General features: G+C 40.0%; 38 protein-coding genes, 3 tRNA genes and 1 riboswitch (1 of these 42 only partly in view). Of the genes, 20 read left to right on the top strand and 21 right to left on the bottom strand.

Features of this window, described 5'->3' with window-relative positions:
• Nucleotides 1–155: 155 nt before the first annotated feature.
• Nucleotides 156–1,829: a hypothetical protein gene (locus tag DC082_RS01675; RefSeq protein WP_133243672.1), complete on the bottom strand. Its 1,674-nt coding sequence runs from the start codon at nucleotides 1,827–1,829 to the stop codon at nucleotides 156–158.
• A gap of 526 nt (nucleotides 1,830–2,355) precedes the next feature.
• On the opposite strand from DC082_RS01675, the gene DC082_RS01670 reads away from it, so the two are divergent.
• Nucleotides 2,356–2,595, top strand: a complete 240-nt coding sequence (locus DC082_RS01670) for a BolA family protein (RefSeq protein WP_109235478.1) — start codon at nucleotides 2,356–2,358, stop codon at nucleotides 2,593–2,595.
• Nucleotides 2,595–3,869: a UDP-N-acetylglucosamine 1-carboxyvinyltransferase gene (gene murA / locus DC082_RS01665; RefSeq protein WP_109235477.1), complete on the top strand. Its 1,275-nt coding sequence runs from the start codon at nucleotides 2,595–2,597 to the stop codon at nucleotides 3,867–3,869. Before DC082_RS01670 ends, murA begins: the two co-directional genes overlap by 1 nt.
• 149 nt (nucleotides 3,870–4,018) lie before the next feature.
• Here the strand turns inward: murA and dsbD are convergent, their stop codons facing one another.
• Nucleotides 4,019–5,848: a protein-disulfide reductase DsbD gene (gene dsbD / locus DC082_RS01660; protein ID WP_109235476.1), complete on the bottom strand. Its 1,830-nt coding sequence runs from the start codon at nucleotides 5,846–5,848 to the stop codon at nucleotides 4,019–4,021.
• A gap of 359 nt (nucleotides 5,849–6,207) precedes the next feature.
• On the opposite strand from dsbD, the gene DC082_RS01655 reads away from it, so the two are divergent.
• Both DC082_RS01655 and DC082_RS01650 read left to right on the top strand, forming a co-directional pair.
• Nucleotides 6,208–6,283 (top strand) — tRNA-Gly (locus DC082_RS01655).
• Nucleotides 6,284–6,435: 152 nt separating this feature from the next.
• A tRNA-Gly gene (locus DC082_RS01650) sits at nucleotides 6,436–6,511 on the top strand.
• Between the two features lie 78 nt (nucleotides 6,512–6,589).
• Here DC082_RS01650 and DC082_RS01645 read toward each other — a convergent pair.
• On the bottom strand, nucleotides 6,590–7,474 hold the full coding sequence (locus DC082_RS01645) for a class II glutamine amidotransferase (RefSeq protein ID WP_109235475.1): 885 nt from the start codon (nucleotides 7,472–7,474) through the stop codon (nucleotides 6,590–6,592).
• 390 nt (nucleotides 7,475–7,864) lie between these two features.
• Here DC082_RS01645 and DC082_RS01640 point away from each other — a divergent pair.
• The 4 genes from DC082_RS01640 to DC082_RS01625 all read left to right on the top strand — a co-directional run bounded on the left by DC082_RS01640 (nucleotide 7,865) and on the right by DC082_RS01625 (nucleotide 14,615).
• Nucleotides 7,865–7,940: transfer RNA gene (locus DC082_RS01640), tRNA-Gly, on the top strand.
• Nucleotides 7,941–8,072: 132 nt separating this feature from the next.
• Nucleotides 8,073–8,351 (top strand): SlyX family protein, encoded by a 279-nt coding sequence (locus DC082_RS01635; RefSeq protein WP_109235474.1) that lies wholly within the window; start codon nucleotides 8,073–8,075, stop codon nucleotides 8,349–8,351.
• Nucleotides 8,352–8,455: 104 nt separating this feature from the next.
• Entirely contained in the window at nucleotides 8,456–12,532 is a 4,077-nt protein-coding gene (hrpA, locus tag DC082_RS01630) for an ATP-dependent RNA helicase HrpA (RefSeq protein ID WP_109235473.1), read from the top strand.
• Nucleotides 12,533–13,157: 625 nt separating this feature from the next.
• Nucleotides 13,158–14,615: a DEAD/DEAH box helicase gene (locus tag DC082_RS01625; protein WP_109235472.1), complete on the top strand. Its 1,458-nt coding sequence runs from the start codon at nucleotides 13,158–13,160 to the stop codon at nucleotides 14,613–14,615.
• A 510-nt stretch (nucleotides 14,616–15,125) separates the two neighbouring features.
• Here DC082_RS01625 and sstT read toward each other — a convergent pair.
• The 14 genes from sstT to clpP all read right to left on the bottom strand — a co-directional run bounded on the left by sstT (nucleotide 15,126) and on the right by clpP (nucleotide 32,027).
• Entirely contained in the window at nucleotides 15,126–16,364 is a 1,239-nt protein-coding gene (sstT, locus tag DC082_RS01620) for a serine/threonine transporter SstT (protein WP_109235471.1), read from the bottom strand.
• A gap of 75 nt (nucleotides 16,365–16,439) precedes the next feature.
• Nucleotides 16,440–16,955 (bottom strand): Holliday junction resolvase RuvX, encoded by a 516-nt coding sequence (gene ruvX, locus DC082_RS01615; RefSeq protein ID WP_109235470.1) that lies wholly within the window; start codon nucleotides 16,953–16,955, stop codon nucleotides 16,440–16,442.
• A gap of 89 nt (nucleotides 16,956–17,044) precedes the next feature.
• Nucleotides 17,045–17,692 carry a nitroreductase family protein gene (locus tag DC082_RS01610; protein WP_109235469.1) on the bottom strand — a complete coding sequence of 216 codons (648 nt, stop codon included), beginning with the start codon at nucleotides 17,690–17,692 and terminating at the stop codon, nucleotides 17,045–17,047.
• Nucleotides 17,689–20,247, bottom strand: coding sequence for an aminopeptidase N (gene pepN / locus DC082_RS01605; RefSeq protein WP_109235468.1), 2,559 nt, complete (start codon nucleotides 20,245–20,247; stop codon nucleotides 17,689–17,691). The genes DC082_RS01610 and pepN overlap by 4 nt, the downstream gene beginning before the upstream one ends.
• A gap of 268 nt (nucleotides 20,248–20,515) precedes the next feature.
• Nucleotides 20,516–21,049, bottom strand: coding sequence for a hypothetical protein (locus DC082_RS01600; RefSeq protein WP_109235467.1), 534 nt, complete (start codon nucleotides 21,047–21,049; stop codon nucleotides 20,516–20,518).
• 61 nt (nucleotides 21,050–21,110) lie between these two features.
• The gene (murI, locus tag DC082_RS01595) at nucleotides 21,111–21,977 is read right to left on the bottom strand and encodes a glutamate racemase (protein ID WP_109235466.1); all 867 of its coding nucleotides are present in this window, start codon (nucleotides 21,975–21,977) and stop codon (nucleotides 21,111–21,113) included.
• 36 nt (nucleotides 21,978–22,013) lie between these two features.
• Entirely contained in the window at nucleotides 22,014–22,514 is a 501-nt protein-coding gene (gene mraZ / locus DC082_RS01590; RefSeq protein WP_109235465.1) for a division/cell wall cluster transcriptional repressor MraZ, read from the bottom strand.
• Between the two features lie 188 nt (nucleotides 22,515–22,702).
• The gene (locus DC082_RS01585; RefSeq protein ID WP_189363294.1) at nucleotides 22,703–24,769 is read right to left on the bottom strand and encodes an FUSC family protein; all 2,067 of its coding nucleotides are present in this window, start codon (nucleotides 24,767–24,769) and stop codon (nucleotides 22,703–22,705) included.
• Nucleotides 24,770–24,890: 121 nt separating this feature from the next.
• Complete coding sequence (locus tag DC082_RS01580) at nucleotides 24,891–26,210, bottom strand: NCS2 family permease (protein ID WP_109235463.1); 1,320 nt, start codon at nucleotides 26,208–26,210, stop codon at nucleotides 24,891–24,893.
• Between the two features lie 62 nt (nucleotides 26,211–26,272).
• Complete coding sequence (locus tag DC082_RS01575) at nucleotides 26,273–27,322, bottom strand: TerC family protein (protein WP_275665691.1); 1,050 nt, start codon at nucleotides 27,320–27,322, stop codon at nucleotides 26,273–26,275.
• A gap of 219 nt (nucleotides 27,323–27,541) precedes the next feature.
• Nucleotides 27,542–29,110, bottom strand: coding sequence for a glutamate--cysteine ligase (gene gshA, locus DC082_RS01570; RefSeq protein WP_109235462.1), 1,569 nt, complete (start codon nucleotides 29,108–29,110; stop codon nucleotides 27,542–27,544).
• Between the two features lie 62 nt (nucleotides 29,111–29,172).
• The gene (rnt, locus tag DC082_RS01565; RefSeq protein ID WP_109235461.1) at nucleotides 29,173–29,844 is read right to left on the bottom strand and encodes a ribonuclease T; all 672 of its coding nucleotides are present in this window, start codon (nucleotides 29,842–29,844) and stop codon (nucleotides 29,173–29,175) included.
• A gap of 98 nt (nucleotides 29,845–29,942) precedes the next feature.
• Nucleotides 29,943–31,256, bottom strand: coding sequence for an ATP-dependent Clp protease ATP-binding subunit ClpX (gene clpX / locus DC082_RS01560; protein WP_109235460.1), 1,314 nt, complete (start codon nucleotides 31,254–31,256; stop codon nucleotides 29,943–29,945).
• A 162-nt stretch (nucleotides 31,257–31,418) separates the two neighbouring features.
• On the bottom strand, nucleotides 31,419–32,027 hold the full coding sequence (gene clpP / locus DC082_RS01555) for an ATP-dependent Clp endopeptidase proteolytic subunit ClpP (protein WP_109235459.1): 609 nt from the start codon (nucleotides 32,025–32,027) through the stop codon (nucleotides 31,419–31,421).
• Between the two features lie 441 nt (nucleotides 32,028–32,468).
• On the opposite strand from clpP, the gene serC reads away from it, so the two are divergent.
• From serC to DC082_RS01520, 7 genes are all read left to right on the top strand, one after another.
• Entirely contained in the window at nucleotides 32,469–33,569 is a 1,101-nt protein-coding gene (serC, locus tag DC082_RS01550) for a 3-phosphoserine/phosphohydroxythreonine transaminase (protein WP_094568052.1), read from the top strand.
• Nucleotides 33,570–33,975: 406 nt separating this feature from the next.
• Entirely contained in the window at nucleotides 33,976–36,144 is a 2,169-nt protein-coding gene (locus DC082_RS01545) for a carboxy terminal-processing peptidase (RefSeq protein ID WP_229821525.1), read from the top strand.
• Nucleotides 36,145–36,481: 337 nt separating this feature from the next.
• Complete coding sequence (gene mnmA / locus DC082_RS01540) at nucleotides 36,482–37,579, top strand: tRNA 2-thiouridine(34) synthase MnmA (protein ID WP_109235457.1); 1,098 nt, start codon at nucleotides 36,482–36,484, stop codon at nucleotides 37,577–37,579.
• A 255-nt stretch (nucleotides 37,580–37,834) separates the two neighbouring features.
• Nucleotides 37,835–39,682 carry an ABC transporter ATP-binding protein gene (locus DC082_RS01535; protein WP_109235456.1) on the top strand — a complete coding sequence of 616 codons (1,848 nt, stop codon included), beginning with the start codon at nucleotides 37,835–37,837 and terminating at the stop codon, nucleotides 39,680–39,682.
• Nucleotides 39,683–39,760: 78 nt separating this feature from the next.
• A riboswitch (M-box (ykoK) riboswitch) is annotated at nucleotides 39,761–39,987 on the top strand.
• Between the two features lie 481 nt (nucleotides 39,988–40,468).
• The gene (locus DC082_RS01530) at nucleotides 40,469–41,404 is read left to right on the top strand and encodes a magnesium transporter CorA family protein (protein ID WP_109235455.1); all 936 of its coding nucleotides are present in this window, start codon (nucleotides 40,469–40,471) and stop codon (nucleotides 41,402–41,404) included.
• Nucleotides 41,405–41,552: 148 nt separating this feature from the next.
• The gene (locus DC082_RS01525; protein ID WP_109235454.1) at nucleotides 41,553–42,503 is read left to right on the top strand and encodes a magnesium transporter CorA family protein; all 951 of its coding nucleotides are present in this window, start codon (nucleotides 41,553–41,555) and stop codon (nucleotides 42,501–42,503) included.
• A gap of 135 nt (nucleotides 42,504–42,638) precedes the next feature.
• Entirely contained in the window at nucleotides 42,639–43,586 is a 948-nt protein-coding gene (locus tag DC082_RS01520) for a magnesium transporter CorA family protein (RefSeq protein ID WP_229821524.1), read from the top strand.
• Between the two features lie 251 nt (nucleotides 43,587–43,837).
• On the opposite strand, the gene DC082_RS01515 is transcribed toward DC082_RS01520, so the two are convergent.
• Entirely contained in the window at nucleotides 43,838–46,975 is a 3,138-nt protein-coding gene (locus DC082_RS01515; protein WP_133243671.1) for an autotransporter outer membrane beta-barrel domain-containing protein, read from the bottom strand.
• A 797-nt stretch (nucleotides 46,976–47,772) separates the two neighbouring features.
• Nucleotides 47,773–48,993, bottom strand: a complete 1,221-nt coding sequence (lhgO, locus tag DC082_RS01510; protein ID WP_109235452.1) for an L-2-hydroxyglutarate oxidase — start codon at nucleotides 48,991–48,993, stop codon at nucleotides 47,773–47,775.
• A 29-nt stretch (nucleotides 48,994–49,022) separates the two neighbouring features.
• On the opposite strand from lhgO, the gene DC082_RS01505 reads away from it, so the two are divergent.
• The gene (locus DC082_RS01505; protein WP_109235451.1) at nucleotides 49,023–49,736 is read left to right on the top strand and encodes a GntR family transcriptional regulator; all 714 of its coding nucleotides are present in this window, start codon (nucleotides 49,023–49,025) and stop codon (nucleotides 49,734–49,736) included.
• Nucleotides 49,737–50,586: 850 nt separating this feature from the next.
• Here DC082_RS01505 and DC082_RS01500 read toward each other — a convergent pair.
• The gene (locus DC082_RS01500; protein WP_109235450.1) at nucleotides 50,587–51,501 is read right to left on the bottom strand and encodes a BrxR family helix-turn-helix transcriptional regulator; all 915 of its coding nucleotides are present in this window, start codon (nucleotides 51,499–51,501) and stop codon (nucleotides 50,587–50,589) included.
• 179 nt (nucleotides 51,502–51,680) lie between these two features.
• Between DC082_RS01500 and DC082_RS01495 the strand changes: the two genes are divergently transcribed.
• The 4 genes from DC082_RS01495 to DC082_RS01480 are packed head-to-tail and all read left to right on the top strand — an operon-like array spanning nucleotide 51,681 to nucleotide 57,425.
• Nucleotides 51,681–52,478, top strand: a complete 798-nt coding sequence (locus DC082_RS01495) for a hypothetical protein (RefSeq protein WP_109235449.1) — start codon at nucleotides 51,681–51,683, stop codon at nucleotides 52,476–52,478.
• The gene (locus tag DC082_RS01490; protein ID WP_109235448.1) at nucleotides 52,471–55,425 is read left to right on the top strand and encodes an ATP-binding protein; all 2,955 of its coding nucleotides are present in this window, start codon (nucleotides 52,471–52,473) and stop codon (nucleotides 55,423–55,425) included. The genes DC082_RS01495 and DC082_RS01490 overlap by 8 nt, the downstream gene beginning before the upstream one ends.
• A gap of 7 nt (nucleotides 55,426–55,432) precedes the next feature.
• The gene (locus tag DC082_RS01485) at nucleotides 55,433–56,848 is read left to right on the top strand and encodes a hypothetical protein (RefSeq protein ID WP_109235447.1); all 1,416 of its coding nucleotides are present in this window, start codon (nucleotides 55,433–55,435) and stop codon (nucleotides 56,846–56,848) included.
• Nucleotides 56,832–57,425 carry a condensin complex protein MksE gene (locus tag DC082_RS01480; protein WP_109235446.1) on the top strand — a complete coding sequence of 198 codons (594 nt, stop codon included), beginning with the start codon at nucleotides 56,832–56,834 and terminating at the stop codon, nucleotides 57,423–57,425. Before DC082_RS01485 ends, DC082_RS01480 begins: the two co-directional genes overlap by 17 nt.
• 69 nt (nucleotides 57,426–57,494) lie before the next feature.
• On the opposite strand, the gene DC082_RS01475 is transcribed toward DC082_RS01480, so the two are convergent.
• Nucleotides 57,495–57,671: the final stretch of a hypothetical protein gene (locus tag DC082_RS01475; RefSeq protein ID WP_109235445.1), read on the bottom strand. 531 nt of this gene lie beyond the right edge of the window; the window shows 177 of its 708 coding nt (coding positions 532–708); the start codon falls outside the window, past its right edge; its stop codon occupies nucleotides 57,495–57,497.

Genomic DNA, 57,671 nt, shown 5'->3' with positions numbered 1-57,671 from the left:
TTAAGAGTAATAATACCTAATGACTTATGACTCATGGCTCGTGACTCCTGACTCCTGACTTATTGTCTATTACTTATTATTTATTACTTATGAGCTATAACTTATGATCTATAACTTATGATCTATAACTTAAAAGTTATGATAAGCAATACTCTCTATGAGAGCGTTGCATTATCAGGAGTGACATCGATAACTCGATGATTACTATCTCGCATCTCAATATTGGTGTAAGGCATGCTCCAACCCTCTTTTTGCGCACAACGAAGACAGGCCTCCTGTAGTAATCTTCCTGATTGGAAGTAGTAGCCGGCACCAGAACCTTTCATCGCAACAATTACAGTATAGACCAGAGAAACACCTTCATTAATGCGTCTAAACTCAACACTAATAGAGTTATATTGATCATGCATACCTGTATGAGAGAGAAACTCTTCAATATAGGCTTTCAGTTTTGTAAAGATCTCATCAACAGGTGTTGTAAAGTGTTTATAAGAGAGTCCAAAGTCAGCAACAGCATAATAACCATAGGAGAGGTTCGTAGGAGCACCGGCAATAAAGTCGGGAGCAGGGTAGATAATCGTACTATTAAATGAGTTGAGGTAGACTGACTCTGGCGTGATTCGTTTAACCTCTCCAAAGGTACCATTCGGTAGAATAAAGCTGTCCCCTACTTTGGCAGGAAACCAGATCTCATCACTCAGAAGAGGACGAGAAGTTAAAGTTGCAAGCTCCGGCAACATTAAGCGAATACGGCCATTATCGATTGCAGGATTGACAAGCGTTGCACTATAAAGCGTAATTCTTTCAATACGCCAGGGAATACCACGATAGATGACACGCTCTCCTTGTCGGGCTGATCCTAAGTTGAGAAAAAGACGAATCTCCGAAAAATATTTAGGAACATAATTACGAAAAGCGAAAATAAGTGCCAATAGAATTAAAATCGCAATTCCAAAGAGAACCATATCGCCCATGGCGTGGAGAACAATAAGATAAGCGATAACAGAGACAACAACTGAAAAGACACGGTAGGCGAGTAGAAGTAATCGGCCCTTTAAATTGACCCGTTGAATCATCCCTTGCTCTTTTTTAGCTCTTCTTGCAATCAGAAGATCCATCCCTTTTGTTAAGAGATAGAGTACTAGAATAAAGGTGGAAAAGGAGACGACAAGAATAAGCCCGCGACCTTTAATAAAATCGAGCAATCCATCTTTAAGTGACTCCATAAAGCTCTTATCGGTTGCCATCGCATCTAAAAGCGCTTGAGTCCGATCACGCTCTCGCAGGAGATCAGTTAAAAAGGTCTCCCAATTGCTCTGAATTACCTCTAATCGCTTTTGTGATTCGGGTGTAAGTTGCTCAAAAGGCGCTTTCTGTAAAAATTCCAATCCCTTCTCGAGTTGCTCAATTTTTTCATTGTAGAGAGAGAGATCACGAGTTAGGGTATCGCGCTCACGGGAATTTTGAGTTAATCTCTGAATCTCGGCAAAGACCGGCTGAACAATCTGGAGTAGCTCCGCCTGCCAATCGTAGTTGAGATCAGTAATATTCTCCTTCTCTTTAATATAGTGAAGATCAATTCCCCCTAAAGCATATTTCTCAAACTCATTTCTGGCCTGATTGAGGCGAGATTGTAGCTGCTCAATCCGCTCTTTAATTGCGGCCGCTGATTCTTCAGAGTCGGCAGATGTAAGCTCTTTTTTAGCTTCATTGATCTTCTCTTGAGTGTCAATAATCGATTTTTCAGTCGCCTCTAAAACGGCATAAGCTTCATTTTCAGCAATTGTTTCTTGTGCAGAGAGATTGGTTGTAAAGCTCAAACTAATCAAGAATAGTAAGCTAAAAATAAGTCGAAAAAAGATAGTTGGGGAGGAAGTTTGAGAAGAAGAGTGTTGAGATAACGCTCTATATTGCATTGGTTGATCCTTCATATAATTGATTCTCTAATAACGCTAGAGAGTTGATCTAAGCGTACAATGATTACTCATGTTAACAAAGAGCTCACCCTTTTTCCTAATCTGAAGCTTTATTTTGATCAAAATTTAACCACTATTAGCGCTCTATTAGAGTTCTATTAAAAGAGGCTTTTGCACAATTTCTTACTCTATTTCAAATGCAATTCCCCCTTTTTTAACGTAACTATTTGAGTTGGACTATAAAGAAAATTCTTTGTAGCAACCGCTTAATTTCCTCTTTGAGAGCAAGAGTAGGGAAGGAGTGTATTAATTTGATCGATATATGCCAATCGTCATTGGGATCATGGCATAATAGGGGAAATATTTTTCAAAGTTGTGAGCAGAAAGTGGGTAAAAATCACATTCCATCACGTTTAATTCGATATAAGGAATATTAAAGATGATGACAAAAGATAAAGTGAGAGAGCTTATTGAAGCAGGTCTTCAGTGTGATTACATTGAGGTTAAAGGGGATGATGGTGTTCACTTTGAAGCGATTATTGTCAGCCCAGAGTTTGAAGGGCTATCGATGTTAAAACAACATAAATTAGTCTACTCCACCTTAGGTGATCGTCTTGAAACAGAAGAGATTCATGCATTAGCATTAAAAACCTACAAGCCATCTGAATGGAGCAAATAATGAGTGGAAAAGAGCGACTTCTAGTAGAAGGTAATGGTCCACTAAAGGGCTCTGTGAGCGCAAGTGGGGCTAAAAATGCCGTTCTTCCTATTCTTGCTGCGACGATTTTAGCAACAGAGCCCGTTGTATTAAAGAATGTTCCTAAACTTCAAGATGTGATTGTTTTATCAAAAATATTGGAAGATTTAGGAGCTAAGGTAGAATTTGAAGGATCGACATTAATTGTTGATCCGCGTTCGATCAGAAAGACACGAGCAAATCATGACCTTGTTATTCAGATGCGAGCATCGATATTAGTTTTAGGACCCATGTTGGCAAAATTTGGCCATGCAGAGGTCTCTTTGCCGGGCGGATGTCCGATCGGTAGTCGTCCTGTCGATCAACATCTTTTAGGGATGGAAGCATTAGGCGCTGATATTAAAATTGAGCATGGCTATGTATTAGCAACAGCAAAAGATAAGCGTCTTCAAGGGACACATCATACCTTTGATGTAGTCACAGTTACCGGTGTTGAAAATGTCTTAATGGCAGCCGTACTTGCTGATGGCGTAACTGTTTTAGATAATTGCGCAAAAGAGCCGGAAGTGAGTGATCTTGCCAATATGCTCAATAGTATTGGGGCAAAGATTGAAGGGATCGGAACCGATCGTTTAACAATTACCGGTGTTGAGAAGCTAGGTGGCGGTGAATATAGTGTTATGCCTGATCGTATTGAGATTGGTACCTATATGGTCGCTGCGGCGATGACCTTTGGAGATGTAACAATTATCGATTGTATCCCAGAGCATCTTGAAGCTGTCACTGCGGCATTAAGACAAGCGGGAGCTAATGTCGAAGTAGGGGAATCTACTATTAGAGTCTATGCCGGAGAGCCGAAATTAAAAGCCCTTCGACTTAAGACAGCACCCTATCCGCTCTTAGCAACCGATATGCAGGCTCAATTTATGGCGATGGCAGCGATTTCAGAGGGAACATCCACAATTACAGAGACTATCTTTGAAAATCGCTTTATGCATGCCAATGAGTTAGCCCGTATGGGGGCAGATATTAAGATCAACAATCGCTTAGCGCTTGTAGAAGGCGTTTCACGATTATCTGGAGCGAGCGTTACAGCAACAGATCTCCGTGCTTCAGCGGCATTAATTCTTGCAGGATTGGTGGCCGAAGGCACAACCATGATCGGCGCACTACACCATCTAGATCGAGGATATGACTCTATTGAAGAGAAATTGACAAATTTAGGTGCGAAAATCGAGCGAGTTGTCATTGATTGATGATTCTATCAATATCTCTGTGAAGAGCTATCTCTATAAATAGCGCTATTTATAGTTGATCATAAATGACTCATTTGCACTCATTCCGCGCAAAAAGAGAGCCTCGAAGATAAATCTTTGAGGCTCTTTTTATGTCGCTCTATTGCGCTCTATTGATTATTGTAATGATTGATGATTGTTCGAAGATGATTTAAAAACTCCTCTTTCGGTACACTTCCCATCACTCGCAACTGAGGAATCTCCTCACCATTAGGTGCAAAGAAGAGCATCGCTGGTGGTCCATAGATCTCAAAATGTTCTTGCAATCTCTGATCATGACGATCATTTTCTGTAATATCAGCTACTAAAAGATTGATTTTAGCCATCTCACTCTTAACTTCAGGATCACTAAAGACATATTTCTCCATCTCTTTACAAGCAACACACCAATCTGCATTAAACTCCAACATCGTCACGCGTTGATTATTATCTGAAAGAGCTTCATTAAGGCCAGAAATTCCTTTAATAGGGGTAAAGAGAGCGGTCTCTATCTTTTTCCCTGACTCATGGATAGAATGGATACCAAAGAAGAGGGTTGCTAATGCTAATGCTCCAAAGAAGAGGCGTGCTTTAGGACCACTTTCGACAACGGTGACCATTAGCCAGATAAAGGTTGCCAATGCAATAACGGCATAGAGCGTCTGCTCCCAATAGAAAGGCAGGGTTCTACCGATAAAATAGGCTGCAAGTCCCAATAGCATAAATCCAAATAATACTTTGATCTTATCCATCCAAGGACCTGCTTTAGGAAGAAGATGACCTGAAGATGCGCCTAAAATAAGGAGCGGCACGCCCATACCTAAGCTCATTGCAAAGAGTGCAGCCCCACCTAATAGGTAGTTTTGTGATTGGGCAACAAGGGTGATAATGCCAATGAGCGGTGCGGTAACACAAGGACCGACGATCAATGCTGATAACATCCCCATAATTGCTGTGCCTAGATAGCTATTCTTGTTTGATTGCTTATTACTGAGCGCACTTAATTTTGACTGGACGGCTGCCGGCATCTGGAGTTGATAGAGGCCAAACATCGAGAGAGAAAGAAGTACAAAAAGTGAGCCAAAACCAATTAAGACATAAGCATTTTGCAGGTAGGCAGCTAACCCTTTACCAAAGTAAGCGGCAAGTAGCCCTAAGAGGGTATAGACCAATGCCATCGCTAAAACGTAGACTAATGAGATTGTAAATCCTTTCTTAGGGGAGAGATTTCCACTTCGTGTCAATATGCCAGAGAGAATAGGAAGCATTGGCAATACACAAGGGGTAAAGGTTAAGAGTAGACCGAGTAGAAAGAAGAGGGGGATTGCTAAATACTCATTATCATGGAGATATTGCGTTAATCGATCATGCTCTGAAGTGATCTCTGGGATCGAGTCACTATTAGTAATGACTTCCTCTATTTGATCAAGATCTCTATCGATGGAAGGATCGATCTCTAACGTTATTTCATAACTTTGTGGCGCAAAGCAGTATCCGCTCTTTGCACACCCTTGTGCCTCAATATTAAAGTAACCGGTATTGATCCCATCACTTTTCACGGTAAAGGGAATAATGGTGGCACTATCATAGATCTCCTGTTGCCCAAAAAATTCATCTTCATGCTCAACCCCTTGAGGAAGCACAATATCGATGATCTCTCCATTGGCATTTTTAAGCTGTAGATCGATCTTCTCTTTATAGAGATAGTAATCAGGATTGATCTCCCATAAGAGAAGAAGTTGATGCTCTCCTCCTCCCGGATCATTCTGTTGCAGATGAATTTTCGGTATGAAGGCTTCAGTCGGCTTGAGCAGCTTTGTCGGATCGATACCAATCTTAGTGGTAGTAATACCTTGAGACTGATTGAAGAGTGTCTGTGCTGATATGGGCTGAAAGAGTATTCCAGTCACAATGAGCAGTAAGACAAACAACCAATTTTGAATTGTTTTGATTTTTAACATCCTTTTAGACCCTTGCGATAATCGTGTTACTTTCTTATGACTTTCTTTGTTGCTTTCTTTATTGCTTTTTATTGTTTGTAGCTCTCTACTTATTCTAGCTTTATCTAAGTACTATCTAAGTTTTATCTCAGTTTTATTTAGTTCTATTATAAATAGGATAATGAGGGCAAGATACCATAAGAGGGCAAGGGGGTATATCTCATTCTATCTAATGGTAGAGTAACTATTACTCATAATGCGATAGAGATAACTGATCTTAACAGTGATTCATTCACTCCTTGATTAGTCCTATTGTGTAAAAAATAGTCCAGTAATTGACACTATGAAAAAAAAGCTTATACTTATGCAATCATTGATTTGCGGGAATAGCTCAGTTGGTAGAGCACAACCTTGCCAAGGTTGGGGTCGCGAGTTCGAGTCTCGTTTCCCGCTCCAAAATCAATCTAGCGAAATATTATGTGTCTGCATGTATTTCATACTTGAGATAATCAATCAGAGTCTACGACATAAAAAGTAGCTGAATAAAATCTCTACAGATAGCAAGATTGACAATGAAATTCCAAAGAGTATAATACTCACCATTCCTAGCGGGAATAGCTCAGTTGGTAGAGCACAACCTTGCCAAGGTTGGGGTCGCGAGTTCGAGTCTCGTTTCCCGCTCCAAATTTAAAGAGCCTGATAGCGTTGTTATCAGGCTCTTTTGTTATCTCTTATCTCTTTTCCTCTACACCAAGATATCTTCTAAAAGATATCACTCTCTGCAGCGGCCGCACCAACTTTAGCAGCTAATGCTAATGCCTCTTCAACTGTAAAGTAGTGATCTGGATCCGGGGCGTAGCGTGCAATAATCTCTCCTTCTTGAAACATTACAATCTCATCTTTAGCTAATTGCTGCCACACTTCATTGGTAGTAAGTGGGAGCGTTGCAATAACGGCGATCTTGTCATAAGGCGTTGTGACTGCCGCGAAGTTCACATTGACATCATCATCGAGTAGCATCGCTTCACCAAAAGGTGCTTGGCGAAGAAGATAGTGAAGAAGCGTACTTGCATGAGCAATCATCCACTCCCCATTAGTGAGAAGATAATTGAAGATCCCTTTCTTGCGAATGGTTGCTGTTAATTTATTAATCTCCTGGAATAAAATATCTGTAGTCGGCTTTTGAGGGAACTTTCTCCGAAGCGCATTTAATATTGCACAAAATGCAGCTTCTGAATCGGTAGAGCCGACAGGCGTATAGAAATCATCCTCTCTTTTTTGAAAAAGGGGATGAGAGAAGAGGCGTTGGCAGTCGAGATGCCCATTATGAGCAAAAAGCCAATACTCACCCCAAATCTCTCGCATAAAAGGGTGAGTATTTGCGAGAGAGACCTGCCCATAGGTCGCTTTACGAATATGGGCAATCACATTTTTAGATTTAATCTGATAGCTCTTTACAAGATCGGCAACAGGGCTGGAGGCGCATGGTTTATCATCTTGATAGATACGAACTCCCTTTCCTTCAAAAAAGGCGATTCCGAAGCCATCAGTATGAATATCTGTTTCACCCCCTCGTTTACGAAATCCTTCGAAGGAGAAGAGGATATCAGTTGGTGTATTACAGTTCATTCCTAATAGTTGGCACATTGAATCCCCCATTTGCTTACTTATTGATAATTGTTCTGGTAAGGTTATTGGCTCACTAAGTATTGATCATTAACTGTGGATCATTAACTATGGATTATTAATTATTAGATAGTCAGCACTAAATAGTTTAAATAGTTAATTACTAGAGCGTTAAACCATTGTACTCCTATAGGAGTTGTAGGTATTTACTCTCTTATTCTAGCCTCAGCGACCATATAAGTCTATTTAAGAGCTTATTTTAAGAGCTTTATATTACTTCATTATGAAGTATATGACCTCCTATACCGCTCCTTATCTGCTCTTCAAGAGAACCCTTGAGGGTTGCTACTTTTTTCATCAAAGAGAGAGTTGACAGATTTTAATTTTACCTTATAATTGTATTCCTCTTTTGCGGGAATAGCTCAGTTGGTAGAGCACAACCTTGCCAAGGTTGGGGTCGCGAGTTCGAGTCTCGTTTCCCGCTCCAAATTATTAAAAGCCGAACTTTTATAGAAGTTCGGCTTTTTTTATTCCATAATTTCTCCATCGTTCTTGCTATCATATCTCCATTAATTTGAGTGAATGATCTTATAGAATCAGTAAAGAAGGGAATCAAAAGATGTTAGAGATATCGGAAGCTCCAGAGAAAAATGGGCGTAATGATCAAAGTTTAGAAGAGAGAATCGAAGATCTCACCGCTCGTATTGACGAACTTGAGAGTCGTGAAGCTTTTCACGAATATACAGTTGAGCTGTTAAATCAAACGATTATTGCTCAGCAGGAGATGCTCGATCGTTTAACGAGAGTCTCTCAACAATTGATAGAAAAGATAAAAGAGATGCCAAAGAGTGAAGAGCAGAGCTGGACGCCAGAAGAAGAGATCCCACCACACTATTGATCTATCAATGATTATCAATAATTATCAATGATCTTAAAATGATCCATAGATAAGCTGCCAACGATCTGTTAACAAACTATCACCAATATATAAAAAAGAGCATAATGGATATTCCAAAAGAGATTGCACAATTAGAAGCCCTTTTACCCTATATTCGTACTGAGCAAGCACATCAGTTACGTCGTCAATTTTTTGCCTTAAAACGGGAAAGAGCGCCCTCAAAAGAGACAGTTTTAAAACTTAAAGAGCAGATTGTGCAATCAGCCTCAGAGACAGAAGCACGCTTAAATGCTTTTCCTGAACTTAATTATCAGACTGAACTGCCGATCTATCAGGCGCGAGAAGAGATTATAGAAGCGCTGAAATCACATCAAGTTTTAATTGTTTGTGGTGAGACAGGCTCCGGTAAAACAACGCAACTCTCCAAATTTTGCTTAGAAATGGGGTTAGGGGCTAGAGGGACTATAGGTCATACCCAGCCCCGTCGTTTAGCGGCGCTCTCTGTTGCAGAACGAATTGCCGAAGAGCTTGATACACCCCTTGGGGATTTTGTCGGCTATAAGATGCGTTTTAATGAGGAGATCAGTGATAAAACCGTCTTAAAGCTGATGACCGATGGAATCCTCTTAACTGAATTAATGCATGATCGTTATCTTAATCAGTATGAAGTGATTATTATTGATGAGGCGCATGAGCGCAGTCTTAATATCGATTTTCTTTTAGGAATTTTAAAGAAAATTCTGCCAAGAAGACCCGATTTAAAGCTGATTATTACCTCTGCAACCATCGATCCTGAAACATTTTCAAATTATTTTGGTGGGCCAAAAAAGGCGCCTATTATTGAAGTATCAGGCCGAACTTATCCTGTGGAGATTCGTTATCGTGATCTCCATCTTGATGAGGAGAATGATCCTATTGAGATGGAAGAGGGGATTATCGCTGCCGTTAATGAACTGCAGAGCGAAAAAGAGGGGGATATCTTAATCTTTCTACCCGGTGAGCGAGAAATCTTAGAGACGGCTGATCTGCTTCGTAAAGAATTTCGTCATTACGATATCTTGCCCCTCTTTTCACGCTTGAGTCAGGCAGAGCAGAAGAAGATCTTCTCTCCTAAAGGCAGAAGTCGTATTGTTCTTTCAACGAACGTTGCAGAAACTTCAATTACGGTTCCGCGTATCCGCTATGTCATCGATACCGGTGTCGCAAGGGTGAGTCGTTACAATGCTCGATCTCGAATTCAGAGCCTCCTAATTGAGCCGATCTCACAAGCTGCCGCGAATCAACGATCAGGACGCTGCGGGCGGGTTGCGGAAGGAATCGCTATTCGCCTCTATAGTGAAGAGGATTTCAATAGTCGTCCCCTCTTTTTAGACCCTGAAATTTTAAGGACCCACCTTGCTTCGGTGATCTTGCAGATGGGGCATCTCCGCCTTGGTCATCCAGAGGAATTCCCCTTTGTTGAGATGCCGGAGATGCGGCAGATCCGAGAAGGATTTCAGACTTTAAAAGAGCTGAAAGCGGTTAATGATGAGGGAAGATTGACCCCATTAGGGCGGACTTTAGCCAAAATTCCGATCGACTCCAAATTGGGAGCGATGATTATCCAAGGTGAAAAAGAGGGGGTAGGCCATGAAGTTTTAGCGCTTGTGGCAGGACTCTCTATTCAAGATCCTCGGGAGCGTCCTTTAGAGTTTCAACAGCAAGCTGATGAGAAGCATCGCCTCTTTAGACAAGAGCGCTCCGATTTTATTACGTTACTCAATCTTTGGGCATGGTATCAAGATCGCGCTCGAAGAGAGAGCCAAAATCAGATGCGAAAAGTGTGTCGGGCTCACTTTCTTAACTTTATGCGTATGCGGGAATGGTACGATCTCTATCAGCAATTGAAGGGAATCTATCAATCATTATCCTTAAAATGGAACCCATTCCCTAAAAGTGAGGAAAAAAATCAGCCTAAAGGCGTTAAGGAAGGAGAGTATCTTTTCCCCTCTTTTAGTGAGGACCAGATTCATCGAGCAATTTTGGTCGGCTCTCTCGATCAGATTGGGGAGTTAGGGGAGGAGAAGCTCTACAGTGGTGCTAATGGTCGCAAATTTAAGATCTTCCCCGGATCTGCACTCTACCGTAAACCGCCTAAATGGATCATGTCGCTTGAGATCGTAGAGACAAGCCAAGTTTTTGCCCGCATGAATGCTGCTATCAACCCTGAATGGTTAGAGCGTTTAGCAGAGCACCTTCTCAAACGGGAGTATACAGAACCTCACTGGAGTAAACAGCAAGGACAAGCTGCGGCGTATGAGACAGTCCGCCTCTTCAATTTAGCGATTATTAAAAATCGTACAGTCAGTTTTGGGCGCATTAAACCAGAGATCTCTCGCGAACTCTTAATTCGAGAAGGTTTAGTGGAAGGAGAGATTCAAACGCGAGCTCCCTTTTATCGCGTTAACAGAAAGACGATCTCAAAAGTGGCTGAGATGGAAGAGAAGACGCGGCGCCGGGATATCTTAATTGAGGAGTGGAAGTTATTTGAGTGGTACAACGAGCGATTACCACAAGATATCTACTCTGTCGCATCACTTGAAAAGTGGTGTAAAAATCCTAAAAACAATCAATCACTGATCTTCAGCGAATCCGATATTCTAGACAATGATGAGCAACTCAATTTAGAGGATTTTCCCACCACTATCTCTTTTGGTCAGCTTCGCCTTAATGCAGTCTATCGTTTTGATCCTGCTGCCGAAGATGATGGAATGACCTTAATGGTGCCTTTAGCAGCGCTCAATCTACTCGATAAGACTCGTCTCGACTGGCTCGTGCCGGGATTATTGCGGGAGAAGATTACAGAGATCTTAAGATCTCTACCGCGAGCATTGCGTAAAAACTTTGTTCCACTTCCTAATGTTGTCGATGAAATGTTAGAAAAATTGAGCTTCGGTGAGGGGAATCTCTACTTTCAGATCGCAGCGTTTTTAACGCGACGATCCGGCATTAAGATTGAGCCCCATCTCTTTGATGAAAATCTCCTCGATAAACATCTTCGAATCAATATCCGAGTAATTGATACAGGTGGTAAGACGATCGCAGAGGGGAGAGATCTTCAACAATTGACTCAAAAATTGAGAGGAAGAGCCGAAAACGCCTTCCAGCAACTTGCTTCAAGTTTTGGTGCCGGCAAAAAAGAGAAAAAAGCGCGAAACAGTGAGGAGAAGGGAGCAAAAGAGGATGCTCAGCCACGCTCTAGAAGAAGAGAGGATAACTCGATAGCATCCGATCAAGAGGCGAAAGAGCAGATCTACTTCTCAGTAGATCAGTGGAAGATTGCATTAGAAGAGCGCTTCGTCCGAAATGGCATCGAGCTTAAAGGGTATCCTGCACTCTTGATCGACAAAGAGCAGCCTTTAACGCTCCGAAAACAGCTCTATGATCGTCCTCATGCAGCTCAAGAGGTGCATCTCAACACATTAGTGACACTGATATTAAAAACACTTCATGAACAGGTAAAATATCTGCGCAGACAGTGGCCTCAATTTGGTAAATTAGCATTAATGTTCCGACAAGTGGGAAATGAGGAGCTTCTGCGAGAAGATCTTATGCGAGCGATTATTAAAGATCGACTTGAAGAATCTTCATCTCTGCCTAGAGATGCCGCGGAATTTCAGAAGGTGATCGAAAAAATGCGCCGGGAGATGGTCTCTGATGCCACCGATCTTAGTCGCTTAATTGTCACCATCTTTGAGCGAGTTAATGAGGTAAGGGAAGCGCTCAATCAGCTTCATCCGATGAATCGAGCGTTAGCAGAGAAGCGAATAAAAGCAGCTTTAGATCGTCTAATTTATCCTGACTTTATTAGTCAGACGCCCAAGATCTGGCGAGATGAACTTCCCCGATTTTTAGAAGCGATGGTTGTAAGAATTGAGCGTTTTTCTCAAAACATAACACGAGATAATGAGCAAAATGGCGTCATTGAGCAACATTGGCAAAATTATCTTAAAGCGCAAAAATTCTTTGCTGATAGGGAAGAGTTGCCTGCGATGTTAGAAGAGTATCGCTGGATGATTGAAGAGATGGCTGTCTCCTTCTTTGCCCAACCGATGCGAACTAAGATGACGGTATCAGAGAAAAGGCTCAATAAGCTTTGGGATGAAATTGATCTTTTAATCAAAAATAGTAGTTATCATTAAGATGGAATCTCCCCTCAATGGGGAAGAAGCCCTAATAAAGTGACGGCTAAAGAATTAGGTCATTAGAGGGTTAGTGGGTTAAGAGAATATAAATAATAAGTTTTTAGGGCTGGGGCATTAATAGTGCTATAGTATTCACACTTGCTTAACTTATGCTCATATTTATATCTCATATTGAAGTCTTATATTAAGTCCCAGACTTATCTAGTTTGTAATGGGAAATGATATGATTTATAACAAGAATAGAGATGAACTAGAGATGAATTAGAAATGAAATTCCGCTCTTAAATTCCTCTTATATTAGGTTTATCTAGGTTTATCCTCTCTTTTTTAAGAAAGGGTTCTTTAGGAAAGAAAATATAAGCAATGGTAAAGCATTAATAATGATGGGGTTATCCCCATTTTAAGCTATTTGCGTGAAAATAGATTGCAAAAAAATAGAAAGAGGGTATGATATTTCCTCTTCATCGCCCTGTTGGTTCATAGTTAAGAACTATGACATAAGTGTACTTGACGCTTATTTGAGATTCGGTCGATGCATGTTTTTGGCTGAATGTTCAAGCGCATTCCCTATAAATATTATATTAAAAGGAAATCCCTCTCTTAGTTAGGGATCAGTATCTTTATGTCTCAATTTTCTGATTTAAATTTAAATCCTATTCTCTTAGCTGCCGTCCAAAAAATGGGTTATGACAGTGCAACAGAAGTGCAAACACGTGTTATACCTGTTGCAATGGGTGGTCAAGATGTTATGGTCTCAAGCCAAACAGGTAGTGGTAAAACAGCAGCATTCCTCCTTCCTATTTTGCATCAAATTATGGATGCGAAAGAGCTAGAAGAGAAGAGCGCACCTGAAGAGCGTCCTGCACCTCGTAAAGGTCGTCGTGGTCGTCAACCTGCCTATAAGATGCCGGCACCCCATGCAATTGTGATGTGTCCAACGCGTGAGCTTGCGTTACAAGTAGCACAAGAGGCTATTCTCTTAAAAGGTACTCATCGTGATTTCCGTGTTGCAACTGTTGTTGGTGGTATGCCTTATGGCCGTCAAATTCGTGAATTACAAAATGTTACGCTTTTAGTCGCAACACCTGGGCGTTTAATCGATCTTTATAAACAGAGAGAGATTAGCTTTGATAATGTCCACTTCTTTATTGCTGATGAAGCTGACCGTATGCTCGATATGGGCTTCTCTGAAGATTTAGAAACACTCCATAAAAGCTGTATCAATAATCGTCAAACATTGATGTTCTCTGCTACTTTCCCACCGAAAGTGATGAGATTAGCGGAAGGAATGATGAATCATCCTCTCCGTATCGAGATCTCACCTAAAGATACCATCAATAAGAATATTACCCAGATCCTTCATTGGGCAGATGGTCGTGAACATCAGAAGAAGCTCCTTTTTCATTGGTTGGAAAATGCAAAAATTGATCAAACTGTTGTCTTTGTTCCAACTCAGATTGATGCAGAAGAGATTGCAGATGAGTTAAAAGAGATGGGCCTCTCTGTCGATTACCTCCATGGTGGTATGCAGCAACGTGTTCGTAATCGTTGTCTCGACAATCTCCGTCGCGGTAAAATCAAGATTCTTGTAGCAACAGATGTTGCTGCTCGTGGTATCGATGTCGAGACAATTACTCATGTCTTTAACGTCGGTGTACCAAGACAGCCAGAAGATTATGTTCATCGTATCGGTCGTACAGGTCGTGCGGGTCGTGAAGGAACAGCCGTAACATTTGTTCATTTTAAAGATAAGCGTCTTCTTGATGCAGTAGAAGATTTCATTCAATTAGAGATTAAAGCGAATGTGATCGAAGGTTTAGAGCCTAAGAAAGAGCCATTACGTGGCGCACCAAGAGGTGGACGTCGTCGTCCTGGTGGTGGCGCAGGTCGCAGAAGCGATTCACGTGGCGGTAGAAGAGAAGGTTCTTCACGCCGTACAGAAGGTCGTGGTGATCGTGATCGTAATAGAGCTCCGCGCGGTGAAGGTCGTCGTAGTGAGTCACGTAATGAGCGTCGCAGCACAACAGATCGTAATTCACGTCCATCGCGTCGTTCATCTAATCGCAGTACCGCGGTCTAATAATGGACTGTAGATAGGTCATATTTAAAGAGAAGCTTTTATCTCTTTTTCTCCAATGATCAAAAAACCAAAAACATATTGAACTCTCTTCATATTTAATGAGATTCAATAACAAACTGAAAGATGCCCTCAATCCTCCATAAATCTATGGTTCTGGATTGAGGGTATTTTTATTTTTGTTGAATTGATTTTTCTTGAAACAAAAAACAACAGAAGTTGATGAGGTCCCGGTTCTGACTATCACGTTTTTCCATGGATCACGCGCCGGCAGTTAATGATCTTATCGCTTATAAATGGTATCAGTTCTGTACTACTTCCTCGGCATTATTGATGTCAAATAGCGGGCATGCACCGGAGAAAAGAGCAAAATAGTTGGCTCCCACCGCTCCAGACTCTTCTTAAGAAAATTGTCTATTGCAACAAAAAAAGCGCCATCTTTTATTAAGATAGCGCTTCTATTGTGAAGAATCATCATCAACCAATAGGCATCATGAATGGTTATATGAATGATTATTTATTTGAAACTTCTTTTGGAACAACTCCTGTTGCGGAAAAATCTGCGGCTGCTGTAAAGAGAACATCGGTTGATGAGTTTAAACCGGTCTCTGTTGAGTCCTGAATTACGCCAACAACATAGCCAATGACAACGAGTTGCATCGCAATATCATTGTCGATCTGAAAGAGAGAACAGGCAAGCGGAATCAGAAGAAGCGAACCGCCAGCAACGCCTGAAGCACCACAAGCACCAATTGTCGCAAAAATACTTAAAAGAAGTGCAGAGAAGAAATCCACCTCAATTCCTAGAGTATGAACCGCTGCAAGCGTAAAGATTGTGATAGTAATCGCCGCTCCCGCCATATTGATGGTCGCCCCTAGAGGAATTGAGACAGAATAGGTCTCTTCGCGAACACCAAGTTTACGACTTAACTCGATATTAACAGGAATATTAGCTGCAGAGCTACGAGTAAAGAAGGCAGTCATACCACTCTCTTTGATACAACGTAATACTAAAGGATAAGGGTTTTGACGAATAGCCCAATAGACCAAGAGTGGATTGACTACAAAAGCAACGATACCCATTGCCACTAAGAGAACAATGACCAATTCAATATAAGATTTAATCCCTTCAAAACCTGTTTCTGCAATAGTGACAGAGACAAGACCAAAGACCCCGAGTGGCGCAATAAGAATCACTTTTTTAATAACACTTGTTACTAATTGTGCAAGATCTTGAAAGAGATTACGAGTTGATGCATTCGTCGATCTTAATGCAAAACCGAAGAGAACACCCCAAGAGATTAAACCGATATAGTTAGCAGTGACTAAGGCATTAACTGGATTATCCACCATATTCATAAAGAGTGTGCGAAGAACATCCGTAATATCTGCCGGTCCTCGTGCTTCTGCTGCCGGAATATCTAACGGAACAACAACCGGATAGATAAAGCTGATAGAGACTGCTACTAATGCTGCAAGAAAGGTGCCAAAAATATAGAGAAGAATCACCTTCTGCATGGCCCCATTGCCACTCTCCTGCTTATGGTAGTTAGAGATTGCCGCAATAATGAGGATAAAGATCAAAACAGGAGCAATCGCTTTTAATGCGCCAATAAAAAATTGGCCAATAATACCGACTGACTGAGCAATATGAAGAGGGAAGAAGAAACCAACGATAACCCCTAAAATAAGGCCAACGATGATCTGCTGAACTAAACTAAAACAATTAATAAATTGAAAAAAAGCTTTCATCTGTGAAGTGTCCTAATATGGTATGACATTTTGAGAATAGCGCAGGACTTACGGACTGACAAGCCCTGCGGCGGGTTAAATCTCTTGTTGTAGCCAGCGTTCAACAATAATGGCTGCAGAGATCGCATCGAGTTGCCCCTTTTTATGTCGTTGTGATGGCTTAAGATAGCGTTCACTCTCTTGTGAGCTATAAGCTTCATTGACAATAAAAACTGGCAGGCCAAATCGACCATGGAGGCGATTGATAAATTTTTGAATAATCTTAAGATGTTCAGTAACAGTACCATCTTTTGTATAGGGCATTCCTACAATAAAGGCATTAGGTTGCCACTCTTTGAGAAGTTTTTCTACCTCTTCCCAGCGAGGCTGATTATGGGTAACTTTTAAAATCGTTAAGGGTTGTGCCGTCTGAGTTAAACAGTTTCCGACAGCAATCCCTAAATTTTGAGTTCCAAAATCAAATCCAAGAACAAGAGAGAGTTCTTCTCCCTCTTTAAGCGCCCCTAAATAGGGAGTGTGATCCTCTTTCTCATTCTCTTTTGTAATCTCTTTTGCGATTAATGATTGCAGTGATTGAATACTATTTTGCATAATTTTTATTGATCTATATCTGGATGATCCATTCACGAATTAAACTACTGATTTAATCCACTAGTTTAATTCTGTGCTTTAGAGAGAGACTACTTCAACTCTGTAACATATTGCTCAAAAGAGGGTTTTGGGAAGGGAAGTGGTGTTTTTTCAGGGTAGCCATACCAAAAGAGCCCTTCAATAACCTTTTCTTGAGAGTTAAGCCCAAAAATTTTATAGACTTCCTCATTGAAGAGCAGAGAGCCTGTAGACCATTTAGTGCCGATTCCTTCCGCTGTTAATGAGAGCATCATCATATAGAGCGCGATGCTCAAGGTGGCATAATCTTCATGGGCAACCTTCTCCTTGTCACTCTTTTTTCGAGTCACTAGGATCCACCCAGGAATTCTCTTCCAACGAGCGAGTTTTGTTTCAGCAGAAGCAGGATCACGTTCAGAGAAAGCCTCTTTCGCATAATCGAGGAAACGGGATTTAATCTCCTCTCCCATCAGATAGAATCGATAAGGATGGGTATGGTGATGGTTAGGGGCATAAACAGCAAGCTCTAATGCTCGTTTAACAGGCTCAAGCGGAACTTCAGTTGGCTCAAAATGATGAATTGTCCGGCGAGCAATCATCAGTTCAGCTAGCTTGCTCTGTTCGAAAAGATCCCCACGATCATGACTCTGTTCAAGATCGCTTTCTGACATTTCCCTTGATAAATTTGGGTCTACTAACGATTCATTTTTATTCATCATAATAAAATCCTCTTCAATTGATCTGATAAGTTATGAGAGATCTCCCCGATATTGAGCATCTCTTGGCAAATTGCTCGAACCTCCTCTTTTAAAGACTCCGGTAATCGGGAGAGTTTGGCAAAAGGTGTAATAAGACGTGCAGCTGTGACCGCATTAATCTTATCAACTTTTACAATCTCTGCCCCTATCCATCGATAGAGAGGTGCGCCTATTCTGGCAAGAGCAATACGATTTCGCCCAATGGATCCCACAATTGCCCGTGCTCGATTAGGATTTTTAAGATCAAAAGCCGGGTGGTTACTGATCATTGCCACATCATCCATTGTTAAGTTCGGATTACGTCCTAGTAGAGAGAAGTAGCGATCTACAAGAAGCGTATCACCTTCATATCGATGATAGAAGCTCTCTAGAATCACTTTTGCTTTTGGATTTTGATTAGAAAGTAGTGCTGTTAATGCCGCATTGATATCGGTCATATTATCTGCTTTCTCATATTGTCTTACTGCTAACTCGCTCTCATGGGGGAGACGACTTAGATAGTGTAACGCCACATTTTTAATCGCTCTTGCTGCAATAGAATCCTCTTGGAATCGATTATAAAGTGCTCTCCAATCCTCTTGGAAACGTCTTGCTAAGCCAACCTCTACCTCCCTTTTGATCTGGTAAAGAGGTAAGATCTCTTCACTCTCTAAATGATCGAAAAGATGATCATTATCTGGTAACGTTAAGAGCAATGCGGCAAATCCTGGCTCTTGATAAGCATATTGAAAAAGGGGCGCTAAAGCATCGCCAATCATATCGATCTGTTCTTGTCGTTGTAAAGAGTGATTGAAGAGAAGGCGCTCTACTAATTTTTGCACAGCTTCCCATTTTGCAAAGTAATCACTCTCATATTGGATAAGAATTTTCAGATCATCGATCGATTGCGGATAATCGACCGTAACAGGCGCTGAGAAGTCTCTCAACAGAGAGATTACCGGCACTTCATCAATATTGTGGAAGATTAGACATTGATGCGCCATCGTTAATGTGTAGGTCTCTTCAAGGAGCATCTCTCCTTGACGATTGAAGAAGGCATACTTAATGGGGATCGGTAATGGCTCTTGCAACTCATTGGTAACAGGATCAAAGAGGAATTGCTTCAATGAAAGACGCATCTCCCGTTTATCGGGGTAATATTCAGTGGCGACTTGAACCTTTGGTGTCCCTCTTTGAGAGTACCAGAGGGGAAAATTTTCAAAAAGACGGGGATTTTCCATCTTCATCGCTGCATAGAGATCATCAACAGTCACAGCCATGCCATCAAACTCTTTAATATAGCGCGCAAAGCCGCGATCAAAGCCTTCACGGCCTAAAATAGTTTGATAGAGGCGAATAATCTCCGCCCCTTTCTCATAGGTGGTTGTGGTATAGATATTCTCAATTGATCCCAATTTATCGGGGCGCACCGCATGCGCAAGAGGGCCTTGATCTTCAGGAAATTGATGTAGACGGAGAAAATTGACATCTTCAATACGACGAATGCCGGGTTCCACTTCTGACATAAATTCCTGCTCACGAAAGACCGTTAAACTCTCCTTTAATGAGAGGTTAAACCAATCTTGACAGGTGATACGATTTCCTGTCCAGTTATGGAAATATTCATGCGCAATGACCGCTTCAACAAAACGAAAATCGCGATCGGTCGCTTGCTCTTTTGTAGCTAAAATACAGCTTGTATTAAAGAGATTAAGCCCCTTATTTTCCATGGCGCCACTATTAAAATCATCCACTGCGACCACATTATAAAAATCGAGATCACATGCTAATCCAAAACGATCCTCATCCCAACGCATCGCTTTTTTAAGGCTTTCAAGTGCAAAGTCACAAGCCCCTATATTCTCTTTTGAAGCATAGATACGAAGTTGTACTGGACGACCATCGGGGCGAATATGTTGATCTTCAATATATTGCAGATCGCCGGCAACAATCGCAAAGAGATAGGTGGGTTTAGGGTAGGGATCTTCCCATACAGCATAGTGACGTGATTCATCAATAATCCCCTCTTCTACTAAGTTACCGTTAGAGAGAAGAGTAGGGCAACATTGATCCGCTTCTAGAGTGACGCGATATTGTGTCATCACATCAGGGCGATCAGGGAAGAGCGTGATGTTTCTAAAGCCTTGAGGCTCACAGTCCGAGCAGATAATGCCTCTTGAAAGATAGAGGCCACTTAACGCACTATTCGCTACCGGCGAGACACTATTTTTGATCTCAATCAACTGCTCACGTGTATTTAAAGTTAATGACAGATTACCCGCCTCATCTAACAATGAGCTGATATCTTCCTCTTTCCCATCGATCTTCAATTGAATATCAAACAACATCTTTGATCCATGGAGCTTGATAGTATGGGGTAGATCGATACTTTCTTCTACAATCACCTTAAATTGAGAGCGTACTCTGCTAACTTCAGGGTCGAGCGAGAAATGAAGCTCTAAATGGGGAATTGTAAAAGTAGGAGCGAGATAATCTAAACGATAGATCTGCTGATCTGAACGGGGCGTAAATGGCATAGAGAGATCCTTTCTATCGGTCGCACGCTTTAGGGGACAACCTTCAAACAACGAGAGTAAACAGCTATAGATAAACGGTTATAGTAAACCGTTTCAGCAAACAGTTAGAGTAAAGAATGAGCATGGAATAAAATAGGTAATAAAATCATTGAGTATTCTCAATAAGAATCCGCTAACGTGTCGCCATAACAGAGAGTTATAGCGAAATATTACACAAGTTAGCGGATCGAAATATCAAGCCTTCAGAGCAATTAAGGGCTACCAATACTTACTTTTTAAACTGAATACTATTGATTGCCGCCTCAGCGCCTTTTGTATCATTAGTGGTACCTAAGCAGATTGTGGTGATTCGCTCTTCTACCGCAATACGACAATATTCATAATAGGGAACATTATTTAGACGAGTTTCAGCAATATAGTTGATCTGGGTATCACTCTCTTTAACCGGCATCACTTTAAAATCGACAATCTCATTAATAGCATCCATCTGCTCATTCATCACCTCTTCAAACTCAGGAAGTGTGATCACAACGCCTTCGGGAAGATCGATCGTGACAGCATAGAGGATATCTTTCTCGATATCTCCCTCTTTAGCTTGAAGTAGTGTAATGTTCTCTGCAGGAGCGCCCTCTAAACGGACGGCAACGATGGCATCTTTCTTATCCATTACATCTTGAAACTGCTCACTGACTTTCATCGTAAAGAGTTGATCCTCAGGGGAGAGGCTCTTCAGCGAGTCACCACATGCTGCTAAAATCATCATTGCGCCTAAGGCGATAGTTGCTTTTAATAATTTGTTCATGGTTAATCCTAGCATCTTTTGTCGATAATAGGATCGATTCTAACATATCTAGCGACAGTGGTTAAGTATCGATTTTTGCAATCTCAATGGGAACTCCTACCGCATCTAAAAGAGAGAGTTGTCTTTGAAAATCTTTAAGCTCACCCGTAGTTAAAAGCTGTAATGTTTTAAGTGGTAATGTTTTAATGCTATGGCTCTTTTCCTTACTAACTGTAGTCTCCACATCGCTAACACTATAAAACGTCGTAATACGATGGGGATAACGCATGGTTATTTGGCTATAACACTCTTGGACAATCGCATTTGCCGGATCGATGATAGTGATCTCTTCTGGAAGAAGCGCTTCAAGTGCCGGCATTAAGAAGGGGAAATGGGTGCATCCTAAGACGAGCTGATCCACGGGATATCGATAGAGGGGTTCTAAAGTCTCTAGCAATATCTCATGGTTATGTTCGAGCGTTAGTTTCTGTGCCTCCACTAAGTTAACCCATTCAGAACCGACAATTTTATGGAGTATCTGATCTTTAGCAAAGCGCTCTTTGAGGCTCTCGAGTCGTTCACTATTGAGTGTTGAGAGTGTTGCAGCAACAGCGATATGACCACTTTTTGTAGCGGTAGCTGCAAGTTTTATCGCCGGCTCTATTCCAATAATAATAAGATCGGGATATTTTTCTCGCAACCTTTCAGCACTCACTGCGGTCGCTGTATTACAAGCAATCACTAATGCATCGATCTTTCGAGATAGAAGTTCCGCTGTTAAGCGCTCCATTCGCTCATGGATATATTCATCACTCTTTAGACCATAAGGAAGATGACCAGAATCAGCAATATAGATAAATTGTGTTCGATTCAGTGGTGTCGCTGCTAAAAAAGCATTTAAAATAGAGAATCCACCAATCCCTGAATCGATTAAACCAATCTTTATCACACCTCTCCCTTTTTTATCCCTGTTCTACTAATAGACCTATCGGCGCCCTAAAGGAACAACGATAGATGGATCTAAGAGAGGTGCTTCTTCAACCTCTTCCTCTTTTGTCATCACCTCTTCTGCTAAGAGAGAGAAATCTTCAGGATCGATATCAAGCATCGTTTCGTAGGTGATAAGATCCCACATCTCAAAGAGATTACCATTGCCTAGGAGAATCAGTTCACTCTCTATATTGGCGTATTGCATCAATCTCTTCGGTAGGACCATTCGGCCTTGAGCATCTAAAATAACTTCTGTTGCGCCCCCTCGAACAAAGCGTGCAAAATCACGCTCTTTTTTCACAAAAGGGTTCAGTTTTTCTAATTCTTCTTCAACTTGGCGCCAAGCTTCGATCGGGTAGAAGTTAAGGCATTTATCGAGCGCACGGCTAATAACAAAATGGTTCATACCATTAAACTGTTTTCTAAGGGCAGCAGGGAGCGCGATACGATTCTTCGCATCGACCTTTAGCTCATATTCCCCCAAAAACTGATACATATTTGTAACCTGTGCCTACAATTGATCATGAAGATATTCCACCCATTGATCATATTCCGCCTTAAAAAAGTGGAATAAGATCATTTTATAATACGATTATCAGCGATAAATGCCAACCTTTTATCGGCAGAAACTACCTATTTGCGTAATACTCATAATCATCTTCATAATTTCACCACTTTAGTTGTTTACTTCGGTTCTACCAACCAGATAAGTGGTTTTAATTCTCGCATCATAAACCTTGGAATACGATGAGAGCGTTGTTGATGGATTTTAGGATCCATTCGGAATTTAATCACTTGAAAGATCTCTCTAAATTCCGGAATTTTTGTCGCATCTTTCCCTTCTAATAGAGAGGCTAAATAAGAGAGTTGCGAAAGAACCGATTGCATCTCAATCAGCTCATCATTAATAGCAGAGATATCTCGCTCCCTATTCTTTATAGGTTCATCTTTCATCCGCTCTAAGGAGTTTGAGAGAGAGACAATAGAGACTTGAGCCCGGCGGAGCGCTAATTTAAGATCAGCATCATCCTCACTCTCTTTCGTAATTTGCCACTTCTCTATCTCTTCAATCACCGTAAAGAGATCTTTTCTCGCACTTTTAGTAAGTCGTGGAAGATTCACCTTCTCCCAACTGGGGAGAAAATGGCTAAAGCCGATAGCAATAACAGCGGCGATTAAGGTATCGATAATACGTTCTATTGAAACAGATATTCCTTGGAACATCGACAAATCCTTACTAATGTTAAGAATAATAAGGACATAGACTGTCGTAAAAGTAACGCTGAGTGGGTTATGGATACGAATTAAACCATTATTAAGAATAACCGAGACAAAGAGAATCGAGAGCAACCCTAAAGTTGAGATCTCCATGGAGATTAAGATCCCTCCAACGATACAGCCAATAATGGTGCCGATAATTCGATTTCTACTGCGCTCTTTCGTTAAGCTAAAACCTGGTCGCATAAGACTTAAGAGTGTAAAAGCGATCCAGAAACCGTGAGAGAGAAAATCGGTCATGCTCACAATTGAGAGTGCGCAAAACATCGCAAGTGAAGAGCGAATTGCAAAACGTAGCACAGGTGATTGGAGAGTTAAATTCTGGGTAATATAATCTTTAGACCAATGCGACTGGGAGAGAAACTTTTTCAATTTATGTTTAGGGAAGCTCCCCTCAAGCGCAACATCATCGACTAAGAATGAGCGAATACGCTCTAAATTACGGGAAAGTGACCAAACTTTACGAAAGTGATTCGCTACAATTTGATAGGCCTCTAACGCTTCACCCTCTAAATCTTGCCGGCGTAGAAGTTCTAATTCATACTCTAATGCTCGTAATTCTGCTTTAAAGCCGAGACGCTTTAACATATCGCCGGCGCGCATTGAATACATCCCCATCTCTTCAAGATTAATTCCCGCCTTAGAGAAACTATCACGAAAGAAGATCTGTAGATCACTATTGGGATAGTTTTCACGAATAATAACAAAATCTTGCAATGGAATAGTTGCAATCTCACGAGTTTCTATCAGGAGTAGCAATTCATTGACCATCTGATTGAGGCGATGATCCTTCTCATAATCGAGTCTAAAGAGAAGGTCTCGCATCACCTGTAGCTCTTCAAGTAGCTCAGTTTGAGAGTTGATAAAGTTTTTAAACTCCTTCTCAATCACGACATTTTGACGATAACACTTTGAGAGTGCTTTAAGATAGCGCGAAAGGAGAAAGTAGATGCCGGAGAGATTCTGCCGCACAATATAGATCTGAAAAATCTTCGTCACCGCCATGCTAAAGGCAAAATAGAAAAGAGCTCCTAAAGAGAAGAAGAAGAGGTAGACCGCGGGAGTGGCTGCACTATTAGATGCGGCAAGAAGTGCCGTAAAGCCTACGATAAATCCGAGTGCGATAAATTTAGCCTTAAAAGCATAGATGAAGGCTACGACAAAGGAGATGAGTGAGAGCGAAACGATCTTTAAAAGATGGAGCCCTGGTGATTGAAAGATAAAGAGCAGGGTTATAATCACAATCGCAATAAAGGTGCCGAGCATCTCATTGCGTTTATGCTTTAAGGTACCGGTCTGGTCGGCAATAGACATTGTTAGACTACCGTAGCCGGCAATCATTAAGATCTCTAAGGGAATTGAGAAGAGGGCTAAAAGCGCAACAGGCAGAAAGATCCCTAGCGCCATCTTTACCCCCATGGCAAAGTCGCTACTAAAAAAGAATCGATAAGTTGCTGTAATAAAGTGATTCATACTTCTAAAACCCCACATTTAAAAACGCCATATTAAAGATCATGCTCTAATATGGCGTACTGATGCCTATTTCAATGCTCATCTCTAGGTTAGCATCTTTACCCGAGAAAAGGGGAAGATCCTAGAAGAGTGCAAATTTTACTAAAAATAGAATCGCAATGATATAGGTCGCAGGATGAATATCTTTTAATTTTCCTGTTCCTAACTTTAATGCAACGTAGCTAATAAAACCAAAAGCGAAACCTTCTGCAATTGAGTAGGTAAAAGGAATACCTAATACTAAGAGTGCCGCTGGAATTGAATCGGTAGGGGAATCCCACTCAACTTCTGTTAACTCTCTTAACATCAAGCCTGCGATATAGACTAATGCCGGAGCCGTTGCATAAGCTGGAATTGAGTTTGCTAATGGTGAGAAGAAGATCGCGAGAATAAAACAAGCAGCAATCGCAAGTGCTGTAAGACCTGTTCGTCCTCCTGCTTGAACGCCGGCAGTACTCTCTACATAAGCAGTGACAGAGCTCGTTCCCAATAAGCTTCCTGAAAGGATTGCAGTACTATCTGAAAAGAGCGCACGATTGAAGCGTTTTTTTGCATCCGGTACTTTTGTCTCATCAAGTAATCCACTCTGCTTAGCAACACTCATTAAAACGCCTGTGGCATCGAAGAGTTCAACAAGTACCAGCGCTATTAAGATCTGTACAAAGCTGCCACTTAAGACCTTTTCAAAGCTTAATTGGAAGAAGGTTGGCTCAATGGAGGGCGGAGTAGAGATAACCCCTTTAAATTCCGTATGACCAGCTAGAGCACTGATTACAGATACGATCAGAATACTTAAAAGAATTGCGCCTCTGATCTTAAAGTTATCTAAAACTACAATTAAGAAGAAACCCAAAATAGCATAGAGCGCACCGTGAGAGGAGAGATCCCCTAAGCTTACAAGCGTTGCTGAATTCGCCTTGATAATACCTACTTCAGGATTAGAAAGACCAATGAAAGCTAAAAAGAGGCCGATACCCGCTCCGACAGCAGCTCTTAATGATTTAGGAATCCCATTGATAATCCATGAGCGAAGCCCGGTAATAGTGAGAGCAAAGAAGATCACCCCGGAGACAAAAACAGCTCCTAAAGCTTCTTGCCAGGTATAGCCAAAACCACCCGCAGCAACGGGAGCTGCAATTGTAAACGCAAAGAAAGCATTCAGCCCCATTCCCGGTGCAAGTCCAACAGGATAGTTTGCAACAAATGCCATCACTAAAGTACCAATTGCGGCCGCAAGACAGGTAGCCATAAAGACAGAATCGTGATCCATCCCTGTGGTTGAGAGCAGGCTTGGATTTACGAAAATGATATATGACATCGTTAAGAAGGTCGTAATTCCGGCAATGATCTCTGTTCGAGTCGTTGTGCCGTGTTCTTTAAGTTTAAAGAGTTTCTCTAACATGACGCGTCCTTTTTGCGAAGAGAAATGAAAAAAGTCTCGCAGGTAGTACGAGACTTATGGGGTTAAGAAGATCGTTTTTTAGGGGGTATCATTAGAGATAAGATGATCGAACCCACTAAAGTTCCTAAAATAATTATTAAAGAGATCGTAATCGGGAAGTGGTAGTCGAAATAGAGGACCAACATCTTAATACCGATAAAGATCAAGATAATCGCCAAACCATATTGTAGTAGATGGAAGCGTTCTGCCATATCTGCTAAGAGGAAATACATTGCTCTTAATCCTAAAATTGCAAAGACGTTAGAGGTCATCACAATAAAAGGATCAGCAGTGATAGAGAAGACCGCCGGCACCGAATCGACTGCAAAGATGATATCGGAGATGGTAATTAAAACTAAAACGATAAAGAGCGGTGTTGCGTAACGAACTCCCTCTTTGACAATAAAGAAGTGCTCTTTTTGATACTCATCAGTTGTCTTAACAAACTTTTTAGTCCATTTGACGATCTTATTTTCACTCAAATCTGCCTCATCATCATGACCAAAGCACATCTTGATCCCGGTAAAGAGGAGGAATGCGCCAAAGACGTAGAGAATCCACTCAAATTTAGAGATCAAGAAGCTACCGATCAATACCATCACAACCCGCAAAAAGACCGCGGCTAAAACGCCATAGACTAAGACGCGGCGCTGATAGATATTGGGAACTTTGAAGAAGCTAAAGATAAGCAGAAAGATAAAGATATTATCGATCGAGAGTGATTTTTCAACGATATAGCCGGTCAAAAACTCAAGCGCTTTACTCGTTGCATATTCACTCGTTGTTGCAAATTCACTAGGAATAAGGATCTCTGGCGGCAACATATAACGGATATAACCCCAGATTCCCGCCATAAAGAGTAGCGCGACGGTAATCCAGATGAGCGTCCAGATCAAGGCCTCTTTTACGCTAACACGATGATCGCCACTAGCTTTGAGTGCAAACATGTCGATAAGGATCATCACGGCAACGACGATAGCAAAGATAGTATAGAGAAGGGGGGAGCCTAAGGAGTGAACCTCCTGCGCGATATGCGCAGTGGATTCGATTGTTTGTGCGACAACTTCAGTCACTGAGAAATACCTCTAAAAAAGGGTAGATAAATAAAGCGTAAGTTTATGGGATTTTGCTATCAAGGTCTATATCTTTAGTGAAAGGTAATTTAAGAAGCCCCTCAAGAGGTAAAGCGCGCAATTAAATCTCCCTAATTGCGCGAAAAATATCTACCAAATTGACTGATAGCTACATAGATAGTTCTAGATTCAAATTTTTAGATCCAAACTATTTAAATTTTAAGATTCAAATTGGAAATAGTGATCTAGATATTGCGCAAATGGGATTTGAGGTGAAGCTTCAATTGCTTGCTGTTTCTCCAGAGATCTGATGGCACTCTCTTCAAATGCAACGCGACTCTTCTCATCTAAAGGCTTGAGCTCTTTTTGATAGAGCTTTTTCGCCTGCGTTAAGAAAAATGTCTGATAAGGCGTACCACTCTCTTTGAGCGCAGTTAAAACCTGTTGTGAAGGGAGTAGGGAAGGATCTTCAACGCGTGCATACATCTTCTCAAGAGCTGTTTGATACGCTTCTCCTAATATAGGTGCCAAAGGTGTTAACCACTCTAATACCGCTAAAATAGAAGCTTTAAGAGTGCGAGTTGTTCCGGAAACATTAAATTCTTGAGCGAGATCTAATCCTCGCTTAGCAACTGCTTTCATATTTTTCTGATTATGCTCATACTCTTTTTGCGATAATTCCGGCGCATCGGTCAAGATAGAAGCTGTCATCAAAAGTTGTACAAAGCGCATCTCATCGATTCCAATACCCTCCGCTACGAGTGGGTTAATATCGATCGATCTCAACTCAATATACTCAATTCCACGGCGATTGAGCGCGGTTAGGAAGTTTTCACCAGGGCGCATAATCTGTTTTGGACGAACACTTGCGTAATACTCATTTTCGATCTGTAAAATATGGTTGTTGATCTGGTTATATTCGCCATTTTCTACCACAGGAATTTGAGAGAAGATATTGCATGGTGTGGTAATCGCAAATTGAATATTTTTGGTAAACTCTTCAATTGTGTTGAATGAGACATCAAAGTGGCACTTATTATTGCCATAACCGATATCAGAAAGGCGTAGTGATTCCCCTTGGTCAAGATAGCTATCTGTTTCATTAAGCGACGCAAAAGGATTCTCTTTCCCACGAAGAAAGCTCTTATCCATTACCGGCGATGCCCCTAAAAGAAAAGGAATCACAAAGCCATAGCGAGAGATATTGCGACAGGCATGGAGATAACGATCCGTCTTAAACTGCTGTAAGCTCATCTCTTTTATCTCTTGACGGTCAAATGCATTTTGAAATGCATCAAAGAGATGATCTTTTAAGGAGAAATTATAGTGAATGCCGGAGATAACCTGCATCATTTTGCCATAGCGAAGGCTCAATCCTTTGCGATAGAGGGACTTCATCTTGCCATCATTTGAATTGCCATAATGACCAATTTCGATCTCATCTTCCGATTCAATGAACGGGGGCATAGAATTAGGCCAAAAGATCTCATTATCTAACTTCTCTAAGACAAATCGTTGAATCTCACTGAGGTCTGCCAATGCTTTTTCAGGAGAATCCACAGGATCTGTGACAAATTCAAGCAGGGATTCTGCAAAGTCAGTGGTAATATTGGAGTGAGTTAATGCCGAGCCGATCGCTTTTGGATGCCCTTTATCACTAATTCTGCCTGTCTCTGGGTTGATTCGAAGAGTCTCTCTTTCGAGCCCAATATTAACCTCTTTGAGGGAGGATTGATGCTTTCCAAGGAGTGTCAGATTTTTCTCTAAACGGTCTAGTAAATTATCCATGCAAACGCTCTCTTATCGGTACTACGGGGTTGTTCATTCTGATTCTATTGCATCTATTGCGCCTATCGGGCATCAATAGGGTCATCATTAGGTTGAAACAGGGCGAGATTAAAGCCGACTTTCTCCTGCCATATATTGACTATATTACAAAATAGCTCTGCCGTCTTTTCTGTATCATAGAGTGCGGAGTGAGCTTGACTATGATCCCACTCAATGCCGGCAGCTTGAATCGCCCGTGCAAGCACTGTTTGCCCATAAGCAAGGCCGGCAAGGCTTACCGTATCGATGACGGAGAAGGGATGGAAAGGGGAGTTTTTAATGCCGGTCCGCTCGATTGCTGCATTTAAAAATGCAAGATCGAAATGGGCATTATGCCCCACTAAAATAGCACGAGTGCATCCTTTCTCTTTCAACGCAGCACGAACAACAGCAAAGACCTTCTTCAGTGCCTCTTTTTCAGAGATTGCAAAGCGGAAAGGGTTATCGATCTTGATGCCGTTGATCTTCATCGACTCAGGATTGAGAAGAAGCCCTTTCTCTGGCTCAATATGTGCAGAAACACTCTCTGCCATGGTGAGTTTACCCTCATCATTCATATCGATCACAACAGCAGCGATCTCTAAGAGGGCATCTGTTCGTGGGTTAACCCCACCTGTTTCCACATCAATAACGACGGGAAGAAAACCACGAAAGCGCATTGAGATGGGGGGAGGGGATTGTAAATGATCTGCCATAATCTTTGAAGAGTCTCTTCTTCCTTTTCTATTAAATCTTTTAAGTCGGTTTGGATCAGTCTGAAATTGATTATCAACACTTGATCTAATCTGATAAGTTACTTCGATGAAGTGCTCTTTTTAGAGGTGCTCTCCGTTGAAGTCTCTTTCTCATCGTTCTTTTGATGATCTTTGTGAAAAATAATCTCAGGCGCAACACCTTCTGTCACACACTTCTCATCGACAATTACCTTAGCAACATTATCGAGTGAAGGGAGTTCAAACATCGTATCTAAAAGTAGGTGTTCGATGATGCTTCTTAAGCCACGCGCTCCTGTTTTACGTGCTAACGCTTTTTTAGCGATCGCTCTTAAAGCAGATTCTGTAAATTCTAATGAGACATCTTCCATCTCAAAAAGATAAGAGAATTGCTTTGTTAAAGCATTTTTCGGTTCCGTTAAGATATTGACAAGCGCATCTTCATCTAACTCTTCAAGCGTTGTGATAACAGGAAGGCGGCCAATAAACTCCGGGATTAAGCCATACTTCGCTAAATCTTCCGATTCCACCTCAGATAAGAGTTGAGAGATATTCTTCTGCTCATCTTCTGCTTTCACCTCTGCACCAAAGCCGATCCCCCCTTTCGATTGTCGTTGTTGCACAATCTTATCAAGGCCAGAGAATGCGCCGCCACAGATAAAGAGAATATTGCGAGTATTAACATCGATCAACTCCGCATTGGGATGTTTTCGTCCACCGGTTGGCGATACTGATGCCGTTGTCCCTTCAATAATCTTCAAGAGCGCTTGTTGTACCCCTTCACCGGAGACATCGCGGGTAATAGAAGGGTTTTCACTTCTACGGGAGATCTTATCGATCTCATCGATATAGATAATTCCAGATTCTGCACTCTCCACATCAAAGTCACAGTTTTGCAGGAGACGAAGAACTATATTTTCAACATCTTCCCCGACATAACCCGCTTCAGTCAGTGTCGTTGCATCAGCGATGGCAAAAGGAACATTGAGCGTTTTTGCTAAAGTCTCTGCAAGAAGAGTCTTTCCTGATCCTGTCGGACCGATGAGGAGAATATTACTCTTGCTAAGCTCAACCTCTTTCGTATCAGAAAAACGCTCACTCTCTAGACGTTTATAGTGATTGTAAACAGCGACACTTAAGGTGCGCTTTGCATCTTCTTGACCAATCACATACTCATCAAGGTGTGCAAAGATCTCTTTTGGGGTAGGAAGGCTCTCATACTCCGCTTCAAGCTCAGCTTTAACATCTTCTACTACAAGATTATTGCAGAGCTCAATACACTCTTTACAGATATAGACACCATTTCCTGAGATAAGGCGTTCTGCTTCGCTCTGATCTTTACCACAGAAGGAGCATTCGATACTTTTTGTGGGTTTATCAGTTTTATTACTCATTGTGTGAATTCACTCCAATTCTTTCATTTATCAACGCTTGATATCATCATTCTTAAATATCGCATATCGCATATCGCATATCAGAGACTTCTTTATAGATCTGAATGACTCGATTTAATCCGATTGAGCACAATTTAAGAGATTCTCATGATGTTAATCTATTTAACGCTTAGTGACGACCTGATCGATCAAGCCATATTTGACTGCCTCTTCTGCACTCATAAAGTTATCGCGATCGGTATCTTTTTCGATCTGTTTAACTGTTTTGCCAGTATGATGCGCAAGGAGGGTATTGAGTTGCTTCTTAATTTTAAGCATCTCACGAGTATGGATCTCAATATCAGACGCTTGCCCCTGATATCCCCCGAGTGGCTGATGAATCATCACCCGTGAATTCGGAAGGGCAAAACGCTTACCTTTAGCCCCGGCAGTTAATAAGAATGCTCCCATACTGCAAGCTTGCCCTAAGCACATTGTTGATACATCAGGCTTAACAAACTGCATTGTATCGTAGATCGACATGCCGGCAGTGACAGATCCTCCCGGAGAATTGATGTAGAGATGGATATCTTTATTGGGATCTTCCGCTTCTAAAAAGAGGAGCTGCGCCACAATTAGGTTAGCCATATGATCTTCCACCTGACCGACCATAAAGATAATCCGCTCTTTAAGAAGTCGCGAGTAGATATCATATGAACGCTCTCCACGACCAGTTTGTTCAACAACCATAGGCACTAAACGCGCCATTTCAGTATCGATAATAGAAGACATTACGAATTTTCCCTCTGTGGTTTAAACCAATTAATCTCAATTAATCTCTTTCAAACGAGCCATTTTAGCAGAAAAGCAAAAAGCATTATGAATAATATTCAGATATTCTCAAATATCATTCCAATCTGCATCTGCTTAAGAAGTTTCGCAAAAATTATCTTGCCCTAAAGAGAGCCAAAGATCCCATTCCTCCACTTCAATTATGGATAAAATATCTCTGAAATCTCTCGCCCTTAGTAGTAAGATAGAGGTGATTTTTTAGATAACTTTTATACCATTTTTATTTGTACTATCTTTTTAATGCCTTAAGCATTCAGCACCTTATCGTCATGAGGTTATGAGACTTAAGCGTACTTTTCGTTAATTTGAACAACCTACTTAAGTAACTATTAAGTAACTATTTAAGTCACTAATTAAAGCAGAAACAGAGGATTAATCGCAGTGAGAGAGACATTCAATTTTTGTGCAGGTCCAGCAACAATGCCTTATAAAGTCTTAAAAGAGGCGCAAGCAGAACTTCTCGATTGGCAGAAGCAGGGCGCTTCTGTGATGGAAGTGTCCCATCGTAGTAAAGAGTTTGTGGCATTAGCAAAAGAGTGTGAGGCAGACCTTCGTGAGTTGCTCGATATCCCGGTAAACTACAAGGTTCTTTTTCTACAAGGAGGCGGTCTTTCACAATTTGGTTTAGTGCCTCTCAATCTATTAGGTGATCGTATTGGTGATGGTAAAACCACCGTTGATTATATAGAGACGGGGATCTGGTCCAAAAAAGCAGCCGCTGAAGGCGCTCGTTATGCAAAAAACAATATTCTCTATAGTGGTAAAGAGGAGGGCTATATCTCTGTACCAAAACAGAATGAGATCTCCCCTAATCCCAATAGTGCTTACCTCCATCTCTGTTCAAATGAGACCATCAATGGTGTTGAGTTCTTCTACGATATTAAAAATAGCCCCATTCCTGTTGTTGCGGATATGAGCTCTAATATCCTCTCCCGTAAGATCGATGTGAGTCAATATGGCGTGATCTATGCCGGCGCACAAAAAAATATTGGTCCTGCAGGTTTAACTTTAGTTATTGTAAGAGAAGATCTATTAGGAAATGCCTCTCCATATGTTCCTGATGCTTTGAATTATACGCTACAGGCTAAAAATGATTCCATGCTCAACACACCGCCAACTTTTGCAATCTACCTTATGAGCTTAGTGCTTAAAGAGCTTAAGGAGAAGGGTGGCTTAGAGGAGATCGAGAAGCTTAATCATAAAAAAGCATTCCTTCTCTACAATACTATCGATAATAGCCGCCTCTATCGTAATCGTGTGGATGTTGATGCCCGCTCAAATATGACTATTCCTTTTACACTCGCAGATCCTACCTTAGATGCACTCTTCTTAAAAGAAGCAGAAGAGAATCATCTGATCAACCTTAAAGGACACCGTAGTGTTGGAGGTATGAGAGCAAGTATCTACAATGCAATGCCGATTGAAGGCGTCATCGCTTTGACGAACTTTATGAAAGACTTTGAAGATCGCCACTACTCATAGTCCGTTCTCTATTCGTAATTCGTAATTCGTAATGAATATCTCTAAATGAGCCCTACAAGAGTCCTAAAATTATAGGACTCTCTTTTATTGGGTTTTATTGGGCTTTATTGAATTCTAGTGATCTTCAGCATTACCGATTACTTCTAAGTAGTGTAGGCAAAAAAGTTAAACAAAAAAGCTCGATTCCGCTATACTAAAACGAGTTTTATCAATTGAAATGGAACTGACAAGGGTGTTTATTGGTCACTCTTACAGATCATATTCCTTATTCTCTCGATGGTAGGGATATCTCTTATCGCACTGATTGCAAAAAGTATTCAGCAAAAAGATATATAGATAGATATATAGATATATAAAATATATAGATCTTTGATCAGCAAACATTTGCGAACTAATCAAACAGACAATGGATATAGAAAACGTAATGGTTAATGGGAAAAAATTTATCAAAAGCCGCTTTGCCAAATTAGTCGGTGGACTCTTTATCTCGTCAGCACTTCTATTTGGCCAATCGACAATCGCTGCAACCGATACACCAAAAACGCCGATTATCACGAAGCCTTCTTATAATGAGCAATTGATCAATTCTGCCCATACGGCAATTTTGGCACAATATCATTATGATCGTATCCCTATTGATGATGCACTCTCAGAGCGTATCTATACACTCTACCTTAAGGCGCTCGATCCACAGAAGGTCTTCTTCGTACAATCAGATATCGATCAATTTGAGCAATATAAGTATAGCTTTGATGACTTCATTCGCCGCTCACAATTAGAGATTCCCTATGAGATGTACCAACAGCTTCTGATCCGCATGGATGAGCAGTATGCTTTGGTCACCGATATCTTAGCTGAAGATTTTGACTTCGATGTGGATAAGAGTCTCGTTATTCAGCGCAAAGATGAAAATTTCCCCAAAGATAAGACCGAGATGCGTCAACTTTGGAAAGATCGTCTACAAAATGAGCTAATTAATCTCATGGTCACAGATGATACCTTGACCCTTGAAGAGGCGAAAGAGAAGCTTCAGAAGCGTTACAATGCTCGGCAAAAAAGAATTCATGATATGGAAGAGGGAGAGCTCTTTAGTCTTATTATGAATGTCGTTTCTCTCAGTTTTGATCCCCATTCTGGTTACTACTCTGCTAAACAGATGGAGCAGTTTAATATCAGTATGAGTCTATCACTGCAAGGGATCGGTACGGTTCTGCGCCAAGATGATGATTCCATCAAGATTGTAGAGGTCGTTCCTGGAGGACCTGCAGACTTGACTGGCCAGGTGCAGATCGGTGATGAGATTATCGGCGTTGCGCAGGGTGAAGATGGTGAGTTTGTCGATATTGTTGGGATGCGTCTTGATAAAGTGGTTGAGATGGTTCGCGGCGAAAAAGATACCGTTGTCCGTCTACAGATGATTGGCAATAAAGGAAAAGGCGCAGAAAAAATTGTTAAGATCGTTCGTGATACGGTCAAACTTGAAGAGCAAGAGGCGAAATCGAAAGTCTATCAACTCCCTTCTGAAAATGGTGAAGAGGAATATACTTTAGGCGTTATTACACTTCCGGCATTCTATAGTGACTTTGAAGGTAGTAAAAAAGGGATTCAAGACTTCAAAAGCACAACACGTGACGTTAAAAAATTACTACTTAAGTTGGTCAATGATGAGCATATTGATGGGCTCTTAATTGATCTACGCGGTAATGGTGGTGGATCTTTAACGGAGGTGATCGATCTCTCTGCACTCTTTATCGGTAGTGATAAGACCATTGTTCAAACGCGAGGATTTGATGGTCAGCAAGATGCACAATCGAGCCCTAATGAAGAGTTGATCTATGATGGTCCTATGGTGGTTCTAATCGATCGCTTAAGTGCTTCTGCCTCTGAAATTTTTGCCGGCAGTATGCAAGATCAGGGGAGAGCAATCATTGCTGGTCAAACCTCCTTTGGTAAAGGTACCGTTCAGACGATGATCGATCTTAGCCGAATTTTAGCAAAATCGACCAAACCAGGACAATCGAAAGTCACTATTGCAAAGTTTTACCGCGCAAATGGAGAGTCGACACAAGAGAAAGGGGTTGAGCCTGATGTAACGCTCCCTTCAATTTATGATCCTAATGAGATTGGTGAGTCGAAAGAGCTCTATGTGATGGCTTGGGATACTATCGATGCAGCTCCGGATTATGAGCCTTCTGTCGTTATTACAGAAGAAGTGACTTCCCAGTTGCAAAATAAGAGCAAAGAGCGCTTTAAAGAGGAAGAGAAGCATCAGATCTTTAAAAAACAGGCGAATAAGACATTAGAGCTCTGGAAGATCAATGAGATGAGCCTCAATCTTGATAAGCGCAAAGAGAAGCTTAAGCGCGAAGAGGAAGAGAATCTTCAATTGCAAAATAGAATGAGAGCTCTCTACGATTATGAACCATTAACACTTGAGCAGTTCCGTAACGAAGATGGTTCATACACAAAGCTCTTAAAAGAGACAGAGACCGATCTTCTACTTGAAGAGGGATTATTGATTCTCCGTGATTATATCGATCTTCTCGATGATGAAAAGAAGAGCGATAAACAGTAACGATATACTGTATCAATCAACAATAGAAATCAACGATAAAAATCAGCTATAAAAATGGTTAGCCTTCTATTTATATTATTCGATAGAATGCTAACCATTTATTTTTACAGCAACCAATATGATGGATCAACCACACTAAAATCAGTACTGTTGGAAGTCTGGGCTGTCAAAGTTTGTATTATTAATTTTATATCAATAATTTATATCAATAATTTACATTAATGATTTATATCGATGATTTATATCATTAAAATATCATTAAAGTATCATTAAAATTTATACTATTTAGATTTGTACCATTCATAGTAATGGGCTAAAAGAGTTGAGAGGCTAAGAGATGGAAGATATAAGAGGTAAACGTGTCATTGTAGGAATGAGCGGTGGAGTCGACTCCTCTGTAGCGGCGTTTCTCTTAAAAGAGCGGGGCGCTGATGTTCATGGCGTATTTATGAAGAATTGGGAAGAGGAGTTTGACCAAGGCTACTGTAGTGCGGAAGATGATCTTAAAGATGCAGAAGCGGTCTGTGAGACACTCGGCATTCCACTTCACCGTGTCAATTTTGCTAAAAATTATAAAGAGCGAGTATTTGATTACTTTATCGATACGTTGAAAGATGGGCTAACCCCTAATCCCGATGTTCTCTGTAATAAAGAGATTAAATTTAAAGCTTTTTTAGAGTATGCAGAAGAGTTAGGCGCAGATTATCTCGCAACGGGGCATTATGCTCGTGTTCGCCGGGAAGATGGCAAAGCTTATCTCTTAAAAGGTATCGATAATAATAAAGATCAGAGTTACTTTCTCTATCTACTCAATCAGCAACAGTTGATCAATACCCTTTTTCCGATCGGAGATTATGAGAAGAGCGAAGTGCGACAAATTGCTCTCGATAATCGCCTGATCACTTTTGATAAAAAAGATTCTACAGGGATCTGCTTTATTGGGGAGCGAGATTTTACCGACTTTATCATGCAATATCTCCCTACAGAGCCCGGCGATATGGTAATGCCTAATGGTGAAGTTGTAGCGCAACATCAAGGTTTAGCATTTTACACTATCGGCCAGCGACAAGGTTTAGGGATTGGTGGGCGTAAAGATTCTACAGGTGAGCCTTGGTTTGTGGCAGATAAAGATCTTGAAAAGAATCAATTGATTGTAGTACAAGGGGATCAAAAGGAGCTCTATGGAAGGGGTCTAATCGCTCGCGAGCTCCATCAAATTAATCCTATCAATTGGGAAGAGGTTAACCCTCGCTTAACGGCAAAGATTCGCTATCGCCAACAAGATGTTAAATGTGAGGTGACACTAGAGAAAGAGGGCAAAATCCGCGTCGATTTTAGAGAGCCGCAAAGAGCCATCACACCTGGGCAATCGATCGTCTTTTATGATGGAGATATCTGTTTAGGGGGCGCTTTTATCGAGCGAAAAATTGCCTAATCACAAGTTTCCAATCATAGCTAATTCATAGATGCATAGATGCATAGATGCATAGATGATTATCAGGGGAAATTGCTAGCTAAAGAGGCGACATTACAAGTCGCCTTTTTTATTCGACCTTTTTTTATTCAATCTCTATTCCTTACCCTCTAATTGATAATAGATATCAAATAAGGTACTCTATCAACTATCAGTCGAATATTATTAATCGAATATTTTTAGCACCTATTTTTCGTACTTTTATAATGGCCCTTTATGAAAATTCTCCAACGTTTTGAATCCCTTATCGACCCTTTTAAATCACACCCCGATAAGGCGCCTCCTAAAACGTTATTCGCCTTCTATTGGCACTATATTAGCCAGGTTAAATGGGTCTTTGTTGCACTCCTTGTGACAGGATTTTTTGTCTCAACATTGGAGATCTTTCTCTTTAAATATATTGGAGAGATTGTTGATCTTGTCGATAGTGTTCATACGCCGGCAGAGCTTTGGGAGAAGCACCATTGGACCTTTATTCTTATGCTATCGGTTATTCTACTCTTCCGCCCTTTAGCCTCATTTCTTCATAATCTTCTGATTAATCAATCATTAACGACTAACTTTACATCGATGATTCGCTGGCAACAGCACCGCTATGTCGTTAAACAGAGCCTTAACTTCTTTCATAGTAGCCTTTCTGGTGGGATTGCAAGCCGTGTCATGAATACCGGTCAATCGATCCGCAATTCAGTGATTATGTCTACCGACTCTATGTGGCGCATTGTGATCTATGCGGTTACAACGATTATTCTCTTCTTTGAGATGAATCCTTGGCTCGCACTTCCTATCTTAATCTGGATTCTGCTTTATACGCTGATTTTGCGTTATTTTCTCCCAAGAACACGTCACCGTTCCCATATCTCTGCAAAAGCACGCTCTCGTTTAATGGGCCATATTGTCGATAGTTATAGTAATATCACAACATTGAAACTTTTCTCCCATTCTGAAAAAGATGAGAATGATGCAAAATCGGTGATGCAGAAACAGACCGATGCCGCTCTTCGATCAACGCAGCTCTCAACGATGATGGATCTCACTCTGATGATTCTAAATAGCCTCTTAATTGCGACAACGATCATGCTCTCTATCTATCTTTGGGGCGCTTCTTTAATCACTGCGGGAGCAATCGCATTTACCATGAGTCTTGTTATTCGAATCAATACTATGTCAAGCTGGGTGATGCGGGTGATTAGCCATATTTTTGAAGATATTGGTAATGTTCAAGATGGAATTAAAGTGATAGCCCAATCACGAGAAGTACAAGACCATCCTAATGCCGAAATATTAAAAAATGTTACAGGCGAAATTACCTTCCGTAATGTCTCTTTTAATTACCACAAGGAGAAACCGATCTACCAGAATCTCAACTTGATGATTCATCCGGGAGAAAAAATTGGATTAGTAGGGCCATCGGGTGCCGGCAAAACAACATTAACGCAGATACTGCTACGACTCTATGACATCGATGCCGGTGAAATATTAATTGATGGTGAGAATATTTGTCACTTTACGCAAGATTCTTTACGGCAAAAAATTGGCGTTGTCACACAGGAGCCGACGCTATTTCATCGCTCTATCAGAGATAATCTGCTCTATGGGAATCCTGATGCGACAGATGAGATGCTCTATGAAGCTTTAAGAAAAACCCACGCAGATCAATTTGTCAGAGAGTTGATAGATCAATATGGGCAGAAAGGATTAGATGCTTTAGTTGGGGAGAGTGGAGTTAAGCTCTCAGGAGGTCAACGACAACGCATTGCAATCGCTCGCGTCTTACTTAAAAATGCTCCCATTCTCATTCTCGATGAAGCAACCTCTGCACTCGACTCTGAATCGGAGAGTGTGATTCAAGAGAATCTTGAGCAATTGATGGCAGGGAAAACGGTAATTGCCATCGCCCATCGACTCTCTACCATCGCCAAAATGGATCGTTTAATTGTGATGGAAAATGGCAAAATTATCGAGCAGGGTACCCATAATGCTTTACTTGCGAAGGGTGGACTCTACGCTTCTTTTTGGGAGATGCAAGCAGGCAAGATGAAAGAGGATGAAACGGAGAAATAGCGCTTAGAGTAAAATTCTTTTTATGAAAAGAGTTGACATCGATGCACTATTGAGTCTATGATCTCCTCCAACAAATTAGAAATACCTCGTTAGGTGAGGCTCCTGTACGGAGATATGCTACTGCCCAGAAACGTCCAAAGACGCCAACGGGTTTGAACAGAAACTATCGAATTAAGGTGGTTTATAACGTAGCTAGTCAATTGAGATAGATAGAATAAAGTAGGGGTTACCTTCCTCTCGCTTTCTCCTGATATCTGATTGATCTTATGCCGTACAGTGCTAAAGCTCAATGAATGGAGGATGATCAGACTTTCAGATCAATTGGTAGAGATAATCTCTCTATCGATCTCTTGTGAGTCGATTAAAAACGTATAACAGAGATCAGTATCTTGATACTATCTCTCTAGAAAGCGTGCCTTCATGATTGAGGGTACGCTTTTTTGCGTTATCGCTATAAAAATAAGCTTTAAAATTAAAGTTTAAAATTAAGCCTTAACAGATAAGCTGCGTTACCCTCAATAAGTTTTATTAGCTTATATTCATATATTTCGTGTATTCCGTTCGGATATTCGGATATTTGGATATTTGAATATGCGTTTTGATATGCGCTTTTATTAACTTTGATCATTTGATTGCTCTCAATTATTGCGCTCAATTGCACTTAGCCTTACTACCTAACTGATTATCAAAATTGTTCTCTTCCTCAATACTCATCAAAAGGGCAGTGATGCACTTTAAGCGTTATTGAGAAAGAGAGCAAAGGCATTCGCAGAAAGGAGTTTTATAATGACGATCTATCCAGCAGAGCATGGAATTTTACTCAATAACGCCAACAGATCTCAAGAAGCACAACGAGCAACAACGCTTTGGGTCAATCTAGTCGCGCCGAGTAAGGAGAAGGTCGATAGACTCCTTCACTCGCTCAATCTACCACTCGATACCCTCAATCAGCCTCGCGGTAGTCTGCAGAAAAAGATTGGCGATCTTCTTCTTTTAAGGCTTTATGTTCCTAAAAGAAATCTCCCATATTCTGCCATCCCTTACCAAGTGACCCTTTTAACAATTCTCATTAAAGGAAATCGAGTGATCACTATTTTAGAGGATGAAACACCGCTCTTGATGCATCTTGAGCATGAATATTTGGTAACGTGGGCTTTTGCCGATGTGACAAGCTTTGTCTATCGCCTTTTAGAGTTGACGACGGAGAGTTTTATTCTTGCAACAAAAGAGGTTGAGAGGGAGACAACAAAGATGGAAGATGAGCTCAAAAGCGCTTTTAACAACCAATCTGTCTATCAACTTCTCAACTACAATAAAAGTTTCCTCTTTTTTGCAAAAGCTTTAAAGCATAATCACAAACTTCTCAATCTGATTTATGAGCAGAGCACCCTAAAAGCAGATTATGAGCAGGATCTACAGCTCTCTGATCTTATTGTAGAAACGGCTCAGGCGGAGAATTTAGCTCGTGTCTATAATGCCAATTTGCGTAACTTGATGGATGCTTATTCTGCACTGATTGAGAACAACCTCAGCCTTTCAGTGCAATATTTAACGATCTTTATCACCATCTCAGCAATCCCGATGTCGATTGCTGCGCTCTACGGCATGAATACCCCCTTGCCATTTCAAGATGAACCTTACGCCCTAACGCTCTTAGGCATTATCACCGGCATCTTCATCGTGGGAGCACTACTCATCTTTAAGGTTAAAAGGATGCTTTAAAGCAACCTGCAATCGATAACACTCAATAGCATCCGGTAACAATCAGTAATAACCGATAATAATTAATAACAATCAGTAATAATCAATCTCGTGAGAGATCAAATTTAATCCGAACATTATAAATCGGCCCAGATAGAGGAGTAACATCATGTTAACCATCTACAAAAATAGCGATGAGCGCTTAATCCAAAAATCAGTCATTCATCCTAACCATCTCCTTCTTTTGATCGATCCTAATATGGATGAGATCAATCAGATGACGCGCCATTTTCAATTGCCGGCAAAATTCTTTACCGATGCCCTCGATCAAGATGAGCGACCCCGTTTAGAACGAGATGAGCATGGGTACCTTATTGTTCTCAATCTTCCGATTAAAAATCCCAAGGCAGGGGAGAAACATGAACCACCCTATATCACTCAACCTTTAGGGATCATTCATACCGATAGCAATCTCATTCTGGTAAGTCGTCAGCATCATCCTCTTATTGAGCAACTCATCAATGGAGAGTGTGGCGATTTCCAGACAGAGATGAAGACGCGCATCACACTACTGCTCTTTAAAGCGGTGGCAAAAGCGTATGATGATCATCTAGGGTATATCAATGATGCCGCGGCAGCATTGCAGCAGAAATTACGCGCATCCTACCAAAATAGAGAGCTCTTTAGCCTAATAGAATTGAGTAAAAGTCTAGTCTTCTTCTCAACTTCGCTCTCCGCTTTAGCCATTCTCTATCGCCAGATGATGCAAGGACGCACTTTTAAAATTCAAGAATCTGATCGAAAGCTGCTCGATACAATTTTAGTCGATATTGAGCAATCGGCCGAAGTTGCCGAGATGCGCCGAGAGAGCCTGAGTAACCTAATGGATGCTTATGCCGCAATTGTCCATAATAATCTCAACACCGTTCTCAAGGCATTAACCGCAATCGCCATTGTGATGATTATTCCTACAATGATTGGTTCGATCTTCTCAATGAATGTTGCGCTACCGAATGAAGATGATCCTGCGACTACCATTATCGTCGCCACCATCATGGCGGGATTGAGTCTACTGCTCATACTCTTTTTCTACTTTAAACGTTATCTCCGCCTACATTAATCGAGGAGTCGGGAAATCGAGATTGAAGAAAAAATTCTAAGATATAAGCAGAAATAGAAATAAGAAATAGAGATATCAGTAGACTCAGTAGACGTAAAAATAGAAGAAACAGCCAACAATATCGGAGGTATCACAATGATGCAGATCTATAAAAACCTTATTCGCAATAGCTACTACCATGAATCAGAGATCACGCAAGAGAACTGGGTAGAGGTGATTGCCCCCACAGCGGCAGAGCGCCTTAAGATGAATCGCCAATTGGGGATCTCCAGCCATTTTATTGCAGAAGCACTCGATCCTAACACTCGGCCGATGATTGAGAAGGGTGCCGGGATCACCTACATTATTATCCATGTTCCCACGGTGAATCGGGAAATTGAGAAAAATAGCGATGGTATTCGTTACCGGACCGTCCCTTTTGGCATCGTGCTGACGGGCTCTCACCTTGTAACAATCTGTAGTGTCGAGACGCCACAATTAAGGGAGAATTTTATTCGAAACTGCCAAGGTTTAGGGGCAGAGCGACTTATTCAAAATACGCTCGATCTTCTTCATCACACCGCACAACGCTATCTTAAATTGATGCATACCATGGAGCATGAGATCGCGGAAGCAGAAGAGGAGCTCTCCCGTTCATATCGCAATTCAGAGCTCTATACATTACTCTATCTTAATGATGGATTGCTCGATATGACAATCTCTCTTAAACAGATGTTACATCTTATGAGAAAGATTAATCATGAGCACCACCTAGAGCTCATTGCAGATGGACAAGAGTTATTTGATGACACTATTGTTGAGCTTGAGCAGGCTTACTCTGTTGCAGAGATTAACCAACTCAATGCTAATAATGTGATGGATGCTTATGGCAATATTATTCAAAATAATGTGAGCCATGTGGTTAAGCTTTTAACGGCAATGACGATTGTGCTCTCGATTCCAACATTAATTGCGAGCATCTATGGGATGAATGTTCCCCTGCCATATCAAGATGAACCGGAAGCATTTATGTTACTAATTGCAATCATGGTGGTATTAAGTGGCGTTGTTGCCGGCATCTTCTTCAAGAAGAGATTCTTCTGATATTTTAGATGGGATACTGATTTTAGAATAGATACTAAAACGATATATTAATAGCGATTAAAAGTAGATATTTAATCGAAACAATTTGATAAAAATAAAAGGCCCCAAAAGCTTTTTCAATAGAATAGTCAACTCAAAGATTCCTCTTTAACTTTTTCTTGATGTTGAATTGCTAATCTACTTTTGAATCTACTTTTGAGGCTTCTATCTTCAAACGCTTATTTTAGAGTCAATAGTTTAGGATTCATAGCTTAGAGTTCATAGTTTACTCGCACGCTAATTTCGCCTCCTTTCCGTTTACCAAAGTAACCAGAAAGATCGGCATCATAGGAGAATCTAGAGGATTCTGAGGGCTTTAAGCTTGTTCCTACTTTAACAATCCCTGTACTTCCCTTAAGAGATGTTGTATCAACCTTCATTCTATAAGCATGAAGATTAAATTGGGTATCAAACTCATACTCATAGGCAATACCCGCTCTAAAACTCATATCGGGACGATAATCATAATGCCACTCGGCCCCGACATTGAGTCGCTTAGAGTTAATAGCACCAAAATGGATCTCATCTCCTACTACACGACTATTTTTACGATTGAGCCTTGTCCATAAGAAGGTAGAGGAGAGATCAAAATGTTGATTCTCCGCTATAGGCATCTCATAACCTACAGAGAAGTGCGCTCCCCAATATGGGCTAGAGATTTTATAATGAGCAAGCTCACCTGTTGCCGCATGCGCAAGATCTTGGGAATTAAATTTACTGCGGCTTTTTCCGTATCTAACCCCACCATCCAGATAGAGACCATTATCAAAGCTATAACGACTCAATAGACCAAGTCCATAGTAGTAATTATCCCCCGATCCACGGCTGGTGAATCTATTCCCATTTTGACCGACATATTGTGTATGATTTTTATAATCAGACCAACCATATTCAACAATCGGAGCAATCACCCAATTCTCTTTTTTATATGTCATTCCCATCGTAATGATATATTCATTCGCACGAATCACTGATCCATTAGCATATTTTGAGTGACCGGCATAAAAGTCAGCAAAAGGAACATAACCTTCAATCTGATTTTTACGAATAATCCCTAGAAGATTATCCGCACCTCGGAGAAGGAGCTCTTCCATGGCGAGGCGGCCGTCCCCTACAACTTTCAGTTCCGGGTTAGTCCATACGTAGGGGGGATCAGGTTTTTCAGGATCTGTTGGCTTGTTTGTGCCTTTTTTAATAACAGTGATTACACGATCATTCTCATATTCAACTTCTGTTTCAACACTATAAAGAAGTGAGATCCCTTGTTGTATCTGTGTCACTTCATCTATTCCTGCTGTTGCATCCCCTCGAAGCTCTCCGGGTTTTGCTTGCATTAAAATAAATTGATCGCCAACGCCTAATATGCGATCACCAGAGTGAATTCCTACTACATTAATTTTGGAGGGAGTAGAGGGAGTAGAGCCATTGGAAGAGAGGTTCTGATTCTGTTCATTACTTCCAAAGATAATCTTATCGGCATTAATGATAGCGATATTCTCATTGGCTAATTGTGGTGTTAAGGTGAATTGATAATACTCAAAATTAGCAACCTCCTTAAAGTGGAGCGGAGATCGAGAACTAGTATGTAGCCTATTTCCTGTAAAAAGATCATACTGTGCAGGGCGGTAGTCACCATTATAGGTTAAATGACCCCCATACAGTTGCCCACCATTATCGACTTTTGTAAATTCTCCTAGCTCGATAAGATTATTACGCGCATAAGCTTGAGTGCCATCCATCATAACGCTGTTTCTTTCTGATATCTCCTCTCCATTTTGGTAATAGGCTTTCCCTGGTGTTATCGTATAATGGATATCACCTCCATAAATATTCCCGCCACTATTGAGACTTCCCAAGAGTCTTACATTGTTATTATTTGCTTTTAACACCGTATTTTCCAGGCTAATATTCGCGCCAGCATCAATCTTGTACTCTGATTGTTTATCATCTTTTGCATGAATAACCGCTCCACTTTTGGCATTGCCGGCTTCGAGAGTAAGGGAGATCTCTCCGCCAATAAGATTGGTCACAGCACCTTTTACTCCAACTTCAACCTGATTGCCGTTAGCCTGAACATTCATCGAATCGGCATAAACTTCTGAATAAGCAAAGGCCTTTTTATGAGGGAGTTTTTGCTCGGGATCTGCCGGATCATGATATTCAGGATTCTTATCGTAAATGGTGGAGTTTGAAGAGATATTCCCCGCAATAGCATCACCCGAAACTAGAGAGATGGCGGCACTTCCTCCGACAGCTTTATCGGCATTTCCTAATAAGAAGAGAGAGTTCTGGTTTGCGGTCATCGATGAACCCGTTGCTCGCGTGATGGCATTGGCATCAACATCAGCATATATTTTAGTACCATTTTGATAGCTAACACCGCCAGCAATTGCATCACCAGCTATAAGTGATAATTCTGCACTTCCACCATAGATCTCACTACTATTTCCCTGCGCTTCAACCCAATTTTTATCAGCTTTCAGCGTTAAATCCTTTGTAACCACATAGCTATTGGCAAATGTGTAGTTTTCTGCGGCAATATCATCTTCTGTATCGACCTTAATATATCCCGATTTCGCATCACCAGAATTAAATTGGGCCAATGCTCGACCACCTATTAAACGATTCGCATCGGTAGCAACTGTAATATGATTTTGAGAGGCTTCTAAAATAAGATTATTACTATCAATATTAGTAAAAGCAGAGGCTCTATTTACAAGTCTTGATACATCTTTGGTTGGCTGACTACTTACATTACCAGTTCGAGCATCACCTGATTTTCCAGTAAGTATTGCTTCACCCCCGATTACTGAATCGACTCCACTTGCATTTGATGCAAGCGTAACTTGATTCCCTAAAGATGCGGCCTCCATCTCACCATAAATATTAATACTGCCATCTTTAATGGAGAACCCATATTCACCGCTACTTATAACATCATTTCCGGTAGTAACGCCTGTTATAAGTTCAATGGAAGATTGACCACCGTAGAGTGATCCAGCAAAGCCGATATTCTCTTTGATCGTTAAGTTATTGTTTTGAGTCTTTACAGAGAAATTGATCTTTTCAGGTAGGGTAATGGCTGCCTCAGCGCGCGAGTGTCCCGTCGATTTTCCGGCAGTAGCATCTCCCGTTTTAATCGTAGCGCTCGACTCACCACCATAGAGAGGATCACCATCTGCCGGAGCATTTGTGATCACTATCTCTCGCTCTTCAACTAATGCATCATAATGATCTAAATTAATTTTAGTCACAGCCGAATTATCATAATTTGAAGGAGTGTCGGAACCTCTATCAATCGGAAGGGTAATTTGCTGATAGTGCTTATTTTCATTAGCGCCATCACTCATCTCCTGGGCATCAACAAGTTCAGGGAGCGCAGAGATCAATAGAAATAGTAGAATAATTTTTTTTTATCTCTCTTTTTTTACAGTTTGAAAAAATAGGATTATTCATAATTTATAAATTACCTTTTATCTATATAAGGATCTTGTACAAAGATCTTGTATAAGGAGTTAAATCGATATCGATCGATAAAGAAGGGAAGAGGAGAGATAAGAGCAAGGCGTAATAATTAATCCCTGACTACTGAATAACCGAGCCATTTATCTAATATCACTCACCTAAAATGATAAATATCAAAAAATCACAATCAGGAATCTAAAAATAGAGATCGGTGCAATCGGCAACAGATTTCATTCTATTTTGCTTAATATATTTTCTATATTTCATCTGTATATCTCATTTAAATATTGGATATAACCTACTTTTCATATAAAACAGCAATATATTATTGATAAGTACAATTTACTACACAATAGATAAAACAAAAAGAATTTATTATTAAATATTATCTTCATTCGCCCCAAACATAGAGGGTTAGAAAGAATTGATAGATATTTCAGAAGGTTATAGAAAGCGTTATAAAGAATGCTAAAGAGAACGCTAGGAGCTAGTAGAAGTGTCAGAATGGAAAGGTAATAGAAAATGATCAAGGAATAGGTGAATAAAGGATAAAGTAGGGGAGCTATATAAGGAGCAGCATCTTTACAAAAGGGGAAGGGCTCAACAAAAAAGGACTAAATCTTCAATATTATTAGATTTAGTCCTTATAATTTTAAATCCTTGTAGCTGATATCAACTCGATCTACTGACCCTCTTTCCCCGGCATCACTTCTCGCACAATATACTCTGCGATTGCCATAGAAGAGGTCGCTCCCGGTGATGGTGCATTGCGAATATGGGTAATATTGCCATCACGGCGAATCACAAAGTCATCAACTAACGTTCCATCTGCTTCCATTGCTTGCGCCCTAATCCCTCTTGTTGCTGGCTTGACCGTCATTTTAGCGAGGCTAGGCACATATTTAGTCGCTTCATTAATAAAGTTTTGTTGGCTAAAAACCGTTTTTGATTCGCGCATAGCGGCAGGAATATTACGGAAAGCAAAGCGCCAAAAACCAGGATAGAGGAGATACTCTTTAATATCGCGCCAATTAAATCCTTTACCATCGTAATTTTCTCGTCCTTTAGAGAGAAAAGCATTAGGGCCTATTGTCATTTTCCCATCGATACGCTTGGTAAAATGGACACCTAAAAATGGATATTTAGGATCAGGAACGGGGTAGATAAGCCCTTTAACATCATCTGTATATTGATCATCTAAAACAAAATATTGCCCAAAGAAGGGGACTATTTTAGGAGTATCGATATCGCCTGAATTTTTCGCTAATCGGTCTGACTGCAAGCCGGCACAGCTAACGGCATAATCAAATTCCGTAGGAATAGCACGATTTCCGGCAAGTATGATCTTGATCTTCCCATCAGCACTATTTGTAATTGATTCCACAGGACTATTGAGTTCAATTTTTCCCCCACGTTCTCGAATCTCTTCGGCAATACGTTTTGCAATCGCTTCATAGCTGACGATCGCCGTTTCAGGAGAGTGAAGGGCAGCAACACCAATACAATTGGGCTCCACCTCTTTAATTTCATCACCATAGAGCATGCGAACATTGGGTACTTCGTTATCGAGGGCGATTTGATAGAGTTTTTTTAATCGTTCCTCTTCAATCTCATTGAGGGCGACCACAACTTTTCCACACTGATCATAAGGAAGATTATTCGTTTGACAATAATCACGAACAAGCTTCACACCACGTCGACATAATCTTGCTTTTAGGCTACCCTTTGCATAATATAATCCTGCATGCACAACGCCGGAGTTATGGCTTGTTTGATGTCTTGCAACCTCCGACTCTTTTTCAAAAAGGGTCACATTGGCATCGGGATAGTCGATGAGAAGCTGTCTTGCAACGGAGAGTCCGTTGATTCCTCCTCCAATCACTGCATAGTTGATGGTTGACACATTTATCTCCTTAATTACGATACTTGAATATGAAAAAACTAAAAAAAATAGAAAGTCTCTCTGATCAAGCGTTTGAACTCTTACGTGAAGCGATCCTTAATAATGTGTTAGAACCAGGAAAACTCTACTCAGCAACTGAGATAGGGGAGTGGGTAGGTGCATCGAGAACCCCCATTCGAGAAGCAGCCCAACAACTTGCCAATATTGGTCTGGTCCGTATTGAGCGCAATCGCGGTATTCGTATCCTTCCGACCTCTTTAAAAGATCTTTTAGAATCTTTTCAAATTCGTCTAATGCTTGAAGTGCCATTGGTTCGAAAAGTGGCAATGATTCGGACCGAAGATGATCTTAAAGCGCTTAATATTGCTTATCAAAACCTCTTTAAAGCCGCAGAAGCAGATGATGCAAAAGCAACACTTCAGGCAGATAAAGAGTACCATTCAGCACTCCTTAAGATCGCCGCTGTCGAAAGGGCATTAACAATTATCGATAATACACGCAATACAGTCTTACTCTCGGGCCCCAGTACTATTCCACATTCACGCACTTGTCTTGAAGCTTTTGAAGATCATCAAGAATTACATAAAGCAATCCTAAATGGTGATCCTGATAATGCCGGCAAAGAGATGGAGCGCCATATTATCAATACCGCACGTCTCTTAGTGACACAAGAATCAAATAGCCGTGAAAATTGGAATGATACCGATATTCTCGAACAGTTCTCCTGGATTCATAAACAGTAATATTTTAAAGATCTCTCCTTACTTATAAATTCGTTTAGCTTAAAGGTATTTTTATCATATGTGATAGTTGCATGCAACACGCAATGTGTAATATATCTAAAAGATTATCATTTAATGATAATCGTCAATAGAGCAGGTAGAAAGAGATATTTGAGCTATTCTGATCGATTACTGATCAAACGGATAAGAAGGATTGGGTAATTTACTCCAATCCTTTTTTATTGCCTAACTTTAACAATTTTTACTTTGATAATTTTGGGGTATGTCGAGTGATACTCGAGTGATCTTGAATACTCATGAATAATATTCAATTTATGAATATTTACAGAATCTATGTACTGAATCGATGAAGACTTATAAAAAGCATGAAGCAGAAAGAGATCGATCGAATCAATTTAGATGAAGGCTGATGCCAAAAGATTCCTTCCTAGAGAGTCCTAAGAAAAACTCTAAGTTTCAAAGTCACCTGTAAGGTCATCTCTTTTAAGATAGACGTTTAAGGTAGCTTTAAACAGTTTCTAATTAAAACTTCGAATCTAGCCCGAATCATATTTACGTAGAATCTATGAATGTTCATGAGATTCATTAGGAATGATCATATTGAAGATGCCGAACAAGAAATATAAGAACAAAGATCAAAATCGACACTGATCCTTTAAAGAGGGTATTCTCCTACCTCAATATGAAGGATATATAAAATGTCCGATTCTATATATTATGTTAAATAATATCTTTGTGTGCTTGATACAAGTAGATATATCGTTGTATTTAAATATCTGATCTCTTGTACCGTCGTAATATTACGACGAGCATTTTGTGAGATTTCTTCTCTATGTTTACTTATAGCTACTTATAATGAAAAACCTGGCGCTATCTTCATAGAAGAAACATTTAATAACTCTCTTAAATTATTTAGATACAATGGATATTCATAAGGATTAAGTTCGGCATTTCTTGAACAATCAACCCTTAGATCAATTAAAACAAAACCTAGCAGTGCTTCTGAAATCACTATTTCTCTAACACCTAAATCTGTTATTCCTAAATCCAACATCTGACTTTCAGGGTGCAAGGCCTTAGGATGAGGAATTAATTGAACATGACGATAACGATTCCAATCATCATCCCTTTCACTGCTTACTTCATGTTCGACTAAAGGGATTTCATTACGATCTACATTCAATACTGCATCTAATACACGGCTAAACTTAAATGTTTTATAACATTTTTGAATCAGCTCATGACTTAAAGAGCTGATAGAGTCAATATTTTCTATATCTGGCACGTCAAAGGCTCTAAAATACCAAGATCCTCCAGCCTTAAACAGACTATGTGGCTTAATATTTTTTACTGTTTTTCCTGAAGAGGTCGATAAATACTCTATTTTTAACCACTCACTGTTCACAATCGCCCGTGTAATTTTAGAGACTAATACAACACTTAAATTTGTAAGGCTTTTTAAATACTCATTACCATATTTTTCTATCGGTAACTGACTAGAGATCTTTCCGTAAGCGATATATTGCAAGGCATCCTCTACTGAGTGTTCATAATGGGGAGTAAAACTCTCCGAGATTGCATACCCATTACGAGCCCCCATAAAAACCATTTGATTTGGATATTGCTCTATATAACTGGCAATCAACCGACTAGCTGTTGCCTCACCAATAGAAAATCTTATCACTAACTCATTACGAGTAAGTACCCCCTTAAATAACAGTAAAAACTCTATAAACTGATATTTTTTTTGTAAATTAGCATCCATATACACCAACTATAGTATTAATTGATACGTAAATTACACTCAAAAAGCTATTAATTTTTATCTTAATTCCCTCTTTAATCAAAAATATAGGGGGGGAATAATGATTTAATAGATTGACATATGATTATTTTATAATCATACTCTGAGAGGTTTAGTATCAAATGATATAAAAAATAAAAATGAAAATAATCCAAGAATTAGAAGCGATCCAAAGAGGAAAAGGAGTCAATTGGCCTCTTCTTTATAGGAAGCTATCCCGTTTAAAAATTGATGACTCGTTAATTAATCAAGCGGTTACTCCGAAAAAATATAGTGAGACAGTTTATGGAATGACTATTACCGATCATGATGCTTTTGAAAAAATTATTCAGCTCGCACAACCTACCAATAAAAATAGCAGAGCAGCTGCAAGTCTTATGGGTAATACACATCAAACAAATGTTAATGGTGCCATGCTCATAGCAGTTACTCACCAAACAGAAATACCTTATGTGCATATTTTTATGGATGATCATCCATTATCACAGCCTAAAAAGCAACATGCGATCATTATAGAAAATCTTGAGTGCTTCTTAAATTTTAGAGATACCTATCGATTTATGAATCAATCTTGTGGAATAGAACATGATATGAATGAGATAGAATTTATCTATGCTGCGGGTAATAGTATTTCCAATCAAAATATTATCCCTTATCTAAGGGAGTTTAAAGGAGATATTTTCTGTTTATTAGATATTGATATAGGTGGATTACAAATTTACAAAAATCTTCTTAATAATGGCTTATCAATCGATAACACTCACTTTGTAATTCCTAACGATATTGTACAAAGATTAAAAACATCTAAACGACGAGCTTTAAGTTCAGAATTAAATAGATTAAATAGATTTTTAAAAATTTCTGACCAAATTGATCACCTCATAGGCTTAATACATTACTACCAAACAACTATAGAACAGGAGAGTTACCGTGCATAGTGATTCCTTATCTTTAAACTTACAAAGTCAGTACTCTATTAATGAGTTAATTTTTATTAACTCAGGTTCAAATTACTATGTTCGCCTCCCTATCAATCAATCTGCAGCTCTATTTGCTAGTAATAATGAGGGTAAAACTTCATCACTATCAGCACTTAAGCTCTTTTTGCTACCTGAAGTGAACTTTAAAGGAAGTGCCAATAAATTTAATTTCTCCTCAGGGGGCGTTACCTTTTCTGATGAGGCATCATTTCGCTACTATTTCCCTAGTCACGAATCCTATATTATTTGCGAAGCAGAAAATCCAAGCCATCCCCATGGATTTTGTTGGGTACTCTTTAAAAGTACTCGTTACCATTACGACAGAATAGCCGTTCCCCATCCATACAAAGATATTGAACACCTATTTTGGAATACCACATCTAACCATAATGAAGAAATCGGGGCGCTTCATGAAGATATTGCTATTACAACAATCAAAGAAAAGCTTTTATCAAAACAGTATGGTGGCCTGCTTATCACAGATAAAAAGATGATTAGCGAAGCGATCTACTCTCGAACAACAGCGAAAGATGATCATACGAGATTTTGTCTTCTCCCCATGATTCAGAAATCTTCTTCTGATAGCGTTAAAACTGTCAGGGCCTTACTAGATATGGCTTTTGATCTTAGCAATGCTTCAACTCAATCACTGCCCATCGCTATCGGCTCTATTATTGATAGTAGAGGGCCGAGTGTTGTTAAAGAAGATGGAATCTTTCTCGATTTAGAGGATAAATTAGCTGAATGGCAAGACCTACAAGAACAGCAAATATTTCTCTCTCTTATAGAGGAGAAAATGCCTCAATGGGATCAGTTTAAAGTAAATCTTGATAGATACACCTCTAAAAAATCACATACAAAAGTACTTTTTAACGAAATTACCCACTATGTTAATGATGCCCTCAATCTTTTTGTTCAAGAAGCAAAATCGTTAAAAGAGCAAGCTAATCAGCAGGAAAAAACATTAAATATTGAAAACCAAAAGCTCCGACAAATAGAGAACTCTATCACTGCTGTTTCAACGCGTATTGAAGAGACAGAAGTTAATGCTCAAAAAATTGATCAGACACTCAATGATCTTGAAGGCCTAAAAGCAGATTATGCGCAAAAAAATATTTTTTCAGCTGAAGAGATTATTAACGATCTTAAACAGCGAGAGCTATCTAATCAAGAGTATATAGAGGCACTTGAGAATAGCGCTAAGACAGAAAGCAGATTAATTTCTCTAGATAAAGAGATTAGTCAAAAGCGACAACAATTAAGTACATTAAAATCTTCTTTAGCAAGTATTCAGAATCGAGAGAATTTCTTAGACCAGTTTACAGAAGATACGAGCTCCATACTATTCAGCTTAAATGAGAATTTTACTAGTCTCACTGCCCTTCTCACTGCAAATGAACAACAAACTATTACTGATTTTGCTAATTTATTTGGACAGCAAGATGGTAAGCTCACTCTAAATGATCATCCCTTCTCTAAAGTCTTATTTAAGAGATACTCCGATGAAAATGCCATTTTAAATTTAGCTAATGAGATAAAGGATTTACAGAGCAATATAGGTCTATTAGAGAAAGATCGCTCTTCTCTACTTCAATATAGAAAAGCATCTCCGCAAGATCGCCAACAAAATAGATCACAACTGATGAAAGATAATAAGCTGATTCAAGCGCAATTGGCGAACTTGGCAGGCGAAGTTAACTTGCGTAAGAGCCTTAAAGAGCTCCAAGATAAACGAGATACTAATCAGAGTGAATTGAGTATCTATAGAGAATCACAAAATGCTTTACAGGCGGAAATTAATGTTTTGATAGATCAATTTAATCATTCAAAATCTGCTTATCATCAGCATCAAGAACAATTGAGTAGCATTCAACGTATTGCTGATGAGTTAAAAGTATTAACCCTGACTTATAGAGGCTTCCTGGATAGTACGGGTCTATCCTCCGCAACTGCTACTTTAAAATCAATCAATGATTATAAATCTCAATATGTCGAATCAACCATTGAGAAGATTCAACATAATATTCACTCTATCAATGAACTTAATAATGTGATTCTTCGATCTTTACATATATTTACTGATTATGGCTTCATTGAGATCTCCCCCGAAGAGAAGCATCGGGTGAGTCTCTCTAGCCAATCATTTCAGATTTTGTATGAATCTCTTAAAAATAGATTTGAAACATTAGAGAGTCAAAAAAAGAATTTTCATGATCGTCTAGAAGCACATAATAATACGGTTGCAACATCGATTCGTATCATCAGTACCACTAAAGAACTCATCGATAGTTATATTAATGGACTCAATCGCCAACTATCGAGCTATCAAATTTCTAATTTAGAGAGGGTCGCTATTGATCTTGTATATCACCCGCAATATAGAGCGGCGGTTGATGCTATGAGGAAAATGTCAAAAACTCAATATAGTACATACCCTAAAGAGTTATATGATTATCTCCAATCTTTTCATAATACATTTTATGTAAAATCCTCCAAAAAGATTGATATCGCTAAAATTATTGAAAAAGTGAATTACTCTTTCTATAGAAATGAAGAGAAAGAGGATACCCCTCAATCAAATGGGACCAACTCCATGGTCAATGCTATTTTACTTGCGATCCTGTTTAAAAATATGATTCCTGAGGATTTAAAATTACAACTGCCGGTAGTATTTGATGAGGTGGGTAAGCTTGATGAAGATAATTTAAATGAGATTTATAAAATTATCACCGATCAAAATCTTACCCTCTTTGCGGCCACGCCTGAACAGACGGGGACTATCGCAAGCGTTTTGGATCTCTATCATGATCTTTCCTGCTGCCAAGCTACAGATGTTACCGTTTACGGCAAAGCTAAAACAATCTATTTTCCTGGTATGGAAGAGCGTTTAATTAACTTGGGATAATAGGATTATGAAAACTAATGCACATAATACGCTTGCTATTCTCTTTCAGCACGTTGAGATATTTTATAATGTCATTGACTACTATAATGAAGAGCCTAGAAAGAGTTCAGATTTCCAGATATTTGTATATGAAGGCATATTAGAGAATTATATCCAACAAAGAGTAGCGGATATTAACGATCAGAAGAGGATCGCCTCTGCATTATCGCTTCACAACCTCAATCAATGTAACCAGATAGCATATATTGATAATGCAAAAGGCATTTTTCGTATCAAAAATGATCTACTTTCGGTGATTAAAAATATCGATTCCACAAGGCTAAGAGAGCTCGGGCAACCAGATTTAGACGTTATCTATTCACAAATTAGAATATTCTATGATTACTTTAATCAAAATACAGATAATTATAGTCACTATCATCCTGAATTTATGGAGCATATTGATGCTTTAATGGATACCATGCAGGATGTCTTTTCTAAAATAGAGCATAATGTCAGGGCGCTAGATGGCAATGCCAAACGTTTATCTGAAATTGTAGATAGTCACGATTTTGAAAAGCATACCCCAACAGAACAAGTAGAAAAAGCTTTTAAAGAGATTGCACATATTTATCAACGCAATATATTGCCCACGCTCGCTTTTCTCAATGAAGAGGCTATGACAAAAGACTCTTCAGCAATCTACCTTATTAGAAAAATAAGAGAAAAACTAAATCATTCCACTTTTTATGAAGAAGCGAGAACTATCTCAATTATAGAGATGCGTCTATTATCATTTATTGAAATCATTACTGATATTCGTCGTAAATTACATCGCTATATCGATATGAGCCAGAAACAGCGTGCCCTCTATAATAGAGTTGAACAACACTACAATAAGCTTAACTCATTGGTCATTGAGCTCCTAGATAGTAAGTTAACAGGAAAATTACTCTCCCCGCAGCATGAGTTCTTTCAACCTGCCAAAATTTTTAATCAATTAACGAGTTGGTCACGTACCAACTTAACCAAACCCTTAATTGAGTTACCTAACAACTTCAATATAGAAGTCACATATGAATATATCAGAGGAAAATTAGATAGTGTTACCGCATTCAGCAGTAAAAAACAGATGCCGGTAGTAAAAGGTAAAAATAGTAAAGAGCATATTCTCAAGCGTAAACGAGTAGAAAGAATTAAATCGTTAATGCGCTCATTTCAGAATAAAGATTGCGATGATCTCTATCTTGCTATTCATCACTATCTATCGGATAAAATTGAGCAATACTCCTTGAAAGATATTTATGATGCTAAAGCCTTTCTAGATAAAAAATACGTTATTACTACTGCGCTAAAACGTAACACAATACGATATAACCAACAGGAGCTTAGCTACCCTATTAAGAAGCTTATGGAGAAAAAGAGAGATGAAGACACAATTTGATGCAATTCCAAAAAATCAGTCTATTGTAAATATTGCAGAGTTAGATCCCATTGCCACCAAGGAGATTTATAAAGATTTCATTAGCGGAAAAGTGATCAATAAATATGATATACACAATAATGAGTTCATTCCATCAGCTAAATTTTCTGAATTAATCAAACATATCGATATCTATAAAAAGTTATATGACCTACTTGGATTTGAAATCATCGCTATTGGTGATGATTCTTATTACATTGCTCGTCCAGAAAGAGATACCTTAAATGAAGTTGGGGCAAATGTTCAAGTCATTCTGATTGTATTATGTCGTGGATTAGCAATTAGAGGTATTTCACCAGAGATACTTAAAGATCCCAAAGGTGGAATTGATACTCAAACAGCGGATGATATCGGTTTAGAAGAGGAAGCAGAGAGAATTTTAAAAGCCTGTGATATAGCCACCCCATTGACCAAATCTATTGAAAATATAATGGTTGACCGCGCCTTAATGCATAAAACAGCAGCAGGAAGATATATATTATCCAATGCTGGAGGCTTCATCTATCGCTTATTATTAGAAGAGGAACTAAACTTTTAGAATAATCAGCAAGAACAACAGATTCTGTTTTATAGAATCTGTTTAATGACCTATTTTTAATACCCTCTTTTAATACCTATCCAACAAATAGAGCCCATATTCACCCACGCCGAAGACGGCGACGCCATTTGTCATCTCAAAGCAGTTATCGATCTTCCAGGTTGAAGGATTAAACCATTGATCATTCTCTGCTCTATAGCGCGTATGCCAATCGATCCCTTCTGGATAGTTGAGCATCACAATCCA

The organism is Ignatzschineria indica, from assembly GCF_003121925.1.
Taxonomy (GTDB): domain Bacteria; phylum Pseudomonadota; class Gammaproteobacteria; order Cardiobacteriales; family Wohlfahrtiimonadaceae; genus Ignatzschineria; species Ignatzschineria indica.
The sequence above is the reverse complement of the archived record's forward strand: the minus strand, read 5'-3'. Positions and strand labels throughout refer to the sequence as shown.

Bases quoted from the DNA above. Each gene is read 5' to 3' on its own strand.
- DC082_RS01670 (WP_109235478.1), top strand. From the start codon at position 2,356: ATGATGACAAAAGATAAAGTGAGAGAGCTTATTGAAGCAGGTCTTCAG.
- murA (WP_109235477.1), top strand. From the start codon at position 2,595: ATGAGTGGAAAAGAGCGACTTCTAGTAGAAGGTAATGGTCCACTAAAG.
- dsbD (WP_109235476.1), bottom strand. From the start codon at position 5,848: ATGTTAAAAATCAAAACAATTCAAAATTGGTTGTTTGTCTTACTGCTC.
- DC082_RS01645 (WP_109235475.1), bottom strand. From the start codon at position 7,474: ATGTGCCAACTATTAGGAATGAACTGTAATACACCAACTGATATCCTC.
- DC082_RS01635 (WP_109235474.1), top strand. From the start codon at position 8,073: ATGTTAGAGATATCGGAAGCTCCAGAGAAAAATGGGCGTAATGATCAA.
- hrpA (WP_109235473.1), top strand. From the start codon at position 8,456: ATGGATATTCCAAAAGAGATTGCACAATTAGAAGCCCTTTTACCCTAT.
- DC082_RS01625 (WP_109235472.1), top strand. From the start codon at position 13,158: ATGTCTCAATTTTCTGATTTAAATTTAAATCCTATTCTCTTAGCTGCC.
- sstT (WP_109235471.1), bottom strand. From the start codon at position 16,364: ATGAAAGCTTTTTTTCAATTTATTAATTGTTTTAGTTTAGTTCAGCAG.
- ruvX (WP_109235470.1), bottom strand. From the start codon at position 16,955: ATGCAAAATAGTATTCAATCACTGCAATCATTAATCGCAAAAGAGATT.
- DC082_RS01610 (WP_109235469.1), bottom strand. From the start codon at position 17,692: ATGATGAATAAAAATGAATCGTTAGTAGACCCAAATTTATCAAGGGAA.
- pepN (WP_109235468.1), bottom strand. From the start codon at position 20,247: ATGCCATTTACGCCCCGTTCAGATCAGCAGATCTATCGTTTAGATTAT.
- DC082_RS01600 (WP_109235467.1), bottom strand. From the start codon at position 21,049: ATGAACAAATTATTAAAAGCAACTATCGCCTTAGGCGCAATGATGATT.
- mraZ (WP_109235465.1), bottom strand. From the start codon at position 22,514: ATGTATCAGTTTTTGGGGGAATATGAGCTAAAGGTCGATGCGAAGAAT.
- DC082_RS01585 (WP_189363294.1), bottom strand. From the start codon at position 24,769: ATGAATCACTTTATTACAGCAACTTATCGATTCTTTTTTAGTAGCGAC.
- DC082_RS01580 (WP_109235463.1), bottom strand. From the start codon at position 26,210: ATGTTAGAGAAACTCTTTAAACTTAAAGAACACGGCACAACGACTCGA.
- gshA (WP_109235462.1), bottom strand. From the start codon at position 29,110: ATGGATAATTTACTAGACCGTTTAGAGAAAAATCTGACACTCCTTGGA.
- rnt (WP_109235461.1), bottom strand. From the start codon at position 29,844: ATGGCAGATCATTTACAATCCCCTCCCCCCATCTCAATGCGCTTTCGT.
- clpX (WP_109235460.1), bottom strand. From the start codon at position 31,256: ATGAGTAATAAAACTGATAAACCCACAAAAAGTATCGAATGCTCCTTC.
- clpP (WP_109235459.1), bottom strand. From the start codon at position 32,027: ATGTCTTCTATTATCGATACTGAAATGGCGCGTTTAGTGCCTATGGTT.
- DC082_RS01545 (WP_229821525.1), top strand. From the start codon at position 33,976: ATGGATATAGAAAACGTAATGGTTAATGGGAAAAAATTTATCAAAAGC.
- mnmA (WP_109235457.1), top strand. From the start codon at position 36,482: ATGGAAGATATAAGAGGTAAACGTGTCATTGTAGGAATGAGCGGTGGA.
- DC082_RS01535 (WP_109235456.1), top strand. From the start codon at position 37,835: ATGAAAATTCTCCAACGTTTTGAATCCCTTATCGACCCTTTTAAATCA.
- DC082_RS01530 (WP_109235455.1), top strand. From the start codon at position 40,469: ATGACGATCTATCCAGCAGAGCATGGAATTTTACTCAATAACGCCAAC.
- DC082_RS01525 (WP_109235454.1), top strand. From the start codon at position 41,553: ATGTTAACCATCTACAAAAATAGCGATGAGCGCTTAATCCAAAAATCA.
- DC082_RS01520 (WP_229821524.1), top strand. From the start codon at position 42,639: ATGATGCAGATCTATAAAAACCTTATTCGCAATAGCTACTACCATGAA.
- DC082_RS01515 (WP_133243671.1), bottom strand. From the start codon at position 46,975: ATGAGTGATGGCGCTAATGAAAATAAGCACTATCAGCAAATTACCCTT.
- DC082_RS01505 (WP_109235451.1), top strand. From the start codon at position 49,023: ATGAAAAAACTAAAAAAAATAGAAAGTCTCTCTGATCAAGCGTTTGAA.
- DC082_RS01500 (WP_109235450.1), bottom strand. From the start codon at position 51,501: ATGGATGCTAATTTACAAAAAAAATATCAGTTTATAGAGTTTTTACTG.
- DC082_RS01495 (WP_109235449.1), top strand. From the start codon at position 51,681: ATGAAAATAATCCAAGAATTAGAAGCGATCCAAAGAGGAAAAGGAGTC.
- DC082_RS01485 (WP_109235447.1), top strand. From the start codon at position 55,433: ATGAAAACTAATGCACATAATACGCTTGCTATTCTCTTTCAGCACGTT.
- DC082_RS01480 (WP_109235446.1), top strand. From the start codon at position 56,832: ATGAAGACACAATTTGATGCAATTCCAAAAAATCAGTCTATTGTAAAT.